This window comes from Rhizobium sp. RHZ02, assembly GCF_014851575.1.
Taxonomy (GTDB): domain Bacteria; phylum Pseudomonadota; class Alphaproteobacteria; order Rhizobiales; family Rhizobiaceae; genus Rhizobium; species Rhizobium altiplani.
In genome coordinates this window covers 1-56,651 of record NZ_JACUZX010000034.1, presented here as the reverse complement: position 1 = coordinate 56,651, position 56,651 = coordinate 1, and the positions used below count along the sequence as shown (strand labels likewise).

Sequence of the window (56,651 nt, the reverse complement as noted above, 5' to 3'; positions counted from 1 at the left end):
CTCATCGGTACGCATTGGCGCTACCAGCAGGCCCGCTCGCTGACCGACTGGATGGCGAACGAAGGCAAGGATGTCACCAACCCGGGCCTCGATATCAACGACTTCGTCGGCACCAAGTTCACGACTGCACCGGACAAGAAGCTTTACCAGCTTCCCGACCAGCAGTTCGCGAACCTCTACTGGTTCCGCTACGACTGGTTCAACGACGAGAAGAACAAGGCCGACTTCAAGGCGAAGTATGGTTACGATCTCGGCGTTCCGGTCAACTGGTCTGCCTACGAGGACATCGCCGAATTCTTCACCGGCCGTGAGATCAACGGCAAGAAGGTCTTCGGCCACATGGACTACGGCAAGAAGGACCCATCACTCGGATGGCGCTTCACCGATGCCTGGCTATCGATGGCCGGCAACGGCGACAAGGGCCTTCCGAACGGCCTTCCGGTCGACGAGTGGGGCATCAAGGTCGACGAGAACTCGCGTCCGGTTGGTTCGTGCGTTGCGCGTGGCGGCGATACGAACGGCCCGGCTGCCGTCTACTCGATCCAGAAGTATCTGGATTGGTTGAAGGCCTATGCACCGCCGGCAGCGCAGGGCATGAACTTCTCCGAATCCGGTCCTGTGCCGGCGCAGGGCGAAGTCGCCCAGCAGATCTTCTGGTACACCGCCTTCACGGCCGATGCCGTCAAGCCCGGTCTGCCAGTCGTCAACGAGGACGGTACGCCGAAGTGGCGCATGGCGCCAAGCCCGCACGGCGTCTACTGGAAGGACGGCATGAAGCTCGGCTACCAGGACGTCGGTTCCTGGACGCTGATGAAGTCGACGCCTGACGATCGCGCCAAGGCCGCTTGGCTCTATGCGCAGTTCGTGACCTCGAAGACGGTCGACGTGAAGAAGAGCCACGTCGGTCTGACCTTCATCCGCGAGTCCACCATTCGCGACAAGAGCTTCACGGAGCGCGCTCCGAAGCTTGGCGGTCTGGTCGAGTTCTACCGCTCGCCCGCCCGCGTCCAGTGGTCGCCGACCGGTACGAACGTTCCTGACTATCCGAAGCTCGCTCAGCTTTGGTGGCAGGCGGTCGGCGATGCGTCGTCCGGTGCGAAGACCGCGCAGGAAGCGATGGACTCGCTTTGCTCCGAACAGGAAAAGGTGATGCAGCGACTGGAACGCGCCGGAGTGCAGGGCGATATCGGTCCGAAGCTCGCCGAAGAGCATGATCTCGAGTTCTGGAACAAGGATGCGGTCGCCAAGGGCAACCTCGCGCCGCAGCTGAAGATCGAGAACGAGAAGGAAAAGCCGGTTACCGTTAACTACGACGAACTGGTCAAGAGCTGGCAGTCGAACTGATCAGCAAGGTTGGCCGGGGTGTGTGCCCCGGCCAACCGCCGACCGCATAACGTCGGCATTACACCCTCCTATGAATGACCTATCGCCTCCGCTGGCGCGTTCGCGCCGGCGAGGTGAGCTATTGCGCCGGAGAAGACAATGAGCGGCCATATTCTCGCGATCGACCAGGGCACGACGTCCTCGCGTGCGATCGTCTTCGACGCCGGGATGAAGATGATCTCGTCAGCACAGGAGGAGATCAAACAATCCTATCCGCAGCCAGGCTGGGTCGAGCATGATCCGAATGAGATCTGGACGAGCGTGGTTAGCACGGCGCGGCAAGCGCTGGCGAATGCCAACATTCCACTCACCGATATCGCCGCGATTGGCATCACCAACCAGCGCGAGACAACGGTCGTCTGGGAACGCAAGTCGGGCAGGGCGCTTAACAAGGCGATCGTCTGGCAGGACAGGCGGACGGCTGAAGTCTGCGATAGTCTCAAGGCGGATGGATATGAGAAACTGTTCAGCGCGAAGACGGGTCTGCTGCTCGATCCCTATTTCTCCGGGACCAAGCTGCGCTGGCTGCTCGACAACGTCGACGGATTGCGGGAGCGCGCCGAGGCAGGCGAGGTCTGTTTCGGCACGGTCGACAGCTGGCTGATCTTCAATCTGACTGGCGGACGCGTTCATGCGACTGATGCCACCAACGCGTCGCGAACGCTGCTTTTCAACATTACCGAGGGCAGGTGGGACGAGGAGCTTCTCGGCCTGCTCAGGATCCCGGCATCCATGCTTCCGGAGGTCAAGGACTGCGCGGACGATTTCGGCGTCACTGATCCGGATATCTTCGGTGCGCCGATACCGATCCTCGGTGTTGCGGGCGACCAACAGGCAGCAACTATAGGTAGTGCCTGCTTCGAAGCGGGCATGATGAAATCGACCTATGGGACGGGCTGCTTTGCCTTGCTGAATACGGGGCGGGATTGCGTAACATCCAGCAACCGGATGATCACGACGATCGCCTATCGGCTCGGCGGCGAAACCACCTATGCGCTGGAAGGATCGATCTTCATCGCCGGTGCGGCGGTGCAATGGCTACGCGACGGCCTCGGCTTGATTTCAAACGCATCGGAGAGCGGCACGCTGGCGATGAGGGCCGATCCCAATCAGCAGGTCTATGTGGTGCCGGCCTTTACCGGCCTCGGTGCTCCCTATTGGGACCCGGAGGCGAGGGGTGCGATCTTCGGTTTGACCAGGAACAGCGGGCCGGCGGAATTGGCGCGCGCCGTGCTCGAGTCTGTCGCCTACCAGACGCTCGATCTCCTCATCGCGATGCGGAAGGATTGGGGCGGCCATCACATTGAGACGGTCCTGCGTGTCGATGGCGGCATGGCAAGTTCCGACTGGACGATGCAGCGTCTTGCCGACGTTGTCGGAAACCCGGTGGATCGGTCGGCTGTCGTCGAGACGACGGCGCTCGGCGCGGCCTGGCTCGCCGGTTCGCGAGCAGGGGTTTGGCCCGACAAGGAGAGTTTCGGAAAAGCATGGGCGTGCAGCCGGCGGTTCCAACCCTCCATGGAGGAGGCAGAGCGACAGAGGAAGATCGCTGGCTGGCGCAATGCGGTCTCACGCACCTTGTCGGGCGCGCAATTCAGCAATCAGTTGGCCTGACCGTCGTCACGCCACCATCAGGACGCCGTTTTCAGGTGGTTGTCAGGCCAAACCGGCAATGCTAGCTCGCTGCAAAAGTTGCGACGAGGTTGGCATGAAACGCCTGTGGAATTTTCGGTGGTGGAAGGCATCCCTCATCGGCACCGTTACGATTGGCGCGATGTTCGGGGGCTATATTGTTTATCTCCAAGCGAGCGGGAATTTTCACGCCGTCATCGCGGATCAGCTCTACCGTTCGGCGCAACCCTCGCCTGAGCAGCTGGCATCTTACGTGCGTAGTCATGGCATCGAGACGGTCATAAACCTGCGCGGGATGCACGTTGGCAAGAAATGGTATGCCGACGAGATTGCAACTGCACGCGGTCTCGGCGTTCAGCATATCGACTTCGAAATGTCGCCGTCCAAGGTCTTGTCGCCCGAGCGCGCCGAGCAGCTGCTGGCGATCATGAGAGCGGCACCAAAGCCCATCCTTCTCCACTGCCAATCTGGCGCCGATAGGACAGGACTCGTGTCGGTCCTCTACAGCCAACAAGTGGCCGGTATCAATGAGGACGTCGCCGAGCGTCAGCTCTCGGTCTACTACGGCCATATTGCCATTCCTTACCTGTCGGGAACCTACGCGATGGACAGGAGCTGGAAGGGCCTCGAAAGGTATTTTGGGATCCAGGGGTAGCCGAACGGCCGTAGCGCTTGCCAAGGTTATTCAGGTGACTGTCAGAAAATCCGGTCATGGCTGGCGAATATTCTTCGACGGCCATCAACTACAGATGATTCGATCCTGGTTCCGTCGACGCCAAAATCTGGACGCGGAGACGACCAATTGGAAGATAATGCCACCAAGGTCCGCCTGATCGAGCGGCGGCCCGCAATCGGCAGCGTGACGCTTTGCCTTGCTACGACTCTCTACCTGCTTCTTGTGACAAACAGATCGTTCTGGAGCACGGCCTTTAGCTATTTTGCGTCCGATCATCTCTCGTTCGTGCTCTTTGTCATCGGCATTTCGGCTGTGAGCATGGCAATCATCACGGCCTTCTCCGCCAAATATGTCACCAAGCCTTTTTTGATCTTCTTCGTTCTCGCGGCAGCCGCCGGCTCCTGGTTTACCGATCAGTTCGGCGTGGTCGTGGACAAGGAAATGATCCGCAACGCGGCGGTGTCGACGGGCGCGGAGGCAGGGCATCTGATAACGACGCGTTTTGCCCTTTATTTGATGCTCACTGGTATACTTCCGTCACTCGTCATCCTCTGGGTACGCATCCGGCATCGCCCGGTGCTGTCCAAACTTGCTCATAATACCGGCGTGATCGTGGCTTGCCTGGCTGTCTTCGTCGTGATCGGATTCGGCGACTACCGTGCCTTTGCGGGCGTCGGGCGCGCCCACAGAGACATCCTCGACCGGCTGAACCCATTCGTACCGATCACCAGCACCATTCGCTTTGCGGTTTCGTCCGAGCAGGATGCGCATGTCGTCGCCGAGCCGCTCGGTACGGATGCGCATCGGGTGAACACTGCCGGCCTTAACAAGCCGCGCGTAACGATCATCGTTGCGGGCGAGACAGCGCGTGCCGATGACTTCTCGCTTGGCGGTTATGCGCGGAAAACCAATCCGGAGCTCGAAAAGCGGAACGTTGTCTATTTTCCGAAAACGACCAGCTGCGGCACAGCGACGGCAATTTCTATCCCGTGCATGTTTTCGGTCTATCCGCGAACAGCCTATACGCACCGGAAGGGCCTTGCGACCGAGAACCTCCTCGACGTGCTGAGCCATGCCAAGGTGGACGTATCCTGGCTGGATAATGACACCGGCAGCTATCATGTCACCGACCGGGTCCCGTTCACGTTCTTGCCGGAGTCGGCCGATCCACGTTTTTGCAAGGATGGTGAGTGCCTCGACGCTATCCTTCTCGACAAGGTCGACGATTGGCTCGACCACGTAAAGGGTGACAGCGTGCTGGTCTTGCACCAGCTCGGAAGCCATGGGCCAGCCTACTTCGCTCGTTATCCCGATGAATACCGACGTTTCGTTCCTGATTGCCAGGCGAATGATTTCGGCAGCTGCACGGCCGAAGAGATTACCAACGCCTATGACAATACGATCCTCTACACGGACCACATTGTCTCGACGGTCATCGATAAGCTCAAGCAGCATTCCGACAAGGTTGCCGGTGCAGCGATCTACGTGTCGGATCACGGTGAATCGCTTGGCGAAAACGGAATCTACCTGCATGGCGCGCCCTATATCGTAGCGCCGTCGCAGCAGACGCACGTGCCGTTCCTGGCGTGGGTCAGTGACGATCTCGCGAAGGGGGCCGGCTTCGATATGAGTTGCGTGGCTAAGCAGGCAGACAGGGACCGTTCGCACGACAACTTCTTCCACAGTGTGCTCGGGCTCATGGACGTGGCGACCAAGGCCTACGATCCGAATCTGGATGTTTTCGCCGGATGCCGCCGACAGGCGGATAAACTCGCAAGCCTTCAGCGATGAGACAGCGAGGCTGCTGCAACGCAACAGCCGGAATAGGCTCTATCGTTGTATCGATTGCCTCGGGATGCCAATCCAGCTCTCAGTGCTTGTGGTTTGCCGCTTTCATCCGCTCTGAAAGCTCGGAGAGCCCGAAGGGCTTCACCAGGAAATCGTCCGCGCCGCTTCGCAGGCCCTCGATCTGATCCGAAGTCTGGTCGTGCGCCGTCAGAATGATGACGGGGACGGAGTTCGCTTGTCGTCTAAGCGCCTTCAATAGGGTTAAGCCATTACCATCGGGCAAGCGCAGGTCGAGCAGGATGACGCCGTATTTGCCGGTTTCGGCCGCTTGGGTTGCTTCCGCGAGATTGAGGCACCAATCGACCGAATGACCGTCGGCCGCGATGTGATCGCGCACGGCGTCTCCCAAAAGGACGTTGTCCTCAACCAGCAATACGTTCACACGCTATCTCCCTTGAATGCCTGCCTTCCAGCGGCATCCTCCATGGCCATGACGGCGTCTATCCGTCGCCAGGACTAATGAGATCGCTAGCTGACAATGACCTTAAGGCTTTGCGGGGATCGGCATTAAACGCGGTTGTGATCCCGGCTTCCTCGGCACTGGCCTGCAGGTGAGAATATATGTCGGCGTGCTGCCAGGTCATGTCGGCATTCCGACGTCAGAACCGGCGAGCAGCGAAAGCTCGTTGGCGGTCTTCATCACCATGGTGATCGTCTGGCTGATATCGGGCGCTGCCGAGGCATTGACCAGCGCGATATAGGGGCAGGTGAGGGCCGCAATGCAGCGTCCGTCCGGCCCAAGGATAGGAGCGGAAAGGTTATTGACGCCTGCCGTCTGGGCGCTCGCCATCATTTCGTAACCGTGTTCGCGGATCTGGGCGAGGCGCTCGTAAAATTCCGGTCCGAGATTCACTTCCGCGCGGCTGCGCACGTGTTCCGCGATCATCATCTGCCGCTCTTCATCGCTTCGGAACGCAAGAAGCACGTGGCCGGAGCCGGTGTCGAAGAGACTGATGTGCGACCCGATGCGGATCGAGAGACCCCAGTAATCCGGCGCCTCGTGCTGCGCGATCACCACCGCCGAACCGCGGTCAAAGACGACCAGGTGGTTCGCCTGTTTGGTCTTCTGCGCTAGTTCACGCATCAATGGCATTGCGAAAGACGCCAGCCGGCGTGTTGGCGCGTGCAACTGGGCCAGCCCGAATAGCTTGAGTGTCAGTGTAAACCGGTCACCCTCCAGCTTCGTCACGTAGCCGCGGCGGACGAGGCGATCGAGCATGCGATAGAATTCGTTGGGGCTACGATCGAGACGCTTGGCGATCTCCGCCTGGGTCAGCCCTTCCTCGACGCTGGCCAAAAGCTCGAGGATATCGAGCCCCTTGTCCAGCGCCGGAGCGCGGTACCGATCAGCGTCATCTGCTTCCATCAATTTCTCCTGTGAATGCCACCTTACATATACAAATGCGTAGCTGCCGAAAAGCGCAGCGTGCAGCTCGGTTCGGTCGGTAGCGTCGCCTGTATATGAAAAGGAACCTCATATATGGGTAGGTGCTTGCCGGCGCGAACTGCCGATCCGCAGCGCGTGGCGGACCTTAGTAGTGAACTTCTTCATCGACTATGGAAAACGGGCAGGTTAGGCTCGCGCTCTTGAGGTGAGGCTGTTCGTGTTCCGAGGATTCTGGTGATGTTTTTGACTGATGGAGAACTAAGCGAAATCAAAGCGTTTCGACGGGAACTTCATCGCAATCCGGAAGTCTCGGGTGAGGAGGCGGAAACCGCATCCCGCGTTACAGAGGAACTCGGCCGCACGAGGCCAGATCGCATCGTTGCCGGCATCGGCGGCCATGGCCTCGCGGCCGTCTATGAAGGAGCGGCATCAGGTCCGACGATCATGATCCGTGCGGAACTGGATGGCCTGCCGATCGAGGAAATCTCCGATGTCGCGCACCGTTCGACGGTGCCGGGCAAGGGCCACCTTTGCGGCCATGACGGTCACATGGCGATCCTGATGGCACTCGCGAAGGGTCTTGGGCACGAGCGGCCTGCGAAGGGGCGGGTTATCCTGATGTTCCAGCCGGCCGAGGAGAACGGTGCAGGGGCAGCGGCCGTGCTTGCCGATCCGAAGTTTGCGACGCTGACGCAGGATCTATCGCTCTCGCTTCATAACTTCCCGGGTATCCGGCTCGGACACGTCCTTCTCAAGGAGGGGCCGGTCAATTGCGCATCGCGCGGAATGAAGATCATTCTAAAGGGTAAGACATCGCACGCCTCTTATCCGGAGCAGGGCATTGCGCCGACTTTCGTGCTGGCGCGGTTGCTCGGTGATCTGACGGCGTTGGGCAACAATGGGCCGCTGGGGCCGGACTACTCGCTGGTTACGGTCACACATGCGCGGCTCGGGGAGCCGGCATTTGGGATCAGTCCCGGCGAAGCGCAGATCTGGGCGACCCTGCGGACGCTGACCGATGAAGCGATGGCCGCGTTGGTTTCCCGCGCCGAGGAACTGGTGCAGACCCAGGCGAAGGCCGGGCAATTGCAGGTGGAGATCAGTTACGAGGACGTGTTCCGCCAGTGCTACAATTCCGCCGAAGCGGTCAAGGAGCTGCGGCGTGCCCTGGATGACGAGGGCGTCAGCCATGACGATGTCAGTAGCCTGCTGCCAATGAAAGCTTCTGAAGACTTCGGTCTGTTCCGGACTGTGGCGCCCGCAGCGATGTTCTTTCTCGGGGCGGGTGAAGATCATCCGCGACTGCACAACCCCGACTACGATTTTCCCGATGAGCTGATCGCGACCGGATCGCGGGTCTTCATGCGCGCCATCAGGAACATTCTCGGCCGAGCTACCCTCCGGCGGCCCCTGTAGTAGCTGCCGGACATTCCCGCCGGTGATTTGGCCGATGGCGAGGACCCTGCTTCCGTTCCGTCGGCGCGGTGCCTTCGCATCTCCGGTCAAATTAGATCGCAATCCCTGATCGACTTGGGAGTGGATTTGCGCAATATTTTCAGCATCGGATGCATGCGCGGTTCGCGCAGCGTCACGTCGGAACCATTTGACTTCCTCCAGAGTGCAATGGGATTAGCATGTTTGCTCAAGACATCATGAACACCGACATCACAACGATCAGCGCCGATAGCAGCATCCATCAGGCAATAGACCTGATGGTTGCCAAGAATATCAGCGGCCTGCCTGTTATCGACAACGATGGCAATGTTTGTGGCCTGCTGACAGAAGGAGACCTCCTCCGGCGCATCGAGTTCGGTGGCGGCAGATCGGCCGGCAAGCCGGATGAGACGTCGCTCGTCGACCTCGACGACTATATCCGAAGCCGCAGCTGGCGGGTATCGGATGTCATGTCCGCAAGCGTGATCAGCGTGACGCCGGATACGCCGGTTGCGGCGATCGCCGAGGCGATGTTCCGGCACAAGATCAAGCGGGTGCCCGTCGTCAGCGACAAGCGCCTTCTCGGTATCGTCAGCCGTATCGATCTCCTCAAAGCAATCGTTGCGGCGCCGGCCGAGAGAACGGCAAGTGGTGACGATGCTCTCGCCCGCGCCATCCGCGCGCGACTGCAGGGTGACCTTGGTCTCGACACCGATGCGATCAAGGTATCGGTTCAGGATTCCAGAGCGGTGCTTGAAGGGACCGTATCGAGCGAACTGGAGCGGCGCGCCATCCGTGTCCTGGTAGAGAACCTCAAGGGCGTCAGCGGCTTCATCGACAAGCTCGGTGTTGCCTGATCGGAGATCCTCAGGCTACCGTACGGAGAAGCTTTTTCGCTTGTGTTGCCATCAGTCGTTCTTCGTTGGTCGGGATCACTAGCGTTTTGAAATCACCCAGGAAGCGCAGCCTTCGCAGGATTGCCTCGCGGACAGGGGCGGCGTGCTCGCCAATCCCGCCCGTAAAGACAAGCGCATCGATGCCGCCTAGGGAGACGGCCATCATCGCGATATGCTGAGCCGTTTTGCGGGCAAAATACTCGAGCGCAAAGGCGGCTTTGGGATCGTCGCTTTGAAGCAATGCCTCGACGTCGTTGCTGATGCCGGACAAGCCTTTCAGGCCCGAACACTCATAGAGGATATCCTGGACCGCTTCGACGCCGAGCTCCAGGTCGTGGATCATGTAGAGAACGGCGCCCGGATCGATTGAGCCGCTGCGGGTTCCCATAGGAATGCCGTCGAGCGCGGTCATGCTCATCGTCGTATCGACGCTGACGCCGTTCTTCAACGCACAGAGGCTGGCGCCATTGCCGAGGTGGCCAACAACGACACGGCCGGCATGGAGGTCCGGATAGTCCTTGGACAGCACCTGAGAAATCCAATCATAGGAAAGCCCATGGAAGCCATAGCGGCGCATGCCTTTGTCGCGCATCTCCTGCGGTAGTGCGAAGCTGCTGGTCAGCTCGTCGTGGCCTGCGTGAAAGGCTGTGTCGAAGCAGGCAATATCGGGCGCTCCGCTCGCGATTCTCGCCGAAGCGGTGATACCGGCGAGATTGTGGGGTTGGTGAAGCGGCGCTAACGGGATCAGCGCCTCGAGGCGGCGCATCACATCCGGCGTGACAATGACGGGCTCTCGGAAGGTCTGCCCACCATGGACAACGCGATGGGCAACGGCTGTTGTGCGCCAGCCGTGATCCTGCCCGCCTATGAGCTCGGTCACCGCGCGGAGTGCTAGATTGTGATCAGTGCTCGCGGGCAGGGTACTTCGCGTCTCCTCACCATTGGGAAGCTTCGCACGCATCTCAGGCGTGTCACCAATACCGGTGACCTTGCCGCTCATCAGCACGTTTAGGTCCCGTTCCGCGAAGATCTGAAACTTCAGGCTCGATGAACCGGTGTTGAGAACAAGCAGCGTGTCGATCATCGAATTGTGCTCCGAGGCCGATCAAGAGAGTACAAAAGCGAGACGGTGTGTCAGGGCGTCGCAATTGCCCTGCGCCGGCACTGAGTACCCCTCTGCTGCGGCAGGGTGGCCGCAGAAGATGCAAGTGTCAAATTGTTTCTGTTTCAGGATTCGCGTATAACGAGTTCTTTCTCAGGTGGCGTTGCGGTGGATCAAATCCTGCCTTTATGCGGTTATGGTCGCCGGCTCTATTCCCGAGGGTTTGGACTTGCCGTGGTCGATGCGGGCAGACTCCAGCGTGTTATGGTTGTGGGCAGCTCGAGCACCACGCTACTCGATTTGGGAGGGATGGGAATGGAAATGCAGCTATCCATTGCTGCTCGCCCTGAAGCGGTCAGCTTCGATCCTAGCCGGACTGCCGTCATGGTCATCGATATGCAGAACGACTTCGGCTGCCGTGGTGGAATGTTCGATCGCGCCGGCCTTGACGTCGCGCCCATCGCGCATCTCGTTCAGCCGATTTCGCGGTTGCTCGAAGCGGCGCGGCGTAACGCATTGCTCATCGTCTACACCAGGCAAGAGCATAATGCGGACCTTTCCGATGCCGGTACCGAAGATGCTCCGCATCGCATCAAGCACAAGCGCCTGAATATCGGGGCAGCCGTGGTAGCCCCAAACGGCATCCAAAGCCAAATCCTGGTGCGCGATACCTGGAACACTGCAATTATCCCGGAACTCGAGCCCCAGCCAGGCGACGCCGTGATCTCCAAGCATCGCTACAGTGCATTTTTCGAAACGTCGCTCGATACCCTCCTTCGCGCCAGGAGGATCAACACGCTCATCTTCACCGGTGCCACGACCAGCATCTGCGTTGAGTCCACAGTCCGTGACGCGACTTTTCGCGACTATCGTTGCATCGTGCTTAGGGACTGTACGGCAGAACTAATCGCGGCTGACACAATGCGCAGCAACCATGAAGCGTCGCTGCTCGCAATCGAGCTGCTCTTCGGTTGGACAGCGGAGTCCGAGGCGGTGATTGACGCCTTATCCAGAAGTGCAAAAGCCGGGTAGGGGGCAAGCCGCAACCGCCGCTGATCGGTGCCCCTACTCACAAAATCCTCTGAGATCTCAGGATTTTTCTCTTTTCGGGTTGCGCCGATCGGCCTATCAAGCGGTAGTGCTGTTCGGCACGCCTCGGATCCCGCTTCTGTGTCCATTCTATCCGGATGCATCCATTCCACATCGGCAGATCAATGACAGCTATGCAGACGACTGAGAAAGACGATGTGGAGAGCATCCGCAGGGCAAAGATCGTCGCGCTGGTCGTTGCCGTTTCGTTTTTCATGCAGATTCTCGACGGCACCATCGTCACCACTTCATTGCCGCAGATGGCGGCGAGTTTTGGCGTTCAACCGATATCCATGAGCATCGGCATCACGGTCTATATGCTGACGATGGCGGCCTTCATTCCGCTTTCGGGATGGCTTGGGGATCGATACGGCGCACGGCGCGTCTTCATGGCCTCGATCGCCGTCTTTACGATCGCATCGCTCTTCTGTGGGCTCTCCGATGGGCTTGCGGAGTTTGTCATCGCCCGCGCGGTGCAGGGCGCGGGCAGTGCGCTGATGACGCCGGTCGGCCGGATCATTGTCCTCAAGAATGCCCGCAAATCGGAGCTCGTCCAGGCGATCGCGCTGATAACCTGGCCGGCGCTGACGGCTCCCGTTGTCGGTCCGCTGCTCGGCAGCTTCATCACCACCTACGCAAGTTGGCATTGGAACTTCCTCATCAATGTGCCGATCGGGGTGCTCGGCATGGCGCTGGTTCTTCGTTTCGTGCCGGAACAGCGCGAGGAAGATGCCGGGCGGCTGGATTTACTTGGCTTCGTTCTCAGCGGCGGCGGATTGACCTTCCTGCTGGCAGCACTTGAGTTCTCGGTGAAATGGCATGGCGGGCTGGTACCAATTTTGCTGATGCTGGTGGCAGGGCTCGTGCTCTCGGTCATGGCGACCCGGCATTTCCGGCGAGTCAGCAATCCATTGCTCGATCTGTCTGCCTTCAAAGTGCAAACCTTTGCGATCGCGACCCTTTCAGGCGGGACGGCGAGCCGTCTCGCGATCAACGCGACGCCCTTCCTCTTGCCGCTCCTCTTCCAACTCGGATTCGGATTGAGCTCGATCGAAGCGGGTGCCTATCTGCTGGTCTACTTTCTCGGAAACCTCGGCATGAAGGTCGTCACGACACCGCTGCTCGCCAGGTTTGGATTTCGCGCGGTGCTCTTCTTCAACGGGTTGATTGCTGCATCGGCGATTGCCGCCTGCGGCTTTCTCGTACCCGAGACGCCGCGTATTGTTAACTACGTGCTGTTGATGACCGCGGGTCTCTCGCGCTCAATGGAATTCACGGCACTGAATACACTGGCCTTTGCCGATATCAGTTCTGCACAACGCAGTTCGGCTTCCACTCTGTCGAGCATGCTGCAGCAGATTTCGATGTTGCTCGGCGTGGCGATCGCGGCGGCGGTGCTCAACATCTCCGTCGCCTTGCGCGGTGTCGAGGGGCCGGGGCTCGTCGATTTCCGATGGGCGTTTCTTGTCGTCGGCGCAATCGGCATCATATCGTCAGTGAGCTTCCTGCGGCTGGTGCCGGATGCAGGCGCCGAGGTGTCGGGTCACAAGATCGGCACGAAATAGTTGGCCGCCGTGCAGTCGGGCGGCTCTCGCGGGAGGAAGTATGGAACTCGGATATGTCTGCACGCCACAGGAGGTCTTCGACTTCTGGTTCGAGGAGTGCGGCCGCGATCAATGGTTCAAAGCGACGACGGCGCTTGATCGGGATATTCGCAAGCGCTTCCGCGACACGCATCTTGCGCTCTCGCGCGACGTGTCGGAGGAGTGGCGTGCGACGCCCCACAGCAGGCTTGCCGCAGTAATCGTGCTGGACCAGTTTCCTCGCAACATCTACCGCACGACACCGCTCGCCTTTGCCACCGATGGGCTTGCGCTGCGGGAAGCAAAGCTTGCCGTGGAAGCTGGCGCCGACCAGCAGGTCAGCCCGGAATGCCGGACGTTTTTTTACATGCCCTTCGAGCACTGCGAAGATCTGGCCGAGCAGGATCGTGCCGTGGCACTATTCAGGGCGCTTGGCGATGAGGAATATATCGACTATGCGCTTCGCCACCATAAGGTGATCGCCGCCCACGGTCGATTTCCGCATCGAAACGCCATCGTCGGACGACAATCGACCGTGGCAGAACTAGAATATCTGGCACAGCCGGGTGCAGGCTTCTGAGCGCGTCGCCTTTCTGTTGCCTTTCTTTCCTATGAAAAACTGGACTCCAATTTTGATCCAGAACCTTCCGAGCGGGGATATTTTGCGGCCGACCCAACTCTTGCTTCGCATTTTCCTAGTCGCTGCGCTGGCGACCGTTGGCGCGAGCCTTGCAAGCGCGCAGGCGCCTCAACCGCAGGCCGAGCAACAGCCCCAGGCGACCGAGCAGGCTTCAGTTGCTGACGGTCCGATCGAGCAGGCCGCTAAGGCGCTGGAGAAGGCAAAGCAGGACCTCGTCGCGCTCGAGGACGGCGTAAGGCAGAAAGGCGACGATGACGACGCGCTGGTGGCTCTCGCCGGAAAGACCGACGAACTTGGGCGCTCGGTTCTCAACGTATCCGTCGGCCTCCGGCCGCGGCTCGACCAGATCAAGAACCGCCTTGGCGAGCTAGGCGATCCACCAAAGGAAGGGCAGCCGGCCGAAGCGGAGATCGTTACGACCGAACGCAACGCCCTGACGGCCGAGCGCGCCCAGATTAACGCCGTTACCGGTGATGCCGAGACCCTGTCTGCTTCCATCAGCAAGCTTGGTAACGTTATCGCTGAAACACGCCGACAGCTTTTCGCCGCGACCTTGCTGCGACGCACCGATGTCTCGGTTTCTGTTATTGACGATGCGGCGCGCGCCTTCGTCCAAGAGGGGTCGGAGTTTGTCCAAGCCCTTGGAAGCTGGCTGGGATTTGTACTGAAGTTCAAGGCTTTCGCGTTCTTCGCGGCCATCTTCATGTCGCTTGTGACGGCGTTGGTGCTGTTGTCCGGCGGTTACCGCATCTTCGGTCGCTACCTGCAGCGTAAGGAAACGGACGAGCAGCCCTCCTATATCAATCGTCTCTCGATTGCTTTCTGGTCGACGCTGATCCGGACGTTCGCGCTTACTACGCTCCTGGTGACCTCCTATTTCTTCCTCAACAGTTTCAACGTTCTGAGACCGGATATCGCGCCGATCATCGGGGCGCTCTTCGGTGCGATCGGGTTGATCTATTTCGTCAGGCGTTTCACCAATGCGGTGTTCGCACCGAAGGAGCCGCAATGGCGTCTCGTCAAGCTTTCCAACCGCGGTGCGAGTTCCATCGGAGCCTGCTTGCTCGCGATGGCCATCGTCAATGCGCTTGACTACCTCTTCGGCAGCATCAGCGAGGCGATGGGGTCCCCACTCGTCCTGACCGTGGTCAAAAGTTTGATTGCGGCATTGATCATCGGCTTCATCCTGATTGCTGCCTCGTTTGGCAGGCCGATGCTGGCGCGAAATGGCGATCCTGACGCGCCGGGACGCCATTGGCCGCGGGGCATGGCGATCATTCTGCGCGTCCTGGGTGCGGGGCTGATCATAACCGCGCTGACTGGTTATGTCGGGCTTGCGCGCTTTGTTGCGACCCAGTTGATCATCACCGGCGCGATCATCGTCACGACCTATATCGGTCTCCTGTCGGGCAAAGCGATTTCACGCAGCGAGACTTTTGGCGAGACATCGCTTGGTCGTTTCCTCCAAAAGCGTTTCAAACTCGGCCCTGTTGCCATCGACCAAGCTGGCCTGTTGGTTGGCATGTGCATCTCGGCCGTCGCGCTGATAGTTGGGATTCCGCTGGTGCTGCTCCTGTGGGGCTTCCACATCCAGGATCTTGAACTTATCGCCTATCGCCTTCTCACGGAGGTCAGGCTGGGTGGGATCAGCATTTCGCTGGTCGGGATAATGACTGGTGTCCTTCTCTTTGCAGGCGGCTACCTGCTGACGCGCTGGATCCAGCGCTGGCTCGACAGCAACGTCATGGCGCGGAGCCACGTCGACCTCGGCGTTCGAAATTCGGTCAAGACAGGAATCGGCTACCTTGGCGTTGGTCTTGCGGCGATTGTCGGCGTTTCCGCTGCGGGCATCGACCTCTCAAACCTCGCGCTCGTTGCCTCGGCGCTTTCGGTCGGCATCGGTTTCGGCCTCCAGAACATCGTGTCGAACTTCGTTTCCGGTCTGATTTTGCTCGTAGAACGGCCGTTCAAGGTCGGCGACCACGTAGTTTCCGGTACCGCTGAGGGCATCGTGAAGCGCATCTCCGTGCGCGCAACCGAGATCGAGACATTCCGAAAGCAGTCGATCATCGTGCCGAATTCCGAGCTGATCAACGCATCGGTCGGTAACTGGACCCATCGCAACAAGATGGGGCGCTCCGAAATTCCGGTTTCGGTGAGCTACGATTCCGATCCGCAGAAGGTGATGGACATCCTGCTGGAGCTGGTGAATGCCGTGCCTGTCGTCCTGCGCAATCCTGAGCCGCATGTCGAGTTCCTTCGCTTCGGGCCGTATTCGCTGGATTTCGAGCTTCGCTTCATGCTTGCTGACATGGGGGACGGCCTGAAGGTCCGGAACGATCTCCGGATCGCGATCCTCAAGAGATTCAGGGAGGAGGGCGTCCAAATCCCGCTTCCGCAAAGCGATGTCGTATTCCATCGCCAGCCGGACCAAGTCGGAGGGGCAACTCCCGCAAGCAAGGCGCCGGCGAAGATCGAAGATGTCTCCGAGACGAGCGAAATGGACGACGAGGCCGGCACTGTGCGCCGGTTGCGCGGTAAGTCGGCTGATGGCAATCTCAAGGGGTAAAGGCGTTGTTCAGCGATCGTTCAGAGCGGTCGCCGTATAACGCCTGCAATCGGGTTTTCGCTGCTGGGGGCAGCAGCGCCGAGACGCTCCGAGGGAGGGCGCAACATCCGCGCCGCACTGCATGGCAAGATTTGCCGTCGTACTGCTTTTTTCGCTCATGGCCGTAGGCCAAACTCACGCAGCTTCCATCACCAATACCGATAGCGCCGCTGTTGTGATCGTCCTTTCCGAGGGCGGTCACAAGATGCAGCTCGTGCTCGATCCTGGTGCATCCGAGACGTTCTGCCAGTCGGGCTGCTTCATCACAACGCCTGACGGTGATCGCATCGGGCTCGATGGCGGCGAAACGATCGACATCATCAAGGGGTCGGCCGTCGTAAAGTGAACGACGGCGCGCTCTGATCACAATTTTTGTCCACGGATTTTCGACCAAAGGCCTTTTGCGGCTTGCCTATTTGCATGCAGTCGCGGCAAGCTTTTCGCATGTCGTAAACAGGCATTTGGCAAGCCCGGCCTCGCTGCATAGTTCGCTAAGGCGATTTCCGTCGGCGGCATTCGTCGGACAGGTTAGTAGAACAGAGGGTAATTCTCCATGAAGACACATGCGCGCGCAGTGGTCATCGGCGGCGGCGTCGTTGGCGTTTCGACGCTTTATCACCTCGCCAAGAAGGGCTGGGACGATGTCGTCCTGATCGAACGCAAGGAACTGACCTCCGGTTCGACATGGCATGCCGCGGGTCTGCTGCCTTTGTTCAACATGAGCTACTCGGTCGGCCAGATCCACAAGTACTCGGTTCGGTTCTATCAGGAGCTTCAAAAGGAAACCGGCATGAACGTCGGTTTCAGCCAGGTTTCCAACATTCGTCTGGCGCGCACCAAGGATCGCTGGGACGAGTACATGTACTATGCCGGCATCGCGGAGACGATTGGCGTCAAGGTCAACGTACTGACGTCGGAGCAGGTCAAGGAGATTTGGCCGCTCTGCGAGACGGATGGTCTCCTCGGCGCGATCCAGCATCCCGATGACGGCTACATCCAGCCTGCAGATCTGACCCAGGCGCTCGCCAAGGGTGCGCGCGACCGCGGTGCCACGATCTATCGCAACACCACAGTCACCGCGATCGAGCAGCAGCATGATGGCCTCTGGAAGGTGACGACGGACAAGGGCGAGATCACGGCAGAGCACATCATCTCCTGTACCGGCAACTTTGCCCGCAAGACCGGAGAGATGGTCGCGATCAACATTCCGGTTATCCCGGTCGAGCACCAGTATATCGTCACCGAGCCGCATCCGGCGATCCTCGAGCGCAAGGCCAAGGGCCTGCCGGAGATGGGCGTGCTCCGCGAATCCGACAGCGCCTGGTACATGCGCGAAGAGAATGGCGGCCTCATTCTCGGGCCGTACGAGCACGGCGCGCCAGTCTGTTACGTCAACGGTCCGTCGGATGAGAGCGAGTACGAACTCTTCCAGGAAGAGCTCGATCGCCTGATGCCACATATCGAGACCGCGATCGCCCGCGTCCCTGCTTTTGGTGAAGTCGGCATCAAGAAGGTCTATAACGGCGCGATCGCCTATACGCCCGATGGCAACCCGATTGTTGGTCCCGCACCGGGCCTCCGCAATTTCTGGCTCAACGAGGGGCACTCCTTCGGGATCACCGCAGCCGGTGGCGCCGGTTGGCAGTTGGCGGAATGGATCGTGGATGGCGAGCCGACCGTCGACATGATGGGCGTCGATCCGCGTCGTTTCGGTCCCTATGCGACCGAAGGCTACCTCATCGCCAAGAACGAAGAGGCCTACGCCAACGTCTTCACCATGCACTATCCCGATGAAGAGCGCGGTGCCGCTCGTCCGCTGAAGACGACGCCGGTCTACGATCGCCTGAAGAAGCTGGGTGCTGTTTTCGGTTCCGTCTATGGCTGGGAGCGCGCCAACTGGTTTGCACCTGAAGGCTACGACCTGCCGAAGGATCAGATTGGCGTTGGCGAGGATGTCCTCACCAACCATAATCACTCCGATCCTGAAGAGGATGGTCGCATCCTTGAACGCTGGTCGTTCCGGCGCTCGAACTACTTCGAGCATGTCGGCAACGAAGTAATGAATGTGCACAAGAATGTCGGTGTGCTCGACATGTCCGCCTTCGCCAAGATGGAAGTCTCCGGCCCCGGCGCACGCGCCTGGTTGGAATCGATCTTTGCCAACGCCATCCCGAAGAAGCGCGGTCGCATCGCGCTCTGCCACATGCTGACGGTTCACGGTGGCGTTCGCGCCGAGTTCACGGTCTATGAATGGGCTCCGAACCGCTTCTACCTTGTGTCAGCCGGCGCCTACGAGGCGCACGACCATGACTATTTGCGCAGGCTCGCGCCGACCGATGGTTCCGTTCGGCTGCAGCAGATCACGCAGCGACTCGGTGTGCTGGTGCTTGCCGGTCCCAAGTCGCGTGACCTGCTCAAGAAGCTCACGCGGACGAGCCTTGAGAACAAGGACTTCCCGTGGTTGTCGGGCAAGGAGATCTCGATCGGCGTTGCGAGCGCACATGCGCTGCGCGTCAATTTCGTCGGCGAGCTTGGCTGGGAATTGCATCATCCGATCGAGATGCAGAACTACATCTTCGACAAGCTGATGGAAGCCGGGGCCGAATTCGGCATCAAGCCGTTCGGTATTCGCGCGATGCTGTCGATGTCGATCGAGAAGTCCTACCGTCTCATCCCCCGCGAGATGTCGATCGAGTACAACGCCTATGAATCGGCGCTTGATCGCTTCATCAAGCCGGAGAAGGAGTTCCTCGGTCGTGAGGGGCTGTTGGCCTACAAGGACAAGGGGCTGAAGTGGAACTTCGCGACCCTCGTCGTCGAGACCGGCAACGATGTCGATGCCCGCGGTTCCGAAGCCATCTACAACGAGGCTGGCGAGCTCGTCGGACGTGCGACAAACGGCACCTTCGGCTTCCGCATCAATCGGTCGCTGGCGCTGGCGATGCTGCGTCCCGACTACGCCAAGGAAGGCACGAAGCTGAAGATCAAGATCCTCGGCACGACGTACAACGCCACCGTCGTCGGCGAGAGCCCCTTCGATCCGGACAACGCCGCGCTGAGGGCATAGTCCTTTAAGCATGTTTCGAAGAAAGTCAGGGCGGCCCTCGTGGCCGCCTTTTTGTTGGTCAGTGACCGCAGCCGATTAATACTTATTCAAACCGGCTACTGTACCGCTTTGAAGCGGGGATACTAATTTATCAAAAGGTTTCGAAATGGCGTTTTTGGGTATTTCAGGAATGCAATATTCCGGAGGCATGTTTGCCGGTGCGCGCATTATTCTCGCCGAGGATTCCAATGTCTTCACATCGATGATCGGCAGGCGGCTGAAGGAGCTTTTCGATATCGACGTGGAGATCTGCCGGAGTTTCGAAGAGCTGCAGCTGTCATATGACAAGTCCGCCGACCCGATCACGCTTGCCATTTCCAACATCAATCTGCCCGGTGCCGAAAATGGCGAAGCATTGGAATATCTGGTCGATCTCAGCATCCCGACCATCGTCTTCACCGGCACGTTCCAAGAAGGTATGCGCGACAAGCTGATCGCCAAGGACATCGTCGATTACATCCTCAAGGACAATGTCTTCGCGGTTGATCTTCTTGCCGAATCGATCTGCCGCTTCCTTACCAATCATCGTCATCATGTTCTGATTGTCGATGACAGCGCTACGGCCCGCGCGCTGCTCTCGAGCCGCCTCAAGCGCTACAATTTCCGGGTCAACACCGCGGAAAGCGGCGCCAAGGCGCTCGAAATCCTCAAGGCGAATCGCGACATCGGCTTGATGATCACCGACTACAACATGCCCGATATCGATGGCTTCGAGCTGACGCGACGCATACGCGCCAACATCGGCTCGCACGAGTTGCGCATCATCGGCGTGTCGTCATCGTCCAACCGGCTGCTGTCGGCGCGGTTCCTCAAAGCCGGCGGTAACGACTTCATGCTGCGCCCATTCATCGACGAAGAGTTCTACTGCCGCGTCAACCAGAACCTCGACACGCTGCTGCAGATCCAGTTGATGCGCAGGGAGCGGGCCGTTGCCTGACGCACTTCCTGCGCTCGAGGATTGTAGATGGGACGCATTCACGCCCCCGGAAACGGAGATTTATGCAATTTCCGGTGTTGCCAAGTCTCGATATCTTCTCAGGCGTGTTTCTGTGAGTTATCTTCATAAAAGTCGAGAAGACGGTCGATTCGGACTGCGGCGGCTTTCTGGGGGATAGGAGTGAATGGCGTTCCAGGAGGATCTCCATCGGGATGGATTCGGACCACGTTTTGGTGGCCAGCGGGTGCTCCTGGTTGAAGATTCCCGGATGTTTTCAGCGGTTCTGTGCCACCGGCTTCATGCAGAACTCGGCCTGAACGTCAAACCGTGCGCCTCCCTGAAAATCCTCGAAGAGACGATCGCCCAGTCGCCAAACGATTACACAATGGCGATTGTCGACCTCAATTTGCCGGACGCACCCTATGGCGAGGCGCTCGACTGCACCATACAGGCCAGTATCCCGACCATTGTCTTCACCGCCACTTTCGACCTCGATACGCGCAATCGCATCATGGAGCGCAATGTCATCGACTATGTGCTGAAAGACAACGAGTTCGCGCTCGATAGCGTTGTTGCCAGCGTCAGGCGGGCATTATCGAACAGGAAGATACGGGTGCTCGTGGTCGACGATGTCCCTTCCGCGCGCGAACTCCTGGTCGGGTTGCTCGAAGCGCAACAGTATATGGTTGTGGAAGCCGCTTCCGGCCTCGAGGCCTTCGCCGCGCTTGAGACCTACGACGATATCGAGGTCGTCATCACTGATCATCATATGCCCGACATGAGCGGTTGCGAGCTGACGCGGCGGATACGGCGGCACTTCGGCTCTGATCGGCTGCGGATCATCGGGGTTTCATCTTCGAGCGATCGCCTGCTCTCTGCGAGCTTTCTGAAGGCCGGCGCTTCGGATTTTCTCTATAGGCCGTTCGTGGCTGAGGAACTGCAGTGCCGGGTCGCCAACAACGTCGAGACTTTGGCGCAGCTGAAGCAGCTTCGGGCGGCTGCGGCCTGCGACTACCTCACTGGCCTCTACAATCGCCGCTACTTCTACGATCTCGGGCCCAAGCTGGTGAATGACTGCCTGCGCCAGAAGACCGCGGCCGCTGTCGCGATCCTCGACATCGATCATTTCAAGCGGTTGAACGATACATACGGGCACGAGATCGGAGACGAGGTGCTGAAGGCGGTCGCAGACCGGCTTGCAACGATCTTCGAGGGAAGCGACAACCTTCTTTCGCGCCTCGGTGGTGAGGAGTTTGCGATCTTGTTCCCGATGATGGATTCAATGGCCGCGAGCAAGCTGTGTGATGAGATACGGTCGGATATCTCACGCATGAAGGTGATGGCCGATGACGAGGAGCTTTCCGTCACCGTGTCGATCGGCGTTGCCGAGATTTCCGACTATGAAACCTTCGACAACTATCTCAATGCCGCCGACCAGTTTCTCTATATGGCCAAGCACAAAGGGCGCAATCAGGTCTATTCCGACGCGCGGATGACGGCGGAGGCGGCTCAATAGCCGCCCGGGCTGAGATCACGCGGCGATGGCCTGGCGTGCGGTTGCCATCGTCATCTTGCGTTCTGCGCGCTCCTGTTGCGGCGAGCGATGATAGAGTTCGCGATAACACTTGGAGAAGTGTGAGGCCGAAACGAAGCCACAGGCGACGGCGACTTCGACGACCGGCATGGAGGACTGCACCAGCAGGTGGCGGGCGCGATCAAGCCGTATTTCCAGATAATACCGCGCCGGCGAGCGCCCCATTTCCTGACGGAACAACCGCTCGATCTGGCGGCGTGACAGGTCTACGCCGTCCGCGATCTCAAGCAGCGAGAGCGGTTCGGAGAGGTTGCCTTCCATCAGTTCGATGATGGAGAGAACCTTGGCATTCTGGACGCCGAGGCGCGCGCGCAGCGGCAGGCGCTGGCGATCGTTCGGGCTGCGGACGCGATCCGTCAGATGCTGCTCGCAGACCCGGTTCACCAGCGTTTCGCCGAAATCCTGGCCGATCAGATTCAGCATCATGTCCAGCGACGCCGTGCCGCCGGCGCAGGTGTAGAGATTACTGTCCACTTCATAGAGATCGGCATAGACCTCGGCCTGCGGAAAGGCTTCCGAAAAGCCCGGCAGGTTTTCCCAGTGGATAGCACAGCGCTTGCCGTTCAGAAGCCCCGCCTGTGCGAGGATGTGCGCGCCGGTACAAAGGCTGCCGACGGCGACGCCGCGGTTGTAGGATTCGCGCAACCAAGCACTGACGGACTTGTTGTTGAAGTCTTCGACATCGATGCCGGAACAGACCAGCACCATGCTCGGGCGATATTCGCCGCCGAGATTGCGGCGCTCATCGGCCAGCGACGTATTTGCCTCGACGCCGATGCCGCAGGAAGAATAGACCTTCTGCCCGTCAACCGAGGTCAGCCGCCACGTGTAGGCCTGGTAGCCGAGCATGCGGTTGGCTATGCGCAGGGTATCGATCGCCGCTGAAAAGGGCAGCATCGTAAACTGCGGAACCATGAAGAAGACGAGAGAGCGTTGCTTGTGCGACATCTTGTTCATGAGACAAATCCGTGCTGGAGGTGCGAATGCACTATTCGTTGCTTGGAATACGTCGTTTCGATATCCTGAAAGCGACATTCTCATGGATAAATGCGGCCGCAAAGAGCAAATTTGCGACATTGCTGAAATTGACGATGGTCAAATGACGTTTGCGTTCTTCAAAAGTTCGAAAAAGGCGCTCGAAGAAAATATATGTGTCTGAAATTCAAGATTTAATTAGGAGCCCCTAAAGACGGAGAAAGCGGCGCTGCACGAAGGCGGGCGCCGCTCTCACGCGGGGAGGAATGTCGGATTCATTACATAACCTTGCGTTCATCCGCGCCATCCGCCGACGGCCAGCCAATGTCCTTACGCATGTCGAAGGGCATGGATTCGATTTCGCGGGCGGCCTGCCACTGGTGCCAAGCATGAACAAGCTTGCGGGCATAGTCGACAATATGCGCATGAGCTTCGCTTGAGGACGCCTTGGTGTGCCTGAAGGTAATCGTCGTCATAGCCGTTCCTTTCTTCGTCGGATGACGCCTTGTTTGATGAGTAAAATATGGGTGTTTTCGTCCCATCAATCAAACGAATAGCATTTATGGATATCATCAGTGATTTTGAACGATGGCGACGCGCGGCGGATTGGATATCTGCCGACACGGCCAATTCAATTCGAGGGGCGTCGTGCCTACCGGCGGCGCGGGGAGGAGCCGCCACGCATGGTGTTGATCTAAAGGGAGATGCGGGCACAGCGCTGCCGGCGGAACAGTGGCCGATCTGGCGGGGCGGATTCATATGTCCCGAGGGCAACTTGGGCGGCTGGCGGCCGCCGCGGTATGTCGATTGCCCTAGTTTAGGGGCCTGCAATCGGTTCGGCTACTCCACCCTCCAGGCGCGATTCCTGCGATCTGATCACCATAATGTTTCCGCGCCAATCGAAACTGCCTCTCAACCAACTCCGTGTCCAGATCGCTGGCTGCAAGACATCGCGGGTAACCATTGCGAGGAGTGACAGCAGGGATAGGTGCCAATGCTTGCGGGCTGCAAGAATAAGTTCCGGCGCGTAGGCGGTGCATAAGACTGCCAGGGTTGTAGTAACGAGACTGGTGCCGGAAACGACGGCAGCGCTCAGGCCCAGCAATAGGGGAGGAACTACGCCAAGCAGGATCTCCGGCGCGAAGAAGTGCGGGAAAGTGACGCGTCTCAGCCGCGCCCAACGAGACTGCCTGGCCCAGAGCTCGCGGAAGGTCCTTCTGCCTAGGGGCTGCTCGAATGGTCCGGCGACGAGATGCACCTTGAGGCCCATGCTGTTGACCAGCTTTGTGGCGGCGGCGTCTTCTGCGATCTCGGCCGCAAGGGCTTGGATGCCACCGTGGGCGTCGAGGATCGTCTTTTGCCAGAGCATGCTCTTGCCTTGCGCGAAGCCGAATCCAAGCGCTTCCCCGGCATATTGCCAACGGGCTTGGTGGGTGTTGAGAAAAGCACATTCGACCTCCGCCCAAAATCCGCTCGGACGGGAGCCAAGTGGCGTCGAGCAAACGAGGCCGCTGTCGGGTCGCCATGCGGCCATAAGGCGTGCGAGATAGTTCGCCGGCATCAGGACATTGGAATCGGCAAGGACGACCCATTCATGCGCCGCCGCGCTCCAGCCCTTGACGCAGTTGTTGAGTTTCGGATTTGCGCTGATGCGGTCATCCCCGATCAAAATCCTTGCATTTGCCAGCGGCCTTGCTCGGAGGGTGTTCTCCGCCAGACCAATGATCGGATCGGCCTTGTCTGCAACGCAAAAAATGACTTCGTAGTCGGGCCAATCCAGGATCAGCGCGCTTTCGAGTGTTTCCCGCGAGAACTGTTCTATGCCGCAAAGGGGTATCACGATCGAGACAGGCGGACGCACAGCGACACTTGGCGTCTTGTCTTGGCGGGACCGAATTCGCCATCCTGCGATCATAAGGCTGAGGGTATTGGCTGCCAGCAGGGCACCGGCGACGGCAATGATATACAGCATCAGTCATTCCAGCGGTGAACAGCGCCGGAATGAAAACGAGTCTCAGCGCTCGGTGAGTCAAAACATCACCGTCAGATGACGCGATGATGACATCTACCCAACGGTGACGCCTTAGTCATGCGAAGATCCACAGGATCTGTCTGCCGACGAGGACCGGCTTGCCCGCCGCGACGCCGATGCCGACGGGCCCCGGCTCAGTGTTTCTTCCTCAGCGCCCTCTGGATCTTCACAACCTCACCCTTCATCAAGATCAGGAAGTGCTTCTTGTCGAGGCGATTGGCGACCTCGCCATCCATTGTCATGTAATCGGTTCTGGGCCTAGGGATGGCTTCATCGGCAACCCTGATCTGTTCGATGACAATGCAGGGATTTCCTGCGCCGCCCGTGCATTTGAACCGCCGCGTCTCCTGATACTGTGACATCAACGCCCCTCCTAGCTGACAGCAAGCATCATCGTTTCCGACGCGGCGATTTCAAGTTTTATTTTAGTCATTACTGAAATAGATGGAGGGGAGATCGCCGAGATGAGCGGACAAAGCCCGGTGCTGGTTTGGACAGCGCCGGGCCTCTGCGACTGCAGTTGAGGGAAACGCAGTCAGCGCAACGACAAAGCAAAGCGTGCGTTGCCCACAAGGAACGGCTCCTAGCATCGGATGTTCCGACAATTCGAGGCATTGTCGGACGAGCCGTGTTTTGGTGCGCGCCTTTGCGCGTCGGCACAATGAGCGGCTGCCGTGCGCGTGATATCTACCGTGGCGCCTCGGCGGTGAACACCAGCGCTGACATCGGCCCTTCGATCGGACCTTTGCCGAAAGCCTGCTCGAGAGCCGCCGTGACTCGTGCCACGACGTCGAATTTCGGGTTGCGGGCTTCGATTTCCATGCGGAGCGGGCTGCCCTTGCAGAAGGCGGTTGCGGCGTCCCTTGCCGAGGACGCATGGGCAGTCTTTTCGACCTTGGTGAAAGCGGCCGACTCGAATCCGGCCCGTTCGAGTTCCGAGAGGATCGCCTCGGCATCAAAATAGCTGTGCGGCGTTCGCCGGAAGAAGTCCAGCGGATCTTCTGGAAACAATGCATCCGTCTCAGTCATCATGACCTTTGCGAAGGCGTTGCTCTCGAGGGAGTCCCAGGTGCTGAAGAGGAAGGTCCCTTTCGGCTTGAGTACGCGGAGGATTTCGCGGTAGGCGCGTTGCTTATCGGGAAAGAACATGACGCCGAACTGGCATGTGACGGTGTCAAAGATGTGATCGGGAAAGGGCAGGCTCAACGCGTCAGCCTGTCGCCATGCGATATGCCCGCCAGAATGTCTCAATGCGGCGACATCCAGCATCGCCTGGTTCAAATCGGTGGCGATGATTTGGGCGTGCGGAAGCGCCGACGATATCGCGCGCGTGAGGGCCCCGGACCCGGCTGCGACTTCGAGAACGCGGTGCGGATGAACCGATGCCAGGCGCTGCGCCAGATCGGCGGCATAAGGGTCAAACAGGATCGGCACCAGATACCGATCGTATGCTGCAGGGATATCGCCTTGGAAACACGCATCGTTCATCGCGATGGTCCTTACGCTCCGTCGCCGCGCCCGGAGCGTATATTAGAACCTTTCGATGCGTCTTTGAAGCCGCTGGCGGCGCTCGCATCTTCAGCGAGGGACGGTCATACCTAGTGCCTGTAGGTCGAGGTCATCAGCGAGATGCCTCGGCAGTCGAGCCAACTGATCTCGTGTGCGATTGCGTGTCTGACGTGAGATCTGACGAGATCTGAATGCGTAGAAGATGTCGAAGATTACAATGAGCGTGTTCATCGCGGCCTCCTTTCATCAGTACTAGCCGCTATGAACCAAGGGTATTGTCGGGTTGACTTTCAATCAAACAAAATGATATGGAAGTCAAATTCAGAAAAATTGAAAGATGTGACGATGAGCATTCCCTTTCGCCGTCCCATTCCTTTGCTTGACAACGACGTGCTGCGCACCTTCGTTGCCATTGCAGAGACCGGCAATTTTTCCACGGCCGCGGAAGCCGTCTATCGGACGCCGTCGGCGGTATCCATGCAGATCAAGAAGCTGGAAGAGCAACTCGGCGCCACGCTGTTTCTGCGTGATGCGCGATCGGTCAGTCTGACCCAGCATGGCGAAGTGCTGCTCTCCTACGCGCGCAACATCCTCGCTCTGTCGAACGAGGCCGTCTCGCGGTTCATCATGCCCGAGCTGAGCGGCGTGGTGCGGCTCGGCGCGCCTGAAGATATCGGCGAACGGCTGCTGCCGAATATCCTGAAAAGCTTCGCCGAGAGTTTCCCGAGCATCATGGTCGATGTCACCATTGACATGAGCATCGGCCTCAAGAAGCGCATGGAAGAGCAGCGCCTGGACCTGGCACTGATCAATTGCGCGACGCGTCCGCTGCCGACGGATGGGGAGATCGTCTTCCGCGAGAGGCTTGTATGGGCCGGTGCCAAATGTGGTACGGCGCACCGCCGCGATCCGCTGCCGATCTCGATCTGGGAGGATGGCTGCATTTGGCGCTCTGAGGCACTGTCTCAGCTTGAGCGAATGAAGCGCGGCTATCGTGTCGCTTTTCTTAGCGGTCACACCATGGCCCAGCGAGCGGCCGTCGTTTCCGACCTCGCGATCGCGCCCCTGCCGCGCTCCTATGTCACTGATGAGATGACAATTCTCGGCGTGCAGGAGGGGCTGCCCGAACTCGGTTCCTTCGACATCAGGCTGCTCACTGCGTCACAGATGAACAACCCGATGCGGGCGGTAGCCGATAGCATCCGCTTTGCCTTTGCGGAAAAAGCCAAGGCCGTAGCGGCTTGACAACTTAGTACGGACCTCTTTTCTTCCTCCGGGGTTTAATGCGCGCGGAGTCGCCCGCGCGTGGACGATTGAAAAGAAGGATTTCGCAATGACGACAATGGCCAAGATCGGCTCCGCCCTCGCAATTCTGCTCGTGCTTTCTTCGTGTGGAAACACAATCCGCGGCATCGGTCGCGACACGGCAAATGCCGTAAACGCGACTCAGGATGCAGGTCGTTCGGTCGGTCGCGCGGCCACCAGGTAAGACGGCGTCAGATCACCGCCGGCGGGTAGGCCCTTTCCAGCCCGCCGGAACGCGAAAGCCCACTCCGGAACGCCGCATAGGCCGGGTGCTGGCTTGATTTCGCTGCCTCCATGAGGCGTATCTGCAGGCGGGCCGGCGCTGCGCCGCCAATCCATCTCCCAAGGCTCTCGAGTTTCAGCGTATTCAGGAATGGCGCGCTCGCGGCATTGTTCAGGTGACGGTGAAGACCATCGATGACGTTCTCGTCCTGTGCCGCATTTTCCATCAGCAGGGAGACGTAGGATTTTTCCTGCTCCTCCAGGCTGGCAAGCTTCGAGGCGATTGTGTCGCGGTCGGGAAACGGGGTGGATGTCATCTTTTTTCTCTTCGTCTGGGCAAGCAGCTTGGCACGATTGGGTGCCGCCGCTTACAGGAAACCGATACCGTCAGAAGACGGCTGCTCCTTTTCCCCGCTCACTCTTGCGCGAATCCTGCGCTGACCAATCGAAGAATATTGCACCGTCTGGTGAGCGATTGCTTTGCTCTTCCTAGAGCCCGGCCTTGACCTTCTGCGCGACATCGGCAGGAACCCATTTGGTCCATAGCGCGGCGTAGTTCTGGAGGAAGTAGACGGTGGCTTCCTCGTTGCTCTTGTGGTTGTCATCCTGCCAGGCGAGCACTTCGTTGATTGTCGTATTGTCCCACGAGCGGAGCTTCAGGTAATCCATGGCCGGTCCGGCACGGTCGGCGAAGGCTTTGGTGACAATCGTAAAGGCCCGTGAGACGGGATAGGAATTCACCTGCGGCCGCGCGCAGCCGGGGACAGATGTGCACTTATCCCATTCTGCCTTGTCATGACCCACGCCGAAGCTCAGGCGCGTCATGTCGTATTTGCCGAGGACGGCCGTGGGTGCCCAGTAATAGCCAAGCCAGCCCTCCTTTTTCTGGAAGGCGTTTGCGATAGAATCATCAAGGTCCTGTGGGCTGCCGGTTTCGATCAACTGAAACCCGCTCTTCTCGGCGTCCAGCGCGCGGAACAGGTTGGATGTCGAAATCTGACAGCTCCAGCCGACGGGGCAACTAAAGACGGCGCCCTGCGATGCATTTCCCGGCGCGGGGAAGAGTTCCGGATGCTTGAGCGCATCCTGTACGCTGCGGATATTGGGGTTAGCGTCGGCGACGAATTTGGGTATCCACCAGCCTTCGACAGCTCCCTCCGAAAGGATTTCCGCCGCCAGGATCAGCCTGCCTTCCTTGACCGCACCGTCGAGTTCTGTGCGGACGGAATTGATCCAGAACTCCGAAGCGATATCCGGCTCACCGTTCTCGTTCATCGACAGGAAGGTCGGCATCGTGTCGCCCGGGACGATTTTGACAGAGCAGCCATAACCCTTCTCAAGAATGAACCTGTCGAAGTTGGCCGCAATACCCGCCGAAGCCCACTTCATTTCAGCGATGGTGACGTTGCCGCATTCGGCAGCCTGCGCAGTCGTAGCGGCCGCACAGATTCCTGCGGCGAGCAGGATCGACGTGCAGAGAGATCTCATTTGCCTTCCCATTCTTGCTGCCCCGCCACAACTAGGCGTTCCGCGTCTTGCGGAGATCTTTATCCTGTTTGTCCGGCTATTGCTGTGGCGCTCGTCTTGATGCCTTGGAATGGCAGCCTACGCGTTCGGCTGTGGAAATCAATCGTTCTTCTGTGCATGAGGCGTGAAGTCTAAGCGTCTGATTTGAAAACGTATTGCCAGCCCCACCAAAAGGTTACCACGAGCGTCCCAAAGCCGGAAAATGCCGAAATTCATCTTTGCTTAGGGAGTTGCTAACCGTCCGGTAACAATGTGGCGGTATCTGTTCTTCCGTGGCGGGGGACACCGCCGCTTCTCCGGATCAGGTAATGCGTCCCGGAGAACGTGAGCTTCGCCGTGTATGGGCGAATGCGCCAGCGTATTTCGGCAGGCCGCGCTACCCTAAGCGGGTGACGTGGCCTTCGCATTTTCGGCGCTTGCGATTGACCACGGCAGAGAGGCCGTTGTAGGCGGGGGTCGGGTTCTCCGGAGTTCCGTGACAATGACCAAGGCCATCATGCTGCAAGGGACCGGCTCCGATGTCGGCAAGACCGTTCTTGTCGCGGGGCTTTGCCGTCTTGCTGCCAATCGTGGCCTTTCGGTCCGTCCCTTCAAACCGCAGAACATGTCGAACAATGCCGCGGTCGCCGACGACGGCGGCGAGATCGGCCGGGCGCAATGGCTGCAGTCGCTTGCCGCGCGTGTGCCGTCCTCGGTGCACATGAATCCTGTATTGCTCAAACCGCAATCCGAATACGGCAGCCAGATCATCGTTCAGGGCAAGGTCTGGGGGCAGGCCAAGGGACGGGACTATCAGAAACTCAAGCCAGCGCTCCTCGACTACGTGATGCAGAGCTTTTCGGCCGTTTCGGCCGGAGCGGATCTTGTGATCGTGGAAGGCGCAGGTTCGCCCGCCGAAATCAATCTCAGGGCCGGCGATATCGCCAATATGGGATTTGCCACCCGTGCCGGTGTGCCTGTCGTGCTTGTCGGCGATATTGACCGCGGGGGCGTGATCGCCTCGCTGGTTGGGACGCATACGATCCTCTCCGAGGACGACCGGGCAATGATATCCGGCTACCTCATCAACAAGTTCCGTGGCGACGTCTCGCTCTTTGATACGGGTATCGATGCGGTGCGCCGCTTCACCGGATGGCCATGCTTCGGTGTCGTGCCGTGGCTCAAGCACGCTTCGCGTCTGCCGGCCGAGGACTCGGTGGCGTTGGAACGCCTCGCACGCGGCGGCACGGGGGCACTCAAGGTCGCCGTGCCGGTCTTTACCCGCATCGCAAATTTCGACGATCTCGACCCCTTGAAGGCGGAGCCGGATGTCGATTTGGTTTTCGTCCGCGTGGGCGAGCGGCTGCCTGCGGACGCGCGGCTGGTGATCTTGCCCGGTTCGAAATCAACGATATCAGACCTGGCTGATATGCGTGCGCAGGGTTGGGATGCCGACATACTGGCCCATGTGAAGCGGGGTGGTCGGGTGATCGGGATTTGCGGCGGCTATCAGATGCTCGGGCGCAAGGTCCATGATCCCCTGGGCATCGAGGGACATGCGGTGGATATGGCGGGCCTCGGGCTGCTTGACGTCGAGACGGAGATGGCGCCTGAAAAGACCGTCCGCAACAGTGTTGCGACAGCAGTGGAGGACGGGTCCCCGCTTTCCGGCTACCAGATCCATCTCGGTATCACCTCCGGCGAAGACTGCGGCCGGCCGTTCGCGATCGTCGATGGCAGGCCGGATGGCGCGGTATCGGCAGACGGCCGGATTGCGGGAACCTATCTGCATGGGCTGTTCGCCAGCGACATCTACCGTTCTCGCTTGCTGCGCAGCTTTGGCCTTTCGGGCGACACGAATGACTATCGTGCCGGCGTCGAGAAAGCCCTGGACGACGTTGCGGCCGAGCTGGAAGCCTGTCTTGACCGGCGCTGGCTGGACGAACTTCTCGGCTAGATCTCGCCGGATATTTCGCGGCGGCGGCGATCGAGTTCTTCGCTGTAACGGCGCAGCGTATGCGCCTCGCTCAACTGGCCGACAACCTTGCGCTCAATCAGATTGTTGACGACGGCGAGCGCTTCGCTTTCGGTCTTGTCGAAGATGGCAGCTGCCTGCTTGGCGTTCATCTGCGGCTGCAGGAAATCGTTCTTGTAGCGGATGAATTCGCTGAGATCCTTGCCGGTTTCGTCGGTATCGGTCAGGTTCGCGTAAATCTCCGGAACGAGCACGAGGCCGCTGTACTTGCCGGTACCATCGACCAGGACGACCCGCTGCGCCGAGCCGATGGGGAAGCGTTCCTTGAACTCATCGATCGAGAGAGCGGCATTGGCGGTCTTCACATCGGCGCGCATCAGCCGGTCAACCGTTAGGTTGCGGATCCAGCCGACATCGTGCGCGCTGCGAATGCTCTCGCCGCGCAGGTGGAAGCGCCATGTTGCGAAGGAGTAGCCGAAGGTGCTGCGGACGACGAGCGAGGAGGTGATGACCGCCGCCAGCACAAGCGCCGTGATCGGAAAGTCGCCGGTAATTTCGAGAGCAAGGAACGTCATCGTCAGCGGCCCGCCGATGACGGCGACCGCAAGCGAACTCATGCCGACGACCGCGTAGATGACCGGTGTCAGCGTAGCGTGAGCGAAGTAGGGGGCGGAATAGGCGAAGAACTTGCCTACCAGCGCGCCCATGAACAGCGACGCGAAGAACAGACCGCCTCTGAAGCCCGAACCGATCGAGATCGCGGAGGCGAAGGCTTTCAGGAGGAACAGGCCCACGAGCACCGGAATCGCGACGTCGCGCCCGAGGTTGAGGTGGAGCGCGCCATGTCCTGCCGACAGCACCTGCGGTGTGATCAGCGCGAGGAGGCCAACGACGATGCCGCCAAGGGCAGGGCGCAGCGGCGTCGCGATCGAACTCCGGCGAGCCAATTCCTCGATCCAGGCAACGCCCTGCATGATCATGATACCGACACCCGCACAGAATGCGCCGAGCAGGAGAGCCGGGACGTAATCAGCCGGCATGACCGTACCGAATTCGCCAACGTCGATCAGGAAATCGCTGCCACCGAGCAGCCGAGCCACCAGCGTCGAAACCAGCGCAGAAACCACAACCGGCGTTAGCGAGACGATGGTATACGAGCCGATGATGAGCTCGAAGGCGTAGAATGCGCCGGTCAGCGGGGCATTGAAGGCAGCGGCAATCGCACCCGCTGCGCCGCACCCAACGAGAACGCGCAGGTCCGAGCGGCGAAGCTGCAGCTTCAGCCCGAGCTTCGAGGCCAGTCCGGCCGCCAGCTGCGTGTAGCCGGCTTCCAGGCCGACGGAGGCCCCGAAACCATTAGAAATAAGATTTTGGACTGCGACCAGAATGCTATCGGTGAGAGATAGCCGACCGCCATGCAGTGCGTTCGCCTCGATCGGATCCACCATCGGCTTCTTGCGGGTCTTGGCAAGCACGAACAGCAACAGACCCAGGAGAATGCCGCCGCAGACCGGCGCCGTCAGCAACAGCAGCTTGTTGTCGATCTGCGACGAACTCAGTCTCTCGACGTCGCTGATTCCGAAGATCAGGCTGTGCATTTCGCGGGAAATGAGACCCATACCGGTCACCGCCAAACCCGATATGACACCGACGATCGCGCCGGCGATGACCATCCCCATCTCGCTGCGGCGCAGCAGGGCGCGCATCCGCCCGATATCGAGAAGGGTATGAAACGGACCGAAGCGGCGAATATCGATTTTGAGGAGCATGGCAGGAAAACTAGGCGGGCGCAGGCGCGTTCAAGTGCGAGGAAGGGAGGGGCAAATCAGTGGCGCGACCCGCTTGCGATGCAATTGCGGCAAAAGACCGGCGCGGACAATAATTATTTATGACGTAAGCCACTGATAAAAGACGATAAATCTTGTAGAGTAGGTCGACTTGACAGCGTTTCGCGGCGATGACGGCAATCTTAGGAGCGACGGCTTTTGATTGACTTCAGGAGTGGCCTTGCCTAACGATGACGCCATAACGGATGGTTCCGGACCGGTTGAATCGGTGCGGATGAAAAGGGAATGTGAAGCGGTGGACCCAATTCGGGCACCGTCATCAGAGCCGACCCCGCGACTGTAGAGCGGTCAGGGTTTTCCGTCCGGCGTTGGTTTCGCGTGGCTGACAGCCTGCAAGGGTGCAGGCGGGCTGTGCGAAAGTGGCGACGGAAAAGTCACTGGCAGTGCATCATGATCAACCGGGGCAGGACGCCTCTTACGTCTACGAATCGTCCGCCTTTTCATGAAATGCAGCCGGGAAGGCGAGGAAGATCCGCTGGCACGATCTGGGGCGACCGGTTTCCGGTTTGCCCCGATCGCGGCCAAGACCCGCGAGCCAGGAGACCTGCCAACTGTGCCGGGCGAAAAGCCCATTCCTGGGTGATGCCCGCTGCCAGCACGGAGGTTGTCATGGCTGAAAGACAGATTTGCCGGCTGCGCTCCGCAGTCGTTCCGGTCTCTCGCGGAAGGCTTCCGAAGATCGGTCAGCGTTTTCCATGAGCCCGATATCATCAGGCGCGACTTTCATCCTGGGCGGCGCGCGCTCGGGCAAATCGCGTTTTGCCGAGCAACTGGTCGTCTCGAGCGGCCTGGAGCACCATTACGTGGCGACCGGTCGGGCTTGGGACGACGAGATGCGCGCCCGGATCGACAAGCACAAAGCCGATCGCGGCGATCTCTGGCATACCCATGAAGAGCCGCTGGATCTTGTCGGCTGCCTGCGGGCGATCGATGGCGAGAAGCGGGCAGTTTTGGTGGATTGCCTGACGCTTTGGATCACCAATCTGATGATGGAAGACCGCGACATAGGGGCGGAATTTGCCTCGCTTGTGGCGTATCTGCCGACGGCACGAGCCCGTCTCGTCATCGTTTCCAATGAGGTCGGTCTCGGTATCGTGCCGGAAAACCGCATGGCGCGGGAGTTTCGGGACCATGCCGGCCGTCTGCATCAAATGATCGCGGCCGAGGCCGTGGATGTGTATTTTATCGCGGCTGGACTGCCGTTGAAGATGAAGGGTTGAATTTCATGAACCAGCAGAAAATTCCGGCGACCGTGATCACGGGTTTCCTCGGCGCCGGCAAGACGACGATGATCCGCAATCTGCTCTCCAATGCCAACGGTAAGAAGATCGCGCTTATCATCAACGAATTCGGCGATCTCGGCGTCGACGGCGACGTGCTCAAGGGCTGCGGCGCGGAGAACTGCACCGAGGATGACATCATCGAGCTCACCAATGGCTGCATCTGCTGCACGGTTGCCGACGACTTCATTCCGACGATGACCAAGCTTCTGGAGCGCGAACAGCGCCCCGACCATATCGTTATTGAAACATCCGGTCTCGCGCTGCCGCAGCCGCTCGTTGCGGCGTTCAACTGGCCTGATATCCGCACGCAGGTCACCGTCGATGGCGTCGTTACCGTTGTCGACAGCGCCGCCGTTGCCGCGGGCCGCTTCGCGGACGATCACGATGCCGTCGAGGCTCGTCGGGTCGAAGACGATTCGCTCGACCATGAGAGCCCGATCGAGGAGCTTTTCGAGGACCAGCTGACCTGCGCCGATCTGATCGTACTCAACAAGACCGACCTTCTCGACACCGCCGGCCTTGGTCGCGTGCGCGATGAGGTTGCTTCCCGTATCGCTCGCAAGCCTGTCATGATCGAGGCGCGCAATGGCGAGGTTCCGGCAAGCGTGCTGCTCGGGCTCGGCGTCGGTACGGAAGACGATGTGGTCAATCGCAAGTCCCACCATGAACTCGAACACGAGGACGGCGTGCCGCACGATCATGACGAGTTCGACAGCTTCGTGGTCGAGCTTGGTCCTGTTGCCGATCCGGCAGCCTTCGTGGATGCGCTGAGGGGCATCATCGGCGAACATGACGTGCTGCGGCTCAAGGGCTTCATCGATGTTCCCGGCAAGCCGATGCGCCTGCAGTTGCAGGCGGTCGGCAGCCGGATCGACCACTATTTCGATCGCGCCTGGGCGCCGGGCGAAGCACGCGGCACCCGTCTTGTCGTCATCGGCTTGCACGAGATGGACGAAGCGGCGGTGCGCAAGGCGATCGAAGCGCTGGCATAAGGCAAGACCGATGCATCTGCTTCTGGCACAGCAGGGAACAATCAGTGACGCCGAGGAGGCGATCGATCTCGGTCAATCGCCCGGCGATGTCCTGTTCCTGTCGGCTGCCGATACCGAGCTTGCCGCGATAGCCGCCGCTTATGACGAACCGTCGGCCGGCTTCTCGCTGCGGCTGGCAAGCCTGATGAGCCTGAAGCATCCAATGTCGGTCGATGCCTATATCGAGCGGACGGCCCGCCACTCCAAGCTAATCGTCGTGAGGGCGCTGGGTGGCGCCAGCTACTTCCACTATGCGCTGGAGGCGCTCCATACGGCGGCAGCTCGATCTGGCGCGTTCATCGCCGTGCTGCCCGGAGATTCGAAGTCCGATGCGGGGTTGACACCATTTTCGAATGTACCGCTTGAAGACCTGAACGCCCTTTGGGCCTATCTCATCGAAGGCGGCGATGCCAATTCGCGGGCGTTTCTGGACTATGCCGGTGCGATGCTCTCGGGAACTGAAAAGCCGGAAGCGGCATCGCCGCTGATGAAGGCTGGGATCTGGTGGCCGGGCAAGGGCGTCGTCGGCGTCGAAGAGTGGAGGTCGGCGTGCGACGAACGGGTGCGCTTCGTACAGGGAGTGTCACAAACGCCAGTGGTCGCGGTCAGCTTCTATCGCGCGCTCGTGCAAAGCGGAGAGACCAAGCCTGTCGAAGCCTTGATCGATACGCTGCTGGCTGAAGGCATCCGGCCGCTGCCGGTGTTTGCTTACAGCCTCAAGGATCCTGTCTCGAAGGGCATTCTCGAAAGTGTTTTTAACGCCATCAAGCCCGAGGTGGTGATCAATACGACAGGCTTTGCCGTGTCTGCGCCTGGTGCGGATCGCGAGCAGACCGTGCTCGAGGCGAACGACGCGGTGGTGCTTCAGGCGATCTTTTCGGCGTCGTCGCGCCAAGCGTGGGCCGCTTCCTCGCAGGGGCTCTCCGCACGCGACCTTGGAATGAATGTTGCGCTGCCGGAGGTTGACGGACGGGTGCTTGCCCGAGCGGTTTCATTCAAGTCGGCATCGCGCTACGACGCGCGCGTCGAGGCCAATATTGTCGGCAGCGAGCCGGATATCGAGCGGATGCGCTATACAGCGCGGCTTGCAGCCAACTGGGCCAATCTGCGGACGACACCCGTCGGCAAGAGACACATCGCTCTTGTCATGGCGAACTATCCGAACCGCGATGGCAGACTCGGTAACGGCGTCGGGTTGGACACGCCCGCCGGCACCGTCGAGGTGCTGAAGGCAATGGGTGGCGCCGGCTATCCAGTCGCGGATATTCCCGATGATGGCGATGCGCTGATACGACGCCTGATGGAAGGGCCGACAAGTTCAGGACAGGATGGGAAGCTTGTTCGCGAATCGCTTTCAGTGAGTCGATACAAGGCTTTGTTCGGAAGTTTTCCCAAAAAGATTCAGGATGAAATCTGTGGGCGTTGGGGCGCACCCGAGGCCGATCCCTATGTCGTGGAGGGCGCTTTTGCGCTGCCGTTCATGCGTCTTGGTGAGCTGCTGGTCGGCATCCAGCCGGCGCGCGGCTACAACGTCGATCCAAAGGAAAGCTACCATTCCCCGGATCTCGTGCCACCGCATGGCTATCTTGCCTTTTACGCTTTCCTTCGCCACGAATTCGGTGCCCACGCCGTTATTCACATGGGCAAGCACGGCAATCTGGAATGGCTGCCGGGCAAGGCGCTGGCTTTGTCAGTGGAATGCTACCCCGAAGCTGTCCTCGGCCCCATGCCGCATCTTTATCCCTTCATCGTCAACGATCCCGGCGAGGGGACGCAAGCCAAGCGTCGCGCCGGCGCCGTGATCATCGATCATCTGACGCCGCCGCTGACGCGTGCCGAGAGCTACGGGCCGCTCAAGGATCTGGAAGCGCTGGTCGACGAATACTACGAGGCGTCGGGCGGTGATCCGCGCCGCATCCGGCTTCTCAGCAAGCAGATCCTCGATCTCGTGGCCGACATCGGCCTCGATCGCGATGCCGGCATTGACAAGGGTGAGAGCGAGACGGAGGCTTTGAAGAAGCTCGACGCCTATCTCTGCGATCTCAAGGAGATGCAGATCCGCGACGGCCTGCATGTTTTCGGCGTCTCGCCGCAGGGACGGTTGCTGACGGATCTGACGGTCGCGCTGGCCCGGGTTCCGCGCGGGCTCGGACAGGGAGGTGACCGTAGCCTTCAGCGTGCGATTGCCGCGGATCTCGACTTGGCGTTCGACCCGCTCGATTGCGATATGGCCGAGGCCTGGGCTGGACCGCATCCGGATTTTCTCGTGGGCATCACGGACGCTGTCTGGCGAACGAACGGCGATACAGTCGAGCGGATCGAACTTCTTGCCGCAAAGCTGGTGGCAGCTGAGTTCACCTGCCCGGAGAACTGGGCAGCGACGCGCGCCGTTCTTGCGGAGATCGAGATGCGGCTCAGGCCAGCCATTCTCGCCTGTGGGACGGCGGAGATCGAAGGTCTGCTCCGCGGGCTCGATGGGCGTTTCGTGCCGCCCGGTCCGTCAGGTGCGCCCACGCGAGGACGTCCCGATGTGCTGCCGACAGGGCGGAATTTCTACTCGGTCGACAGCCGTGCCGTGCCGACGCCGGCGGCCTACGAGCTCGGGAAGAAGTCCGCTGAACTCGTGATCCGCCGTTACGTGCAGGATCACGGCGAATGGCCGGTCTCCTTCGGCCTGACCGCCTGGGGCACCTCGAACATGCGCACGGGCGGCGATGACATCGCCCAGGCTCTGGCCTTAATCGGCGTGAAGCCGGTGTGGGACATGACCTCGCGGCGCGTCACCGGCTATGAAATCATCCCGCCCGCATTGCTACGGCATCCGCGTGTCGATGTGACGCTGCGTATCTCAGGCTTCTTCCGGGATGCCTTTCCGGAACAGATTGCACTGTTCGACAAGGCAATCCGTGCCGTCGGGGCGCTGGAAGAAGATGCTACCGACAACCCGATTGCGCAGCGCATGCGCGGCGAGGCTGCACGGCTTGAAGCGGCCGGACTGGACCCGGCCCAAGCAAGCCGTCGGGCCGGCTATCGCGTTTTCGGCTCGAAGCCAGGCGCCTACGGTGCCGGCTTGCAGGCATTGATCGACGAGAAGGGATGGGAACGCCGGGCCGATCTCGCTGAAGCCTATCTCGTGTGGGGAAGCTACGCTTATGGCGCCGGCGAAGAGGGCCGGGCAGAGCGTGGTGTCTTCGAAGAGCGCCTCCGCTCGATCCAGGCGGTCGTGCAGAACCAGGACAATCGCGAGCACGACCTTCTTGATAGCGACGATTATTACCAGTTCGAGGGCGGTATGGCGGCTGCGGCCGAAATGCTCGCGGGTGATCGGCCAGCGATCTACCATAACGATCACTCCAGGCCCGAGAAGCCGGTGATCCGGTCTTTGGAAGAGGAGATCGGGCGTGTCGTGCGCGGCCGTGTCGTCAATCCGAAGTGGATCGACGGCGTCATGCGCCATGGCTACAAGGGCGCTTTCGAGATCGCCGCGACCGTCGACTACCTCTTTGCCTTTGCGGCAACGACGGGCGCTGTGGGCAATCATCATTTCGAAGCCGTCTACCAGGCCTTCGTGGTTGATCCGAAGGTGCGCGATTTCATGATCGAGAAGAACCCAGCCGCCTTCGAGGATATCAAGGAGCGGCTGCTCGAGGCCATCGATCGCCATCTCTGGACGCCGCGCAGCAATTCCGCGCGCTTCGACCTTTCAGACACATTCAAGCTTGCATCCGGGGAGAATTGAGATGACCGCCGAAAATACCGAAACCGCTGGCCACGACGACGCGCGCCACGCCGAGAAGATGGCGAAGAAGAAGGCCGCCCGCGACAAGATCATGGCGACGAAGACGGACGAAAAGGGCCTCATCATCGTCCATACCGGCAAGGGCAAGGGCAAGTCGTCCTCCGCGTTCGGGATGATTTTCCGGCATATCGCGCACAGAAAGCCGTCTGCCGTCGTTCAGTTCATCAAGGGCGCGATGTGGACCGGCGAGCGCGACCTGATCGAAAAGCACTTCTCCGACATCTGCCAGTTCCACACCATGGGCAAGGGCTTCACCTGGGAGACACAGGATCGCGCTCGCGATGTGGCTGCGGCTGGTGCAGCCTGGGAGAAGGCGAAAGAACTGATCCGCGACGAACGGAATTCGATGGTGCTCCTCGACGAGATCAATATAGCGTTGCGCTACGACTACCTCGATATCAACGAAGTGGTCGAGTTCCTGAAGAACGAGAAGCCGTATATGACCCACGTCGTCCTGACCGGGCGCAACGCCAAGGATGAGCTGATCGAGATCGCCGATCTCGTCACCGAGATGGAGCTGATCAAGCATCCGTTCCGTTCCGGCATCAAGGGACAGCCCGGCGTGGAGTTCTGATGACACAGAGTTGGATTTTCTGGGCGGTGCTTTCGGCGGCGTTTGCTGCGTTGACGGCGATCTTTGCAAAGATCGGCGTCGTCGGCATCAATTCCGATCTCGCCACGCTGATCCGCACTGTCGTTATCGTCTTCATCATCAGCGCCATTGTTGTGGCAACCGGGCAATGGCAGCCCTTCTCCGGCATTTCAGGCAAGACCTGGCTTTTCCTTTGCCTTTCAGGCGCCGCGACGGGAGCCTCGTGGCTTGCCTATTTCCGCGCACTGAAGATCGGCGATGCCGCACGCGTCGCGCCGATCGACAAGCTTTCCATCGTTCTTGTCGCGGTTTTCGGCGTCGTCTTTCTCGGTGAAAAGCTCAATCTCATGAACTGGCTCGGCGTAAGCCTGATTGCCGGCGGGGCGCTCTTGCTCGCCTTGTTCTAGCCGCTCGCCTGTGCCGTTGTTGCGAGAAGTCTTGCCGTTTCCTCGTTCGCGGGGAAAAAGGATTCGATCGCAAGTTCGGAAAGGGTGACGTCCACGGGCGTGCCGAAAACAGTGGTTGTCGAAAGGAAAGAGAGCAGGCCTGCTTCCGTTTCCAGTTCGAGCGGCACGGCGATGCCGGCATAGTCGGCTTTCCTGCTCGTCTCCGGCCGGCCACCGCTTAGCGGGTAGGCGGACAATTCCTTCAGCAGTTCGCCGAGAATCGGATCTCCCGTGGCCGAAATCTGTTGGTGCAGCCGCTCGAGGAGATGTGCGCGCCATTCCGGCAGATTGACAATCTTCGGCGCCAACCCATCGGGATGCAGGCTGAGGCGGAGAACGTTGATTGGCCCTTCCCGCAAAGCGCGATCCCTGACGCCCTCAAGAAGCGGGGCGATCGCGTCATTGGCGGCAATCAATGTCCAGTGCCGGTCGATCGCAAGGGCGGGGTAGGGCTCGTGTCCCTTGAGGATCATGTCGACTGCCTGCCGCGCCGGTCGAAGGGTCGGATCGTCGAGCGAACGCTCGGAAAACAGCGGCGCAAAACCTGCGGCCAGCAGCAGCGGATTGCGATCCCTGAGCGGCACGCCGAGCCGTTCGACCAGATGCAGCAGCATGTCGCGGCTTGGGATCGACCGCCCGCTCTCGATGAAACTCAGATGTCTCTGCGAGATTTCGGCCTCCAAGGCAAGGGCGAGCTGGCTCATTCGGCGCTTCTGCCGCCAGTCGCGCAGATAGTCCCCAAGGGAGCGGGCGGGCGTCATCATCATGCGGCTTCCGGGAGTTGGTCGATGAAGCCGTGCACGGATCTCAGTCGTCCACCTTCGAGCACCGCGAAATCGGTGCCCTTGATGAGGTGTTCCCCGCCCGTCGGTCCGAGACCCCACGAGAAGCGCAGGTTGTCGCCGTAGCCATCGGCGGTGCCGACGAGTTCGAACCGGAAACCCGGGAAGCGCGCATGCACGGCTTCAACAAGTGCGTTGATCTGCTCATGGCCTTCGCCGCGCATCAAGGGATCGATATAGGTTGCCGCTTCATGCCAGCTTTCCGCGATCAAGGCGGTGCGGCGGGTCGCATCCGTCTCGTTCCAGATCGCGATGTAGCGCTGGGCTTCGGTGTTCGCATCGGTCATCAGATCATCTCCTGTTGGCGCCTGGTTCGTCCAGACATCGCGATCATGGAGAAGCGCCGGCGCCTCATCAATTACGCCGAAGGTAATCGGACGCGGCGTCAGATTTCGAGCCAGATACGGATGGGATTGGCCGGATCGGCCAGAAGCTTGATCGTGAAGGCGACGCAGACGATGACGAGCAGCGGCTTGATCAGGCGGGCGCCGGTGCGCATCGCAAGCCGGGAGCCGAGCTGCGCCCCCAGAAATTGGCAGACGCCCATCATCAAGCCGATCTTCCAAAGGATCGCACCGAAGGAAATGAAGACGATGAGCGCGCCGATATTCGAGCCGAGGTTCAGAAGCTTGGTGTGCGCCGTTGCCTTCAACATGCCGAAGCCGGCAAGGGATACGAAGGACAGCATGAAGAAGGAGCCGGCACCAGGACCAAAGACGCCATCGTAGAATCCGATTGCCGGAACCAGCGTCAGGCCGAAGACGAAGGGCGTCATGCGGCGATGCTTGTCGACGTCATTCAGGTTCGGCTTCAAGGCAAAATAGAGAGCGATTGCCACAAGCAGGATCGGCATGACCGCGCGCAGCACTTCGCCCGGAACGACCGTTGCCAAGGCGGCGCCGAGAGACCCGCCGAGGACTGCCATCAAGGCCATCGGCAATTGCGTGCGCAGATGCACGTGTCCCTTTCGGGCATAGGCGATCGTGGCGGAAGCTGCCCCGAATACGGATTGCACCTTGTTGGAGCCCAGCGTTTGCAGCGGAGGAATACCGGCAATCAGCATCGCCGGGACCGTGATCAGGCCACCGCCGCCCGCGATGGAATCGACGAAGCCGGCGAAAAAGCCAGCTGCAGCCAGCATGAATAGCAGATGAGGGGCAAGGTCAGACAAGGAGGGAGAACTCTGGAATGTGGTACGCGGCGCATGTTGCATTTCCAGCCCCGTGCTGCAATGGCTTGAGGAACACAGGGGCGGGTTTCATTGTCGCATGTGACCGAAATTGTATTCGATGGGACGCGCCGGTACGTGCTCGGTCTCGGCTGCGAGCGCGGAACGCCTGAAAACGAGGTGAGCGAGCTTGCCAGCGCGGCGTTGACGGCGGCGGGTATCGACCCCGGTGAGCTGGCGGCCGTTGCGTCGATCGATACGCGATGCAATGAGCCCGCGATCCTTGCAGCAGCGCGCCGCCTTGGCGTGCCGTTCTTGCTCTTCGCTCCGGCACGGCTCGAGGAAGAAACGCCGCGGCTGAAAAATCCTTCGGCAGTCGTCTTCGCCCGAGTGGGGTGTCACGGGGTTGCCGAATCGGCTGCGTTGGCGGCGATTGGGCCGCATGCGGAACTCGTCGTTCCGAAGACCAAGTCACGACGCGCCACCGCTGCGATCGCGTGCGCCCTGTTGCAGAAAGAATAGCGGACGCTATGGTGGCCGCCGACTTCGCGGCGCCGTCCGGCTGCCCTGCGACAATAACGAAAAGAGGCACACTCATGCACAAGGTCATTTATGACACGGATCCGGGCGTCGATGATGCAATGGCTCTGCTTTTTCTGCACCGCCATCCCGAGATCGATCTGCTTGGAATCACGACCGTGTTCGGCAACGCGTCGGTGGAGACGACGACGCGCAACGCGCTGTTCCTGAAGCGTGAGTGGAACATTCCCGCTCCGGTCGCCAAGGGCGCCAGCGTGACGATCGATCCAGCGCGCACAGAGGGGGCATGGCCGACCTTCGTGCACGGCGAGAACGGCCTCGGCAACATCGAAGTGCCCGAAACGATCGATCTGCCGCTCGATCCGCGTCCCGCTCACCGCTTCATCATCGATACCGTCCGCGCCCACCCGGGCGAGGTCAGACTGGTTGCCGTCGGTCGCATGACCAACCTGGCGATGGCGCTCAAGGAAGATCCGGAGATTGCGGGCCTCGTGAAGGACGTCGTCATCATGGGCGGCAACTTCTACGTTCCGGGCAACGTGTCGCCGGTCGCGGAAGCCAACATCCATGGGGATCCGGAAGCGGCCGACATCGTCCTGACCGCGCTCTGGAAGGTTGCCGTCATTGGCCTCGACGTGACCGCGATCACGACGATGAGCCGCGGCTATCTTGCCGACGTCGCGGCCAAGGGCGACAGCGCCGTAAAGCTGTTGAACGATCTTTCACAGGACTACATCGACTTCTACAAGCACGCAGTCGAAGACGGCATGATGGTTCACGACAGCTGTGCCTGCGTCTACGTAATCGCACCCGAGCGGTTCTCGACCATCAGCGGCCCGGTGCGCGTCGTCTGCGGCGGCATTGCCGATGGGCAGACAATCGTGAAACCGGACGGCCGCCGCTTCCCGCCGGGCGATTGGGACGGCCTGCCGAGCCAGGTCGTCTGCACCGGCATCGAGTCCGAAAAGGTGATCAGTCTCATACGCGACACGCTTCTGCGTGGGTGAGAACTTCGCCCGGTCGCGCGTCGGCTGTGAAACCTTGCTTGCCGCAAGAGGAGACGGAATGGTTGGAGGACGTGTGCCTTTCACATCTGTCTCGAGCGCGATCAGCGGCGTTGACCTTGCCTGCGACGGGGCATAGATCATGCCAATGATCGAAGCTGCGTTTTCACATCTGCCGGCTCTTGAGCCGGGCAGCGTTTGGCTTGTTGGTGCGGGCCCAGGCGAGCCCGGATTGCTGACGCTTCTTGCCGTCAAGGGATTGGCGGAGGCGGATGTCGTGGTTCACGATGCGCTCGTGAACGTCGATTGCCTGAAGCTTGCACGACCCGACGCCTTGTTGGAATATGCTGGAAAGCGTGGCGGCAAGCCGTCCGCCAAGCAGCGCGACATTTCGCTGCGGCTGGTCGAACTCGCCCACGCAGGCAAGCGCGTCCTGCGCCTCAAGGGCGGCGATCCCTTCGTCTTCGGGCGCGGTGGCGAGGAGGCGTTGACGCTAGTCGAGCACAATGTCCCGTTCCGTATCGTACCGGGCATTACCGCGGGTATCGGCGGGCTGGCCTATGCTGGCATTCCCGTCACGCACAGGGATGTCAACCATGCGGTGACGTTCCTGACGGGACACGATTCCTCGGGCATCGTGCCGGATGCGATCAATTGGGAAGCCATCGGCAAGGGCTCGCCTGTTATCGTCATGTATATGGCGATGAAGCATATCGATCAGATCAGCAAGAAGCTCGTCGCCGCTGGGCGATCGCCATCGGAACCGGTTGCCTTCGTCTGCAACGCATCGACCGGCCTCCAACAGGTGCTAGAAACCACGCTCGATGAGGCGCCGGCCGCTGTTGCAGCCTCCGGCCTCGAACCGCCGGCGATCGTGGTGGTCGGGGAGGTTGTCCGGCTGAGGCCGTCGCTCGATTGGCTGGGGGCGCTTGCAGGACGCAGGCTGCGCCCCGATCCATTCCAGGACTCGAACAGCAGGGAGACGGCATGAGCGGTTTGTTGATTGCGGCCCCGTCCTCCGGATCGGGGAAGACTACGGTGACTCTGGGCCTGCTGCGTGCGCTTCGTAAGCGCGGCATTGCGGTAGCGCCCGGCAAGGCGGGGCCCGACTATATCGATCCGGCCTTTCATGCGGCGGCCAGCGGCGTTGCCTGCCTCAACTTCGATCCATGGGCGATGCGCGCGGAATTGATCGCCGCCAATGCGACCCTGCATCGCTCTGGCGACCGCGTCCTCGTTATCGAGGCGATGATGGGGCTTTTCGACGGCGCGACCGACGGGAAGGGCACTGCGGCCGACCTTGCTGCCATGCTTGGTCTTTCCGTCGTGCTTGTCGTCGATGCGTCGCACATGTCGCAGTCGGTGGCTGCACTGGTAACGGGATTTGCGGGCTTTCGCGCGGATGTTCGCATCGCCGGCATCATTCTCAATAAGGTTGGCGGCGAACGCCACGAGATGATGCTGCGCAAGGCGCTCGATGAGATCCGCATGCCGATTGTTGCCGTCGTCCGCCGTGACAATGACATCGCTCTTCCCGAGAGGCATCTCGGCCTCGTCCAGGCGGGAGAGCATGATATGCTTGAAAGCTTCATCGAGCATGCTGCCGATGCGGTGTCCGACGAATGCAATTTCGAGTTCCTGCTGCGCATTGCGCGCCAAGGGCTCAATCGCCCGTCCACTGCCAACATTCCTCGGTTGCCGCCGCTCGGCAGCAGGATAGCAGTGGCGCGCGACATCGCCTTTGCCTTCTCCTACGAGCACATGCTGCTTGGTTGGCGTCGGCGCGGTGCAGAAATCTCGTTCTTCTCGCCGCTTGCGGACGAGGCGCCGGATCCGGCGGCAGATGCGATCTATCTTCCGGGCGGCTATCCGGAGCTCCACCCCGGACGTATTGCGGCGGCCGCCAATTTCCGGGCCAAAGTGCTCGACGCCGCCAACAGGGGCGTGCGCATCTACGGGGAGTGCGGCGGATACATGGTTCTCGGCGAAGGGCTGATCGACGGGGCCAGCGTCCGTCATGAGATGCTCGGCCTCTTGCCTGTGGTGACCAGCTACGAGGAGCGCAAACGCCACCTGGGTTATCGCCGCGTGAAGCCATTGAACGGCGCCTATTTTGAGCTGCCTATGACCGCGCATGAGTTTCATTATTCGGCCGTGGTTTCCGAGGGTGAAGCCGATCGTCTCTTCCAGGTGACGGACGCGTTGGGCAATGACCTTGGACAAGCCGGGCTCCAGCGCGGGCAGATCGCAGGGTCCTACATGCATCTGATCGACCTTGCCGAGGGGGCAAGATGAACGCCCCGATTGTTCATGGAGGTGGCATCACGGCTGCCGCCGCAATGTACGGCGGCGAGGTAGAGCAGTGGCTTGACCTTTCGACGGGTATCAACCCGTGCCCGGTATCACTGCCGGCTATCCCAATGCGCGCCTGGCATCGCCTGCCCGACAAGCATCTCATCGATCGCGCGCGAGCGGCGGCGCGAGACTATTATCGCAGCTGCGACATCCTCCCGCTGCCTGTTCCCGGTACGCAATCGGTTATCCAGCTATTGCCGCGGCTCTTTGATGTTGCCGGACGGGTTGCCATTCTGGCTCCGACCTACGGCGAATATGAGCGCGCCTTCCGGATGGCAGGCCATTCCGTGGATCTGGTCTCCGGTCTGGATGACGTCAAAGCCGGTCACGCAATTGTCGTCATCGTCAATCCGAACAACCCCGATGGTCGCGTCTACGCTCCGGAGAAGGTCGTAGTATTCAGTGAAGGGATGAGGACCAGAGGAGGTTTCGTCGTTGTGGATGAAGCCTTCGGCGATACATGCCCCGAGATGAGCCTGACGCCGTTTGCCTCGCGGCTGCCGAATGTTCTCGTCTCTCGTTCCTTTGGCAAGTTCTTCGGGCTGGCAGGGTTGCGCCTGGGATTTGCCGTCGCCGCTCCGCAAATCCTGGCGCAACTCGAAGACCTGCTTGGGCCGTGGTCGGTGTCCGGTCCCGCGCTTTCGATCGCAACCGATCTCCTTGCATCGGATCTGGCCCCGATACAGCTGCGGATCTCCGAGAGGGCCGATGCGCTACGCACGATTCTCGAGCAAGGCAGTCTAAGCATTGTCGGAGGAACGCACCTCTTTGCACTCGTCGATCACGAGCAAGCCGCCGAGCTGCACCGGCATCTATGCCAGCATCGCATTCTGGTTCGCAAATTCGATTATCAGCCGCGTTGGCTGCGCTTCGGTCTCGCCGCCGATGCGGCCGGCGACCAACGGCTATCTGATGCATTGCAGAGTTACAGATCATGACATTTGACCATAATCTTCTCGTGCTGGTTCTCGCGCTTCTGCTCGACAGGATTGTCGGGGACCCAGATGCGCTGTGGATGCGCATGCCGCACCCCGTTGCGCTCTTCGGAAACGCGATCTCTCGAGTCGACCAGATGTTCAATCGCACGGAACTTCACAAGCGCGTGCGGCGCCGCAACGGCGTCTGGTCGATCGCCGGTCTTTTGATCCTCAGTGCCGCTGCGGGTTTCGTCTTGCATCGCTTCTTCTCGTTGTTCGGCCTGATCGGGATCCTCCTTGAAGTTGTTTGCGTTGCCGTCTTCATGGCGCAGAAGAGCCTTGCCGATCATGTGGAGGCCGTTGCCGCCGGATTGAAAACCGAAGGCATCAGTGGCGGCCGGCTGGCTGTTTCGCGGATTGTCGGGCGTGATCCGGAAACACTGGACGAGCCCGCCGTCTGCCGTGCGGCAATCGAGAGCCTGGCCGAGAATTTCTCGGATGGCGTGGTTGCTCCAGCGCTGTGGTACGCCGTTTTTGGCTTGCCCGGCCTATTCGCCTACAAGATGCTGAACACGGCGGACTCGATGATCGGACACAAGTCCGACAGGTATGCCGATTTCGGCTGGGCGGCTGCTCGGTTGGACGACTTTGCCAACTGGCCGGCTGCGCGCCTTTCGATTTTCCTGATTGCGGCCGGGGCCTGGCTGCGGCGAGGGAGCGCCGCCTGCCGGGAAGCGCTGCGTATTGCCGCCCGCGACGGCGGCCTGCATCGCTCTCCCAATTCCGGCCGGCCGGAGGCGGCGATGGCGGGGGCGCTGAATGTGCAACTTGCTGGCCCACGCGTTTATTCCGGGGTTGTCGTCATGGAGCCGATGATCAACGGCAGCGGACGTGAAACGGCAACGGTCGCCGACATCGAGGATGGCGTCTCGGTCTTTTATGCCAGCTGTTCGATCCTTGCGGGGACCGCCCTGGTTCTTTTCCTGGTACTGCTCTGATCGCGAAGGGGTGAGTTCACCCAGCACGCTGTGCGGCAAGCCGCCCGTGTGCTTTGCTGTTTAAGCAACACTGGTCGTGCAAATTGCGTGCAGGGAGGGAGGAAAGCATTGGCTTTTTGAAATGGATTTGCCTATGAGGAGGGTTAACTCGTCATTTCAAGAGGTAAGTGCGTGACCGCCACATTCGATAAAGTTGCCGACATCATTGCAGAAACCAGCGAGATCGATCGCGATACGATCAAGCCGGAAAGCCATACGATCGACGACCTCGGTATCGACAGCCTCGACTTCCTCGATATCGTCTTCGCGATCGACAAGGAATTCGGCATCAAGATCCCGCTCGAGAAGTGGACGCAGGAAGTCAACGAGGGCAAGGTTTCCACGGAAGAATATTTCGTGCTGAAGAACCTCTGTGCCAAGATCGACGAGCTGCGCGCCGCCAAGGCCTGATTGGCGCCGTCATCTTTTTCTCCGCCCTGCCGCTGTTAACCATGGCGGCCGGGCGGTTTCGTTCCTAAGTAGGCCTAGCCGCAGGGCAGGTATCCTTGTGGCCGGAGGATTCGATGCTACTGGAGTACTTCCAGATGATTGACCGCATCGAGGCGGTCAACCTTCAGAAAGGGACGCTCAAGGCGCGCTCTGTCGTGCCTGCGAAAAGCCCGGTCTTTGAAGGTCATTTTCCCGGTATGCCCCTGGTTCCCGGTGTGCTGCTGATCGAAACGATGGCGCAGGCATCCGGCATGCTCGTGCTGGCGGCCACCGATTTTGCCGCAATGCCGTTCCTGATGTCCGTCGACGGGGCCAAGATGCGTACCTTCGTGGAACCCGAGGCGGTGTTGGACATCGAGGCGTTTCTGGAACACGACGGCTCCGGATTTGCGGTAACCAAGGCAAAGATCACGAGCGGCGGTAAGAAGGTCTGCGACGCGCAGCTCAAGCTGCGGACCATGCCTTTCAGCGAGGTTCCGCTTGGAGATATCGTCAAGATGCGTGCCGCTGAAGTTGGCCTCATGGATGCGATTGCTTCGCAGGGAGTAAATGAATGAGCAAGGCTCAGAATGATGTCGTGATCACGGGCGTCGGCATTGTAACGTGCCAGGGCGTCGGCAAGGAGCCGCATATCGCGCTGCTCACTGCTGAAGGCGCGCCGCAGACAATCGTCGAGCTTGAGAAATTCAAGCCCTATCCGGTCCACCCGCTTCCGGAGATCGACTGGTCGCAGCAGATCGCCAAGCGCGGCGACCAGCGGCAGATGGAAAACTGGCAGCGTATCGGTGTTTTCGCCGCTGGTCTCGCTCTCGATGACGCCGGCTTCAAGGAAGACGCGGAAGCCTGCGGCACCATGGACATGATCGTCGCTGCTGGCGGCGGCGAGCGCGACATCAATGTCGATACGCTGATCGTCGACGAAGGCCTGAAGCGCAACGACCGTGAGGTTCTCCTGAACGAAAAGCTGACGACGGAACTGCGCCCGACGCTATTCCTGGCGCAGCTGTCCAACCTGCTCGCCGGCAACATTTCCATCGTCCACAAGGTTACCGGTTCTTCGCGGACCTTCATGGGCGAGGAGTCCGCTGGCATCTCCGCTGTCGAGACGGCCTTCCATCGCATCAAGTCGGGCGAATCGACGCACGCACTGGTCGGCGGGGCTTATTCGGCGGAACGTCTGGACATGGTCCTCCTGTTCGAGGCGATCAATGTCTACTGCCGCAACGAATGGCAGCCGCTTTGGTCCCGAGATCACGGCGGCGTCATTTCCGGATCGCTCGGCGCGTTCCTCGTCCTGGAGTCGCGCGCGCATGCGGACGCACGTGGCGCGCACATCTATGCGTCGATCTCGTCCATTGAAGGCGATCGCGGCAATCGCAACTCGGGCAACCTCGAGAAGCGCCTTGAGCGATTGCTGGAAACCGCGTCCGACCTTCCGCCGGAGAGCACCGCAATCTTCTCCGGCTCTACGGGCATTCCTGACCTCGCCGGCCGTGAGAAGGCCGTGCTCGAGCGTCATCTGCCTGGCGCCGCTGTTCGCGGCTTCGGCGGTGTCACCGGCCATGGACTTGAGGCGCATTTTACGCTCGGCCTGGCGCTGGGGGCGTTGGCCGTCGACAGTAAGGCGAAGATTCCGGTCTTCGATCAGGCCCATGAAAAGCCGATGGCGGCCGCGACCAAGGCGGCCGTCGTTACTACAGTCGGTCATCAGCGCGGCGAAGGCGTCGCGGTTCTTTCCGCGGAAGCGTGAGGAGTGTGCAAATGAAAGATTCGGCTTACAAGGATCACCTCGGCCGCCCGATCGTCGCAGTGACGGGTGTCGGTATCATCACCTCGCTGGGGCAGGGCCTGAAAGATAACTGGTCAGCACTGACCGCCGGTAACTCTGGCATTCATGCGATCAATCGTTTTCCGACCGAGGGACTTTCGACCCGCATCGCCGGAACCGTCGATTTCATCGACATTCCGGTCGCGAACGCAGTCGAACGCTCTTACGCGTTTGCCCGTGAAACCACGATCGAAGCGCTCGCCGATGCTGGTATCAGCGGCGATTTTGATGGTCCGTTGTTCCTTGCTGCGCCGCCGATCGAGCCGGAGTGGAGCGCGCGTTTCGATCTCGCCGACCGTTCGCCGCCGGCCGATCATGCCGGGGATGCCTATGACCGGTTCCTGGCTGCTATGCGCCAGCGCCCGGACGGCGCTTTCCATGAGGCGTCGCTGTTCGGCGCAATTTCCGAGCGCCTTGCCGATCGTTTCGGCACACGCGGTCTGCCGGTGACATTGTCGACCGCCTGTGCATCAGGCGCGACTGCAATCCAGCTCGGCATCGAGGCGATCCGCCAGGGTCGTAGCTCGCGAGCGCTTGCGGTAGCGACCGACGGCTCTGTCAGCGCGGAGGCACTCATCCGCTTCTCGCTGCTTTCGGCTCTCTCGACGCAAAACGATCCGCCGACCAAGGCCTCCAAGCCGTTCAGCAAGGATCGCGACGGTTTCGTCATTGCCGAAGGTGCCGCCACACTGGTGTTGGAGTCGCTCGAGGCAGCTGTCGCGCGCGGCGCGAAGATCCTCGGCATCATGAAGGGCGCTGGCGAAAAGGCCGACTCCTTCCATCGTACCCGTTCGTCTCCCGACGGCGGCCCGGCGATTGCGACGATCCGCGCAGCGCTGGCGGATGCTGGCATGGGCGAGGGCGATATCGGCTACATCAATGCCCACGGCACCTCGACGCCAGAGAACGACAAGATGGAATATGCTTCCATGCTGGCCGTATTCGGCGAGCGGATGGCGTCCATCCCGTTGTCGTCGAATAAGTCGATGATCGGTCACACGCTGACGGCTGCGGGCGCGGTGGAGGCGGTGTTCTCGCTGCAGACGATGCTGACGGGCACGCTGCCGCCGACGATCAACTACACCAACCCCGATCCATCGATCGTTATCGACGTGGTGCCAAACAAGAAGCGGGAAAGCCAGGTCAACGCCGTGCTTTCCAACTCCTTCGGCTTCGGCGGGCAGAATGCCAGCCTTGTCATGGCGCTCGAACCGGCTTAATCGGTTCCCGACAAAACATCGAGATAGAACGCCCTCGCGGCGAAGGACTTTGCCATGCGCGCCTTGCAACTGATTGACGATCGCAAGCTTGAGATCACCGACCTTCCAGAACCGGCCGCTCCCGGCCCGGGTGAGGTTACGCTGCGCGTCAAGGCAGTGGCTCTCAATCACATCGACGTCTGGGGCTGGCGCGGCATGGCGTTTGCGAAGCGCAAGATGCCGCTGGTGATCGGCGCGGAAGCTGCGGGCGTTGTCGAAGCGATCGGGCCGGGCGTTGCCAATGTCCTGCCGGGCCAACTGGTGTCGATCTATGGTGCACGTACCTGCGGCCTCTGCCGTCCGTGCAGTGAGGGCCGCGACAATCTCTGTGAGCATGTTTCCGGCGTTCATGGTTTCCATCTGGACGGTTTTGCGCAGGAAAAGGTGAACCTGCCTACGCGCCTCCTCGTTCCGGCCCCTCCCGGGGTTGATGCCATCGGCGCGGCGCTTGCTCCAGTGACCTTTGGAACGGTCGAGCACATGCTGTTCGACAACGCCAAGCTGGAACCGGGCGAAACCATCCTCGTGCACGCCGGCGGCTCCGGCATCGGCACGGCGGCGATCCAGCTGGCGAAAAAGATCGGCTGCACCGTCATCACGACTGTGGGCTCCGACGACAAGATCGAGAAGGCCAAGGCACTCGGCGCCGATCATGTCATCAACTACCGCACCGACCGCTTTGAAGGCGTCGTGCGCAAGCTCACCAAGAAGAAGGGCGTCGACGTCGTCTTCGAGCACGTCGGCAAGGATACGTGGGCGGGCTCCATGCTCTCGATGAAGCGCGGCGGGCGTCTTGTCACCTGCGGTTCTACCTCGGGTGTCTCCACCGACATGAACCTTATGATGCTCTTCCAGCAACAGCTGAAGCTGCTCGGCTCGTTCGGCTGCCGCATGGAGAACATGGCAAATGCCATGCAGAAGATGGGGCGCGGACTGGTCCATCCTGTCATCGACACCGAAGTCGGCTTCGACGACATCGACCGCGCACTGGAGCGCATGGAGTCGCGCCAGATCTTCGGCAAGATCATCCTCAAGATGGATTGAGCCCTTGAAGCTCTTCATCACTAAGGTCGTGCTGGCCCTCATCCACTTTCGCCAGTGGTTGATCGCCCAGGCGATGTTCGGTTTTCTGAACTTCCTGAAGCTGTTTCCGGCTGACGGTGCGATCAACTTTGCCGACTGGCTGACGCGAAAACTCGGCCCGCGCGTGAAGCGCCACCAGCTGATGCTGACCAATCTGCGCAACGCGTTTCCTGAGAAGAGCGAAGCGGAGATCCAGGAAATCGCGCTGGCGAGCTGGGGGAATATGGGGCGTCTTGCCGCCGAGTATGTGTTTCTCGACCGGCTGTTCGATTTCGACTATTTGAGCAAGGAGCCGGGCCGGGTCGAGGTGTCGGGGATACCGATCTTCATCGATCTGCTGGAAAATCCGCGCCCATTCATCGTTTTCACTGCGCACACGGGCAATTTCGAGCTGCTGCCGGTAGCCGGCGCGGCATTTGGCCTTCATGTGTCGGTGCTGTTTCGCCCCCCGAACAACCCCTATGTCGCGAAGAGAGTTTTCGATTTTCGCAGCGCACGAATGGGCAAGCTCGTGCCGTCTCATGCTGGCTCGTCTTTCGCGTTGGCGCGGCAGCTGGAGGCGGGGCAGGGCGTTGGTGTCCTTGTGGACCAGAAATTCCGCAAGGGACTGAAGACAAAGTTCTTCGGGCTCGACGCCCAGACCAATCCGCTGCTCGGAAAGCTCGTCCGTCAATTCAACTGCGAGGTCTATCCTGCACGCTGCATCCGGCTTCCGGGAAATCGCTATCGGCTGGAAATCGAGCCGAAGCTCGCGATGCCCCGGGATAGCAACGGCAATCTCGACATGGTCGCGACGGCGCAGCTCTTGAACGACAAGGTGGAGAGCTGGGTGCGGGAGTATCCCGAGCAGTGGCTCTGGTATCACGACCGGTGGAAGATAAAACACGACGTGTTCAAGTAAGCCTGCGTCGATCCCTATATCTCATCATTGAAAAACCTGCGCCCGCGTTCATTGAATATGAACCTACGTCATGTTAGCGATTGCCATCAAGGCGAGTGGCTAAGCGCTGTTGGCTTCAACTTGCGTGACGCATAGCTCGGTCGATCTCGGTCGCATTCCTTCACGGAATGCATTGGAGGCGTCTTGCTGGGTCTTTTTCGAGCGTTCTCATTGTGTTGTGCGCAGATTGATGCGGCGATCGCCGTCGGTGACGACGCGCGCGTGAACATGCTGGATCGCTCGGTCGAACCGCTCGTCGACGCAATTCTCGGGCATGCCGCTACGAGCATTCTTGAAGTTCATATGCAGCTGGAATTCATCAGTTGCCTTATCGACCAATATGCGGACGACAGTGAGACCGTTCGCGGTTATGTCGCGCTGCTTTCGGCGCTTATGGAAAGGTACTTCGGGGGATCTGCACCCCGTTGGCGGATGCCGCCGGTTGAGCGACAGCCTGTTACCGATCCTTTTGCGTTCGCGCCGAGCGTCGACAATGGCCACTTTCTGAATGCTGCAATCCTCGATGCGATGCCCGACCGTGTCGCGGTGCTGACGAGGGACTATCGCTATCTTTATTCGAACACCGTCAACTCGGCATATCTTGGCCGGAAGCCAATCGATATGATTGGTCGTCACGTGATGGAGTTTATTGGCGAGAAGCGCTTTCACGAAGGCGCGAAGGCAAAGCTCGACGCTTGTTTTGCGGGGCGTGGCAGCGACTACGCCTACGAGCGCCACGACAGCGACGCGGTGAAGATCGTCCACTGCCGCATGTCGCCATTGCGAGATTCGTCTGGAAGTGTGATCGGGGCCCTGATCATCTTGCAGCACGCGGGAGCGAAGGCGCCGACCGTCGTCGCGTAATCAGGCCTTCGTCCACACGGCAAGTTCATATCCGTCCGGATCACTGAAGTGAAACCTGCGTCCACCGGGGAAGCCGGTGATGGGTTTTACGATGGTTCCGCCGGCAGCTTCCACGCTTGAAAGGGCGGCCTCAAGATCATCCGCGTAGAGAATGACGAGAGGTCCGCCGGGCCGGGGATTGCCTAGCGTCGTAAACCCGCCTTTCAGCCGTCCGTCATCAAATTCGCAGTATTCGGGACCATAGTCGGTAAAGGTCCAGCCGAAAGCCTTGCCGTAGAACGCCTTGCAGGCCTCTATATTGCTGACGTTAAATTCGACGTAGTCGATGCGTCGGTTGTCCCCTGTTGCAGCCATGATCGCCTCCTATGCTTCCATCAACGCCTTGAGTGCCGTGAGATCTTTCGCGACGTGGGCGGCATCGGCCTCGAACTGCTCGTCCGTCATGCCCGGGATGCGCAACAACGTGAACATGACCTCGCAGCCATCGCCGTTCGGCACGATCCGCAGTGCGTTGTAGACCCGTAACCCGCTCTCGATCGTCACTGTGTGGTCGATGACGCCGAACTCGTTGTTCGGGACGAAACTGACCTTGACCGTGCCGAGCGGACCAGTGGCAATCCAGTCGTCGCCGTTGCGTTCCAGCCCGGAGGCCAGTCCAGAGGCCCAAAGCGGCATGTTCTCCGGGGCGGCGGCAAAGGCATAGACGTCGCGCCAGTTCCTGTCGATAGAGCTGTGGACGATCCTTGCGGGCATCGTAGACATGGCATTTTCCTGTGTTGCTCTCAATGGAGATAGCAGAACGGCCAGTTTCATATTGAAGAAAACGGACGTTCAACCGGTTATCTGCTGCTGAAGCTGCATGGGCGTCAGCGTAGAAATTTCGCGCGCATCTCGGGTCATATGCGCCTGGTCGGCATAACCGGCTGCCACCGCCAACTCCGCGAGCGGAAGGCTCTTGCTGCTCCGGCAGAGGCCGAGCATGCGCTGAAACCGGCGAATTCGCGCAAGGGTCTTCGGTCCGTAGCCGAAATGGGTGTGGCAACGCCGGCGAAGCTGGCGCGCGCCGATGGACAGGTCCTCGAGCATCGCGTCGGCCACGTCGCCGGACTGCGAAATACCGCTTGCGCGCGCAAACACCGAGGCCATGTCACCGGCCGGCGCGATGCGTCTGGCGGCCTCCTGCTCAAGTGCGGCTTTTAACTGCAGCAACCGTTCGTTCGATCCGACACCGACGCCCAGCAATTCATTCAATCTCAAGGCCGCCGCGCCCCAGAAGTCCTCCAGAGGAATGGACTGTCCGACGATGTCGCAGAGCTGCACCTTGAGCCACCCGGCTGCGGCGCCCGGAGCGAAGCGCGCACCCACTATCCTCTCGCCACCGGCAAGCGACGGAAAGGCACTGCTGCGGTCCGGTCCGGCCACCACCAGCGTGCCACCCATCCAGACGATGTCGCAATAACCGTCCGGCACGATCGCTATCCTATCGGCTCCGCTGCGGATCTCGTGTGACCAAAGACAATGAAAATGAGCGCCAAGCACAGGCGAGGGCGCATACTCCGTGTATCGGCCTGCGCGAGCGGCCAGAACGGCCTCCTCCTGTGTTGCTGCGCGGCTCATTGGTCCTCATCCTGTAAGATCAAGTGGGAATATGGCTTAGTTTGCAATGCCGGCAATACGAGGCCGATTCGAAGCCGAATCGAACTTGCCGTTTGAGCCAGAGAGTGCCACAACACCGGTCCAAAAATGACTCATCGGAGGTGTATCGTGGAAAAGGCAGAAATCGGGCTGATCGGCCTTGCCGTCATGGGTTCCAACCTGGCGCTCAACATTGCGGAAAAAGGCAACAAGATTGCTGTCTTTAACCGTACACCTGAGAAAACGGATGAATTCTACGAAAGCGCCGGCGATCTGAAGAAGCAGATCATTC

53 protein-coding genes and 1 riboswitch (1 of these 54 running past the window's edge) are annotated in these 56,651 nt (G+C 60.2%); of the genes, 36 read left to right on the top strand and 17 right to left on the bottom strand.

Annotated elements, in window-relative coordinates:
- The 4 genes from IB244_RS28925 to IB244_RS28910 all read left to right on the top strand — a co-directional run.
- Positions 1-1,344, top strand: partial view of an ABC transporter substrate-binding protein gene (locus IB244_RS28925; RefSeq protein WP_041912341.1) — the 3' portion only. The gene continues 381 nt to the left of window position 1, outside the view; 1,344 of the gene's 1,725 nt are visible here — the last part of the coding sequence; its start codon lies beyond the left edge, outside the window; the stop codon is at positions 1,342-1,344.
- 138 nt (positions 1,345-1,482) lie between these two features.
- Positions 1,483-2,997: a glycerol kinase GlpK gene (gene glpK / locus IB244_RS28920; protein WP_112666673.1), complete on the top strand. Its 1,515-nt coding sequence runs from the start codon at positions 1,483-1,485 to the stop codon at positions 2,995-2,997.
- Between the two features lie 94 nt (positions 2,998-3,091).
- Complete coding sequence (locus IB244_RS28915) at positions 3,092-3,670, top strand: dual specificity protein phosphatase family protein (protein WP_018854683.1); 579 nt, start codon at positions 3,092-3,094, stop codon at positions 3,668-3,670.
- Positions 3,671-3,817: 147 nt separating this feature from the next.
- Entirely contained in the window at positions 3,818-5,482 is a 1,665-nt protein-coding gene (locus tag IB244_RS28910; protein WP_192306542.1) for a phosphoethanolamine transferase, read from the top strand.
- Between the two features lie 79 nt (positions 5,483-5,561).
- On the opposite strand, the gene IB244_RS28905 is transcribed toward IB244_RS28910, so the two are convergent.
- Positions 5,562-5,921, bottom strand: coding sequence for a response regulator (locus IB244_RS28905; protein WP_018117053.1), 360 nt, complete (start codon positions 5,919-5,921; stop codon positions 5,562-5,564).
- 198 nt (positions 5,922-6,119) lie between these two features.
- On the bottom strand, positions 6,120-6,905 hold the full coding sequence (locus IB244_RS28900; protein WP_018854686.1) for an IclR family transcriptional regulator: 786 nt from the start codon (positions 6,903-6,905) through the stop codon (positions 6,120-6,122).
- A 258-nt stretch (positions 6,906-7,163) separates the two neighbouring features.
- Here IB244_RS28900 and IB244_RS28895 point away from each other — a divergent pair, with 258 nt between their 5' ends.
- Together IB244_RS28895 and IB244_RS28890 are read left to right on the top strand one after the other, a co-directional pair.
- Positions 7,164-8,342 (top strand): amidohydrolase, encoded by a 1,179-nt coding sequence (locus IB244_RS28895; protein ID WP_018854687.1) that lies wholly within the window; start codon positions 7,164-7,166, stop codon positions 8,340-8,342.
- Between the two features lie 218 nt (positions 8,343-8,560).
- Positions 8,561-9,217 (top strand): CBS domain-containing protein, encoded by a 657-nt coding sequence (locus tag IB244_RS28890; protein WP_018854688.1) that lies wholly within the window; start codon positions 8,561-8,563, stop codon positions 9,215-9,217.
- A gap of 10 nt (positions 9,218-9,227) precedes the next feature.
- Here IB244_RS28890 and IB244_RS28885 read toward each other — a convergent pair whose 3' ends face one another.
- Positions 9,228-10,340: an acetate/propionate family kinase gene (locus tag IB244_RS28885; RefSeq protein ID WP_192240547.1), complete on the bottom strand. Its 1,113-nt coding sequence runs from the start codon at positions 10,338-10,340 to the stop codon at positions 9,228-9,230.
- 105 nt (positions 10,341-10,445) lie between these two features.
- Between IB244_RS28885 and IB244_RS28880 the strand changes: the two genes are divergently transcribed.
- The 8 genes from IB244_RS28880 (at position 10,446) to IB244_RS28845 (ending at position 21,837) form a co-directional block, all read left to right on the top strand.
- Positions 10,446-11,390: a cysteine hydrolase gene (locus IB244_RS28880; RefSeq protein ID WP_312867284.1), complete on the top strand. Its 945-nt coding sequence runs from the start codon at positions 10,446-10,448 to the stop codon at positions 11,388-11,390.
- Between the two features lie 182 nt (positions 11,391-11,572).
- The gene (locus IB244_RS28875) at positions 11,573-13,012 is read left to right on the top strand and encodes an MFS transporter (RefSeq protein ID WP_192306540.1); all 1,440 of its coding nucleotides are present in this window, start codon (positions 11,573-11,575) and stop codon (positions 13,010-13,012) included.
- 40 nt (positions 13,013-13,052) lie between these two features.
- Positions 13,053-13,610: a DUF924 family protein gene (locus tag IB244_RS28870; protein ID WP_018854692.1), complete on the top strand. Its 558-nt coding sequence runs from the start codon at positions 13,053-13,055 to the stop codon at positions 13,608-13,610.
- A 31-nt stretch (positions 13,611-13,641) separates the two neighbouring features.
- Complete coding sequence (locus IB244_RS28865) at positions 13,642-16,239, top strand: mechanosensitive ion channel domain-containing protein (RefSeq protein WP_409564092.1); 2,598 nt, start codon at positions 13,642-13,644, stop codon at positions 16,237-16,239.
- 121 nt (positions 16,240-16,360) lie between these two features.
- Positions 16,361-16,624, top strand: a complete 264-nt coding sequence (locus IB244_RS28860; RefSeq protein WP_192306538.1) for a hypothetical protein — start codon at positions 16,361-16,363, stop codon at positions 16,622-16,624.
- A 207-nt stretch (positions 16,625-16,831) separates the two neighbouring features.
- Positions 16,832-19,345, top strand: coding sequence for an FAD-dependent oxidoreductase (locus IB244_RS28855; RefSeq protein ID WP_192306536.1), 2,514 nt, complete (start codon positions 16,832-16,834; stop codon positions 19,343-19,345).
- A 145-nt stretch (positions 19,346-19,490) separates the two neighbouring features.
- Positions 19,491-20,321: a response regulator gene (locus tag IB244_RS28850; RefSeq protein ID WP_192306534.1), complete on the top strand. Its 831-nt coding sequence runs from the start codon at positions 19,491-19,493 to the stop codon at positions 20,319-20,321.
- Between the two features lie 184 nt (positions 20,322-20,505).
- Positions 20,506-21,837 (top strand): diguanylate cyclase, encoded by a 1,332-nt coding sequence (locus tag IB244_RS28845; RefSeq protein ID WP_018117040.1) that lies wholly within the window; start codon positions 20,506-20,508, stop codon positions 21,835-21,837.
- A 15-nt stretch (positions 21,838-21,852) separates the two neighbouring features.
- On the opposite strand, the gene IB244_RS28840 is transcribed toward IB244_RS28845, so the two are convergent.
- From IB244_RS28840 to IB244_RS28820, 5 genes are all read right to left on the bottom strand, one after another.
- Positions 21,853-22,872: a GlxA family transcriptional regulator gene (locus tag IB244_RS28840; RefSeq protein WP_018854697.1), complete on the bottom strand. Its 1,020-nt coding sequence runs from the start codon at positions 22,870-22,872 to the stop codon at positions 21,853-21,855.
- 296 nt (positions 22,873-23,168) lie between these two features.
- On the bottom strand, positions 23,169-23,366 hold the full coding sequence (locus tag IB244_RS28835) for a hypothetical protein (protein ID WP_018854699.1): 198 nt from the start codon (positions 23,364-23,366) through the stop codon (positions 23,169-23,171).
- Between the two features lie 341 nt (positions 23,367-23,707).
- Entirely contained in the window at positions 23,708-24,862 is a 1,155-nt protein-coding gene (locus IB244_RS28830; RefSeq protein ID WP_192306532.1) for a glycosyltransferase, read from the bottom strand.
- 194 nt (positions 24,863-25,056) lie between these two features.
- Positions 25,057-25,284, bottom strand: coding sequence for a hypothetical protein (locus tag IB244_RS28825; protein WP_018854701.1), 228 nt, complete (start codon positions 25,282-25,284; stop codon positions 25,057-25,059).
- 325 nt (positions 25,285-25,609) lie between these two features.
- Positions 25,610-26,410, bottom strand: coding sequence for a class I SAM-dependent methyltransferase (locus IB244_RS28820; protein WP_018854702.1), 801 nt, complete (start codon positions 26,408-26,410; stop codon positions 25,610-25,612).
- Positions 26,411-26,734: 324 nt separating this feature from the next.
- On the opposite strand from IB244_RS28820, the gene IB244_RS28815 reads away from it, so the two are divergent.
- The gene (locus IB244_RS28815; RefSeq protein WP_025660718.1) at positions 26,735-27,676 is read left to right on the top strand and encodes a LysR family transcriptional regulator; all 942 of its coding nucleotides are present in this window, start codon (positions 26,735-26,737) and stop codon (positions 27,674-27,676) included.
- Between the two features lie 88 nt (positions 27,677-27,764).
- Positions 27,765-27,920: an entericidin A/B family lipoprotein gene (locus IB244_RS28810; protein ID WP_007788385.1), complete on the top strand. Its 156-nt coding sequence runs from the start codon at positions 27,765-27,767 to the stop codon at positions 27,918-27,920.
- 7 nt (positions 27,921-27,927) lie between these two features.
- Here IB244_RS28810 and IB244_RS28805 read toward each other — a convergent pair whose 3' ends face one another.
- A complete protein-coding gene (locus tag IB244_RS28805) occupies positions 27,928-28,275 on the bottom strand; it encodes a hypothetical protein (RefSeq protein WP_192306530.1) in 348 nt (115 codons plus the stop codon).
- A 172-nt stretch (positions 28,276-28,447) separates the two neighbouring features.
- Positions 28,448-29,446 carry a glycine betaine ABC transporter substrate-binding protein gene (locus IB244_RS28800; RefSeq protein ID WP_062371170.1) on the bottom strand — a complete coding sequence of 333 codons (999 nt, stop codon included), beginning with the start codon at positions 29,444-29,446 and terminating at the stop codon, positions 28,448-28,450.
- A gap of 520 nt (positions 29,447-29,966) precedes the next feature.
- Between IB244_RS28800 and IB244_RS28795 the strand changes: the two genes are divergently transcribed.
- Positions 29,967-31,421 carry a cobyric acid synthase gene (locus tag IB244_RS28795; RefSeq protein ID WP_192306528.1) on the top strand — a complete coding sequence of 485 codons (1,455 nt, stop codon included), beginning with the start codon at positions 29,967-29,969 and terminating at the stop codon, positions 31,419-31,421.
- Here IB244_RS28795 and IB244_RS28790 read toward each other — a convergent pair.
- Entirely contained in the window at positions 31,418-33,208 is a 1,791-nt protein-coding gene (locus IB244_RS28790) for a chloride channel protein (RefSeq protein WP_018854708.1), read from the bottom strand. The two genes, IB244_RS28795 and IB244_RS28790, sit on opposite strands and share 4 nt — an antisense overlap.
- 247 nt (positions 33,209-33,455) lie before the next feature.
- A riboswitch (cobalamin riboswitch) is annotated at positions 33,456-33,853 on the top strand.
- Positions 33,854-33,981: 128 nt separating this feature from the next.
- Between IB244_RS28790 and cobU the strand changes: the two genes are divergently transcribed.
- Genes cobU through IB244_RS28765 form a run of 5 tightly spaced genes read left to right on the top strand, consistent with a single transcriptional unit; the run spans position 33,982 to position 40,398 of the window.
- On the top strand, positions 33,982-34,506 hold the full coding sequence (gene cobU / locus IB244_RS28785) for a bifunctional adenosylcobinamide kinase/adenosylcobinamide-phosphate guanylyltransferase (protein ID WP_018854709.1): 525 nt from the start codon (positions 33,982-33,984) through the stop codon (positions 34,504-34,506).
- 5 nt (positions 34,507-34,511) lie between these two features.
- Complete coding sequence (gene cobW / locus IB244_RS28780) at positions 34,512-35,561, top strand: cobalamin biosynthesis protein CobW (protein WP_192306526.1); 1,050 nt, start codon at positions 34,512-34,514, stop codon at positions 35,559-35,561.
- A gap of 10 nt (positions 35,562-35,571) precedes the next feature.
- Positions 35,572-39,339, top strand: coding sequence for a cobaltochelatase subunit CobN (cobN, locus tag IB244_RS28775; protein ID WP_192306524.1), 3,768 nt, complete (start codon positions 35,572-35,574; stop codon positions 39,337-39,339).
- Position 39,340: 1 nt separating this feature from the next.
- Positions 39,341-39,973 carry a cob(I)yrinic acid a,c-diamide adenosyltransferase gene (gene cobO / locus IB244_RS28770; RefSeq protein ID WP_192306522.1) on the top strand — a complete coding sequence of 211 codons (633 nt, stop codon included), beginning with the start codon at positions 39,341-39,343 and terminating at the stop codon, positions 39,971-39,973.
- Positions 39,973-40,398, top strand: coding sequence for an EamA family transporter (locus IB244_RS28765; protein ID WP_192306520.1), 426 nt, complete (start codon positions 39,973-39,975; stop codon positions 40,396-40,398). The genes cobO and IB244_RS28765 overlap by 1 nt, the downstream gene beginning before the upstream one ends.
- Here IB244_RS28765 and IB244_RS28760 read toward each other — a convergent pair.
- From IB244_RS28760 to IB244_RS28750, 3 genes are all read right to left on the bottom strand, one after another.
- Complete coding sequence (locus IB244_RS28760) at positions 40,395-41,198, bottom strand: helix-turn-helix domain-containing protein (protein WP_192240626.1); 804 nt, start codon at positions 41,196-41,198, stop codon at positions 40,395-40,397. The two genes, IB244_RS28765 and IB244_RS28760, sit on opposite strands and share 4 nt — an antisense overlap.
- 2 nt (positions 41,199-41,200) lie before the next feature.
- On the bottom strand, positions 41,201-41,566 hold the full coding sequence (locus IB244_RS28755) for a nuclear transport factor 2 family protein (protein ID WP_192306518.1): 366 nt from the start codon (positions 41,564-41,566) through the stop codon (positions 41,201-41,203).
- A gap of 98 nt (positions 41,567-41,664) precedes the next feature.
- The gene (locus IB244_RS28750; RefSeq protein ID WP_025660706.1) at positions 41,665-42,450 is read right to left on the bottom strand and encodes a TSUP family transporter; all 786 of its coding nucleotides are present in this window, start codon (positions 42,448-42,450) and stop codon (positions 41,665-41,667) included.
- A 99-nt stretch (positions 42,451-42,549) separates the two neighbouring features.
- On the opposite strand from IB244_RS28750, the gene IB244_RS28745 reads away from it, so the two are divergent.
- The 13 genes from IB244_RS28745 to IB244_RS28685 all read left to right on the top strand — a co-directional run bounded on the left by IB244_RS28745 (position 42,550) and on the right by IB244_RS28685 (position 54,724).
- A complete protein-coding gene (locus IB244_RS28745) occupies positions 42,550-42,969 on the top strand; it encodes a cobalamin biosynthesis protein (protein WP_018854717.1) in 420 nt (139 codons plus the stop codon).
- A 74-nt stretch (positions 42,970-43,043) separates the two neighbouring features.
- A complete protein-coding gene (locus IB244_RS28740; RefSeq protein WP_192306516.1) occupies positions 43,044-43,994 on the top strand; it encodes a nucleoside hydrolase in 951 nt (316 codons plus the stop codon).
- 145 nt (positions 43,995-44,139) lie between these two features.
- The gene (gene cobA, locus IB244_RS28735) at positions 44,140-44,982 is read left to right on the top strand and encodes a uroporphyrinogen-III C-methyltransferase (protein ID WP_025660704.1); all 843 of its coding nucleotides are present in this window, start codon (positions 44,140-44,142) and stop codon (positions 44,980-44,982) included.
- Entirely contained in the window at positions 44,979-46,286 is a 1,308-nt protein-coding gene (locus IB244_RS28730) for a cobyrinate a,c-diamide synthase (RefSeq protein WP_192306515.1), read from the top strand. Before cobA ends, IB244_RS28730 begins: the two co-directional genes overlap by 4 nt.
- Positions 46,283-47,284, top strand: a complete 1,002-nt coding sequence (gene cobD, locus IB244_RS28725; protein ID WP_192306513.1) for a threonine-phosphate decarboxylase CobD — start codon at positions 46,283-46,285, stop codon at positions 47,282-47,284. The genes IB244_RS28730 and cobD overlap by 4 nt, the downstream gene beginning before the upstream one ends.
- Entirely contained in the window at positions 47,281-48,261 is a 981-nt protein-coding gene (cbiB, locus tag IB244_RS28720) for an adenosylcobinamide-phosphate synthase CbiB (RefSeq protein WP_192306511.1), read from the top strand. The genes cobD and cbiB overlap by 4 nt, the downstream gene beginning before the upstream one ends.
- Before the next feature lie 171 nt (positions 48,262-48,432).
- A complete protein-coding gene (locus tag IB244_RS28715; RefSeq protein ID WP_007533215.1) occupies positions 48,433-48,711 on the top strand; it encodes an acyl carrier protein in 279 nt (92 codons plus the stop codon).
- Between the two features lie 113 nt (positions 48,712-48,824).
- Entirely contained in the window at positions 48,825-49,307 is a 483-nt protein-coding gene (locus tag IB244_RS28710) for a 3-hydroxyacyl-ACP dehydratase FabZ family protein (protein WP_113471019.1), read from the top strand.
- Positions 49,304-50,500 (top strand): beta-ketoacyl-ACP synthase, encoded by a 1,197-nt coding sequence (locus tag IB244_RS28705; protein ID WP_018854724.1) that lies wholly within the window; start codon positions 49,304-49,306, stop codon positions 50,498-50,500. The genes IB244_RS28710 and IB244_RS28705 overlap by 4 nt, the downstream gene beginning before the upstream one ends.
- Positions 50,501-50,511: 11 nt before the next feature.
- Positions 50,512-51,798: a beta-ketoacyl-ACP synthase gene (locus IB244_RS28700; protein ID WP_025660700.1), complete on the top strand. Its 1,287-nt coding sequence runs from the start codon at positions 50,512-50,514 to the stop codon at positions 51,796-51,798.
- Between the two features lie 54 nt (positions 51,799-51,852).
- On the top strand, positions 51,853-52,881 hold the full coding sequence (locus IB244_RS28695) for a zinc-binding dehydrogenase (protein WP_018854726.1): 1,029 nt from the start codon (positions 51,853-51,855) through the stop codon (positions 52,879-52,881).
- 4 nt (positions 52,882-52,885) lie between these two features.
- Positions 52,886-53,821, top strand: a complete 936-nt coding sequence (locus IB244_RS28690) for a lipid A biosynthesis lauroyl acyltransferase (RefSeq protein WP_018854727.1) — start codon at positions 52,886-52,888, stop codon at positions 53,819-53,821.
- A 183-nt stretch (positions 53,822-54,004) separates the two neighbouring features.
- On the top strand, positions 54,005-54,724 hold the full coding sequence (locus IB244_RS28685) for a PAS domain-containing protein (RefSeq protein ID WP_037088996.1): 720 nt from the start codon (positions 54,005-54,007) through the stop codon (positions 54,722-54,724).
- Here IB244_RS28685 and IB244_RS28680 read toward each other — a convergent pair whose 3' ends face one another.
- From IB244_RS28680 to IB244_RS28670, 3 genes are all read right to left on the bottom strand, one after another.
- Positions 54,725-55,078 carry a VOC family protein gene (locus IB244_RS28680; protein ID WP_018854729.1) on the bottom strand — a complete coding sequence of 118 codons (354 nt, stop codon included), beginning with the start codon at positions 55,076-55,078 and terminating at the stop codon, positions 54,725-54,727.
- A 9-nt stretch (positions 55,079-55,087) separates the two neighbouring features.
- Positions 55,088-55,486 carry a polyketide cyclase gene (locus IB244_RS28675; RefSeq protein WP_018854730.1) on the bottom strand — a complete coding sequence of 133 codons (399 nt, stop codon included), beginning with the start codon at positions 55,484-55,486 and terminating at the stop codon, positions 55,088-55,090.
- Between the two features lie 69 nt (positions 55,487-55,555).
- Positions 55,556-56,341, bottom strand: a complete 786-nt coding sequence (locus IB244_RS28670) for a helix-turn-helix domain-containing protein (RefSeq protein ID WP_018854731.1) — start codon at positions 56,339-56,341, stop codon at positions 55,556-55,558.
- Positions 56,342-56,467: 126 nt separating this feature from the next.
- On the opposite strand from IB244_RS28670, the gene IB244_RS28665 reads away from it, so the two are divergent.
- Positions 56,468-56,651, top strand: a 184-nt coding sequence (locus IB244_RS28665) for an NAD(P)-binding domain-containing protein (protein WP_192306509.1), incomplete at its 3' end; no start/stop codon positions are given.

What these genes read in the sequence shown, in the direction of transcription:
- IB244_RS28875 (WP_192306540.1), top strand. Translation starts at nt 11,573, where the DNA reads ATGACAGCTATGCAGACGACTGAGAAAGACGATGTGGAGAGCATCCGC.
- IB244_RS28695 (WP_018854726.1), top strand. Translation starts at nt 51,853, where the DNA reads ATGCGCGCCTTGCAACTGATTGACGATCGCAAGCTTGAGATCACCGAC.
- glpK (WP_112666673.1), top strand. Translation starts at nt 1,483, where the DNA reads ATGAGCGGCCATATTCTCGCGATCGACCAGGGCACGACGTCCTCGCGT.
- IB244_RS28760 (WP_192240626.1), bottom strand. Translation starts at nt 41,198, where the DNA reads ATGACGCCCGCCCGCTCCCTTGGGGACTATCTGCGCGACTGGCGGCAG.
- cobU (WP_018854709.1), top strand. Translation starts at nt 33,982, where the DNA reads ATGAGCCCGATATCATCAGGCGCGACTTTCATCCTGGGCGGCGCGCGC.
- cobW (WP_192306526.1), top strand. Translation starts at nt 34,512, where the DNA reads ATGAACCAGCAGAAAATTCCGGCGACCGTGATCACGGGTTTCCTCGGC.
- cbiB (WP_192306511.1), top strand. Translation starts at nt 47,281, where the DNA reads ATGACATTTGACCATAATCTTCTCGTGCTGGTTCTCGCGCTTCTGCTC.
- IB244_RS28675 (WP_018854730.1), bottom strand. Translation starts at nt 55,486, where the DNA reads ATGTCTACGATGCCCGCAAGGATCGTCCACAGCTCTATCGACAGGAAC.
- cobA (WP_025660704.1), top strand. Translation starts at nt 44,140, where the DNA reads ATGATCGAAGCTGCGTTTTCACATCTGCCGGCTCTTGAGCCGGGCAGC.
- cobO (WP_192306522.1), top strand. Translation starts at nt 39,341, where the DNA reads ATGACCGCCGAAAATACCGAAACCGCTGGCCACGACGACGCGCGCCAC.
- IB244_RS28820 (WP_018854702.1), bottom strand. Translation starts at nt 26,410, where the DNA reads ATGAACGATGCGTGTTTCCAAGGCGATATCCCTGCAGCATACGATCGG.
- IB244_RS28830 (WP_192306532.1), bottom strand. Translation starts at nt 24,862, where the DNA reads ATGCTGTATATCATTGCCGTCGCCGGTGCCCTGCTGGCAGCCAATACC.
- IB244_RS28790 (WP_018854708.1), bottom strand. Translation starts at nt 33,208, where the DNA reads ATGCTCCTCAAAATCGATATTCGCCGCTTCGGTCCGTTTCATACCCTT.
- IB244_RS28865 (WP_409564092.1), top strand. Translation starts at nt 13,642, where the DNA reads ATGAAAAACTGGACTCCAATTTTGATCCAGAACCTTCCGAGCGGGGAT.
- IB244_RS28795 (WP_192306528.1), top strand. Translation starts at nt 29,967, where the DNA reads ATGACCAAGGCCATCATGCTGCAAGGGACCGGCTCCGATGTCGGCAAG.
- IB244_RS28740 (WP_192306516.1), top strand. Translation starts at nt 43,044, where the DNA reads ATGCACAAGGTCATTTATGACACGGATCCGGGCGTCGATGATGCAATG.
- IB244_RS28825 (WP_018854701.1), bottom strand. Translation starts at nt 25,284, where the DNA reads ATGTCACAGTATCAGGAGACGCGGCGGTTCAAATGCACGGGCGGCGCA.
- cobN (WP_192306524.1), top strand. Translation starts at nt 35,572, where the DNA reads ATGCATCTGCTTCTGGCACAGCAGGGAACAATCAGTGACGCCGAGGAG.
- IB244_RS28845 (WP_018117040.1), top strand. Translation starts at nt 20,506, where the DNA reads ATGGCGTTCCAGGAGGATCTCCATCGGGATGGATTCGGACCACGTTTT.
- IB244_RS28800 (WP_062371170.1), bottom strand. Translation starts at nt 29,446, where the DNA reads ATGAGATCTCTCTGCACGTCGATCCTGCTCGCCGCAGGAATCTGTGCG.
- cobD (WP_192306513.1), top strand. Translation starts at nt 46,283, where the DNA reads ATGAACGCCCCGATTGTTCATGGAGGTGGCATCACGGCTGCCGCCGCA.
- IB244_RS28900 (WP_018854686.1), bottom strand. Translation starts at nt 6,905, where the DNA reads ATGGAAGCAGATGACGCTGATCGGTACCGCGCTCCGGCGCTGGACAAG.
- IB244_RS28850 (WP_192306534.1), top strand. Translation starts at nt 19,491, where the DNA reads ATGGCGTTTTTGGGTATTTCAGGAATGCAATATTCCGGAGGCATGTTT.
- IB244_RS28815 (WP_025660718.1), top strand. Translation starts at nt 26,735, where the DNA reads ATGATATGGAAGTCAAATTCAGAAAAATTGAAAGATGTGACGATGAGC.
- IB244_RS28885 (WP_192240547.1), bottom strand. Translation starts at nt 10,340, where the DNA reads ATGATCGACACGCTGCTTGTTCTCAACACCGGTTCATCGAGCCTGAAG.
- IB244_RS28710 (WP_113471019.1), top strand. Translation starts at nt 48,825, where the DNA reads ATGCTACTGGAGTACTTCCAGATGATTGACCGCATCGAGGCGGTCAAC.
- IB244_RS28755 (WP_192306518.1), bottom strand. Translation starts at nt 41,566, where the DNA reads ATGACCGATGCGAACACCGAAGCCCAGCGCTACATCGCGATCTGGAAC.
- IB244_RS28895 (WP_018854687.1), top strand. Translation starts at nt 7,164, where the DNA reads ATGTTTTTGACTGATGGAGAACTAAGCGAAATCAAAGCGTTTCGACGG.
- IB244_RS28705 (WP_018854724.1), top strand. Translation starts at nt 49,304, where the DNA reads ATGAGCAAGGCTCAGAATGATGTCGTGATCACGGGCGTCGGCATTGTA.
- IB244_RS28915 (WP_018854683.1), top strand. Translation starts at nt 3,092, where the DNA reads ATGAAACGCCTGTGGAATTTTCGGTGGTGGAAGGCATCCCTCATCGGC.
- IB244_RS28700 (WP_025660700.1), top strand. Translation starts at nt 50,512, where the DNA reads ATGAAAGATTCGGCTTACAAGGATCACCTCGGCCGCCCGATCGTCGCA.
- IB244_RS28890 (WP_018854688.1), top strand. Translation starts at nt 8,561, where the DNA reads ATGTTTGCTCAAGACATCATGAACACCGACATCACAACGATCAGCGCC.
- IB244_RS28810 (WP_007788385.1), top strand. Translation starts at nt 27,765, where the DNA reads ATGACGACAATGGCCAAGATCGGCTCCGCCCTCGCAATTCTGCTCGTG.
- IB244_RS28860 (WP_192306538.1), top strand. Translation starts at nt 16,361, where the DNA reads ATGGCAAGATTTGCCGTCGTACTGCTTTTTTCGCTCATGGCCGTAGGC.
- IB244_RS28670 (WP_018854731.1), bottom strand. Translation starts at nt 56,341, where the DNA reads ATGAGCCGCGCAGCAACACAGGAGGAGGCCGTTCTGGCCGCTCGCGCA.
- IB244_RS28840 (WP_018854697.1), bottom strand. Translation starts at nt 22,872, where the DNA reads ATGAACAAGATGTCGCACAAGCAACGCTCTCTCGTCTTCTTCATGGTT.
- IB244_RS28805 (WP_192306530.1), bottom strand. Translation starts at nt 28,275, where the DNA reads ATGACATCCACCCCGTTTCCCGACCGCGACACAATCGCCTCGAAGCTT.
- IB244_RS28730 (WP_192306515.1), top strand. Translation starts at nt 44,979, where the DNA reads ATGAGCGGTTTGTTGATTGCGGCCCCGTCCTCCGGATCGGGGAAGACT.
- IB244_RS28680 (WP_018854729.1), bottom strand. Translation starts at nt 55,078, where the DNA reads ATGGCTGCAACAGGGGACAACCGACGCATCGACTACGTCGAATTTAAC.
- IB244_RS28835 (WP_018854699.1), bottom strand. Translation starts at nt 23,366, where the DNA reads ATGACGACGATTACCTTCAGGCACACCAAGGCGTCCTCAAGCGAAGCT.
- IB244_RS28855 (WP_192306536.1), top strand. Translation starts at nt 16,832, where the DNA reads ATGAAGACACATGCGCGCGCAGTGGTCATCGGCGGCGGCGTCGTTGGC.
- IB244_RS28765 (WP_192306520.1), top strand. Translation starts at nt 39,973, where the DNA reads ATGACACAGAGTTGGATTTTCTGGGCGGTGCTTTCGGCGGCGTTTGCT.
- IB244_RS28870 (WP_018854692.1), top strand. Translation starts at nt 13,053, where the DNA reads ATGGAACTCGGATATGTCTGCACGCCACAGGAGGTCTTCGACTTCTGG.